Genomic DNA, 56,353 nt, shown 5'->3' with positions numbered 1-56,353 from the left:
GTGACGGTGGCGGAAGCAAAGGCAGCGGTGAGCGGGAGGACGCCGAGGGCGGTGGAGCGGAGCGTGGTACCCATTGTTCTTCTGTCCTTTCGGCCGACGATTCTCGGCGCCCTTTTCTCTGTTCCACGGGATTTATCCGAGTGACTTTCCGGAAATTTCCCGTTTCGTTCTTGCCCTTGATTCTTGGCCGATCGATGTGGGTCCGGGAAGGCCCAGGGGCTGTCAGCGCACTGCAATGGCAGGACGCTGACAGGCCTCCTCGTCGAAGGCGCCGAGGCGCCCGAGCGCGAGTTCCAGGTCGGTGCCGCACGACACCAGCGACCAGCCCGCGAGGCCGGGAAGGCCCCGCAGGCCGCGAAGGCACAACCGCGCCGCCGCGTCCTCGGACTCGTCGAGGGTGGGCCTGCGGATGAAGAGGCCGAGATGGATGCCGGCGGGGTGGTCCTCGCTGTAGATGTGCTCGATCCCGTCATCGGGCTCCGCCAGCGCCAGGAGGAGGCTTCGGAGCTCTCGCGCGGGCATCCGCCCGCCGGGCGGGGCCGGCGGGCCTTCGGTCTCGGGGGCGCGCAGGCGCGCGTTGATGAGATACATGTCACGACCGTGGTGCGCACGCGCCGAATCCACCAGGCGTTTCCCCTGGCAGGTCGGCGACGTGGCAGGATCATGCCACCCTCCTCGGCCCCGGGACGCCCTCCCGCAGGCCAGGGCGCCTCACCGGAGAGCCGGGCCGATCGCGTAACCCGGTCGTCACTGCCCCCCTCTAGCTTCAGGCTGTGATCGCCGTGGGCCCCGCCCATCGGATCGCGTCGCGGTCATGCTCGAACAGTGGAGGGGTCGTGCTCATGCTGCTTGGCATCGGGTCCGCCGAGGAAACCGTTTACCGCACCATCTTGGAGAACCCCTCCTACGGGGTGACCGAACTGAGCCTGGAGCTGGACTGGCCGGTTCCCCGGGTCCGCGCCACGTTGGACGAGCTGGCCAAGCTGTCGCTGCTGCGCCCCTCGTGGGAGGAGCCCGACGTCCTGCGCCTGGTACGCCCCGAGGTGGGACTTGCCGCGCTGCTGGCCCGCGAGGAGGCCGCGCTGCTGGCCAAGCAGCAGGAGATCGAGCGGAGCCGCACGGCCGTCGCCCAGATGATCGCGGCCTACGCCGACCAGAACACCGCCCGCCCGAGCGACGACTCCGAGTCGCTCGTCGGCATCGACACGATCCGCAACAGGATCGAGGAGCTGTCCGCCGACTGCCGGCAGGAGCTGCTCGGGTTCGAACCCAAGAGCGCCCAGACCCCGGAGAACATCCTGGCGAGCCGCCCGCTGGACGAGGCGATGCTCGGCCGCGGCGTGGCGATCCGCGTCATCTACCCCGACAGCGTCCGCAACGACCAGGCCACCGCCGGATACGCGACCTGGCTCACCGGCAGCGGCGGCCGGGTCCGCACCACACCCGTCCTCCCGCTCCGCATGCTCATCTTCGACGGGCGGACGGCCCTGCTGCCGACCGACCCCGCCGACAGCGGCGCCGGAGCGGTCCTGCTGCGCGGGGCGGGCGTCGTCGCCGCCCTGGTCGCCCTGTTCGAGCAGACCTGGGGGGCCGCCGGCCCTCTCGGCGAGGAGCGCAGGCGCGACGGGCAGGGCCTCAGCGACCAGGAGCGCGAGGTGCTGCGCCTGCTCTCCACGGGGCTGACCGACGAGGCGGTGGCCCGCAGGCTCGACGTCTCGGTACGCACCCTGCGGCGCGTCACCGCCGACCTGATGGAGCGGCTCGACGCCCGCAGCCGGTTCCAGGCCGGATACCTCGCGGCCTCCAGGGGATGGCTTCCCTCCTTCCCCTGACCCCGGCGCCCCGCCCCGGCTCCGTTCACGGCCGGTTCCCCCCGCGGCCGGCCGATCAGGTGTCATCAGCAGGAAAGCTCCCGTTCACCGACGTACACCCCCATGTCGGGAACGCGTTACCCCCGTGCGCGTAGGCTGTTCAGGGGCCGGAAGGGCCTCACGTCACATGGGGGAAGATCGTGAGTCCGTCACCAGCCGATACCGTCACGCCGTCGCGGGCGCTCCTGCCGGGAGGGACCGCGCCGCCGTCGAGGACGCTGCTGGACATCCTCGACGAGACCACGCGGCGCCACCCCCACGCGACCGCCCTCGACGACGGGCGGACCCGCCTGGACTACACCGGCCTGCGGGCCGAGGCCGGGCGGATGGCCGCGGAGCTGAGGGCCGCCGGGATCGGGCGCGGCGACCGGGTCGGCGTCCGTATCCCCTCGGGCACCGTCGGCCTGTACGTCGCGATCGTCGCGGTGCTCACCGCCGGGGCCGCCTACGTGCCGGTCGACGCCGACGACCCCGACGAGCGGGCCGAGCTGGTCTTCGGCGAGGCGCGGGTCCGCGCGGTCGTCGGCGACGGCGGCAAGATCGTCCCCCACGCCGGGAACGACCTCTTCCCGCCGGACGCGCCTGCTTCCGGCGCGAACGGCTTCAGCCGGGAACCCGAAACCACGGACGGCTCCGGCCGGGCGGCCGGGAACGCGAACGGCTCCGGCCGGGAACCCGAAGACGCGAACGGCCGCGACGGGCGGCCCCGGCCCCGGGAGCACCGCGACGGGCGGCCAGGCCCCGAGGACGACGCGTGGATCATCTTCACCTCCGGGTCCACCGGAAAGCCCAAGGGCGTGGCGGTCACCCATCGCAACGCGGCGGCGTTCGTGGACGCCGAGGCCGGGCTGTTCCTGATCCAGGAGCCCATCGGCCCCGGTGACCGGGTGCTGGCCGGGCTCTCGGTGGCGTTCGACGCCTCCTGCGAGGAGATGTGGCTGGCCTGGCGGCACGGCGGCTGCCTGGTGGCGGCGCCCCGGGCGCTGGTGCGCACCGGCATGGACCTCGGGCCGTGGCTGATGGAGATGGGCATCACGGTCGTGTCGACGGTGCCGACCCTGGCGGCGCTCTGGCCGGTCGAGACCCTCGACGACGTACGGCTGCTGATCTTCGGCGGTGAGGCGTGCCCGCCGGAGCTGGCCGAGCGGCTGGCCGTGCCGGGGCGGGAGGTGTGGAACACCTACGGGCCCACCGAGGCCACGGTGGTGGCCTGCGCGGCGCCCCTGACCGGGGAGGGGCCGGTGCGGATCGGGCTGCCGCTGGCGGGCTGGGACCTGGCCGTGGTCGGCGGGGACGGCGAGCCGGTGGCCATGGGCGACACCGGCGAGCTGGTCATCGGCGGCGTCGGGCTCGCCCGCTACCTCGACCCGGTCAAGGACGCCGAGAAGTACGCCCCGCTGGAGGCGCTCGGCTGGGAGCGCGCCTACCGCAGCGGCGACCTGGTGCGGGCCGAGCCGGAAGGGCTGATCTTCGTCGGCCGGGCGGACGAGCAGATCAAGCTGGGCGGGCGCAGGATCGAGCTGGGCGAGGTCGACGCGGCCCTGCGGGCGCTGCCCGACGTCGCCGGGGCCGCCGCCGCCGTCAAGACCACCGCCGGCGGGCACCAGGTGCTCGTCGGCTACGTCGTCCCCGCCGGAGAACCGGCCGTGGGAGCCGTCGCGGGTCCGGCCGAGGGACCCGGCGGGACGTCCGGTCAGGGACCCGGCGGGACGTCCGGCAGGGCGTCCGGACGGCCGTTCGACAGGACCGCGGCGGCCGAACGCCTCCGGCACACCCTGCCCGCCGCGCTGGTCCCCAGGATCGTCGTCGTGGACGACCTGCCGACCCGTACCTCCGGGAAGATCGACAGGGATGCCCTGCCCTGGCCGCCCCCCGGGGGACCCGTCGGGTCCGACGGCTCCGGCGGGTCCGTCGCCGCAGCCGTGCCGGACGTCGACGACTGGGTGGCCGGCCGCTGGCTGGACGTCCTCGGCGGCGTCGAGGGCGACTTCTTCGCCGAGGGCGGCACCAGCCTGGCCGCGGCCCGGCTGGTCGCGGCGCTGCGGGAGCGCTACCCGGCGGTCACCGTCGGCGACGTCTACGACAACCCGACGCTGTCCGCGCTGGACGCCCATCTGTCGGCGCTGGACGCGCCGGAGATCGTGACCACCGGCCGGACGGTCGCGCCGGTGCCGCGCCGCGCCGCGCTCCTCCAGGCCGCGCTGACCGTGCCGCTGCTGACGGTGGGCGCACTGCGCTGGGTGGTGGCGCTGGCCGCGCTGAACAACCTGGCCGGCCTGCCCTGGACCCCCGCCGTCTCCTGGTGGTGGGTCCTCGCGGGCGCGCTGCTGTTCGTCAGCCCGGCCGGGCGGATCGCGCTGGCCGCGGGCGGCGCCCGGCTGCTGCTGCGCGGCCTGCGGCCGGGCACCTACCCCCGGGGCGGTGGCGCGCACCTGCGGCTCTGGTTCGCCGAGCGGCTCTCCGAGCAGCTCGGCGTGGGCGAGGTGGCCTGCGCCCCCTGGCTCACCCACTACGCGCGGGCGCTCGGCGCCCAGATCGGCGACGACGCGGACCTGCACACAATGCCGCCGGTCACCGGCATGCTCAAGCTCGGCAGGGGCGCGGCGGTGGAGCCCGAGGTGGACCTGAGCGGGTACTGGATCGACGGCGACCGGGTGCACGTCGGCGAGATCAAGATCGGCGCCTCCGCCACGGTCGGCGCCCGCGCCACGCTGTTCCCCGGCGCGAAGGTCGGCAAGAACGCGCAGGTGGCGCCCGGTTCGGCGGTCGCGCGGCCGGTTCCCGCCGGGGAGCGCTGGGCGGGCGTGCCCGCCGGACGGGTCGGCAAGGCGCGTCCTCCGGCCGCCGCGCGGCCACCGCGCTCGCGGCTCTGGGCGGCCGGCTACGGATTGTCGGCCGCGGTGCTCTCCCTGTTCCCGGTGATCGCCGCGCTGCCGGGCCTGGCCGTGCTGCTGCGCGACGGCGCCCCCTCTCTCTTCTCCGTCCTGGCCGGCGTGCCGGTGGCGACGGTCGTCTCGGCGGCGGCCCTGGCCCTGCTGATCGTGGCCTCGGTGCGGCTGCTGTCGGCCGGGCTGCACGCCGGGCAGCACCCCGTGCACAGCCGCCAGGCCTGGCAGGCGTGGGCGACGGGCCTGCTGATGTCGATGGCGCGGGTCTGGCTGTTCCCCCTGTACGCCAGCACGATCACCCCCGCCTGGCTGCGCGCCCTGGGCATGAAGGTCGGCCGGGACGTGGAGCTGTCGACGGTGCTGGCGCTGCCGTCGATGACCTCCGTCGGCGACGGCGCCTTCCTCGCCGACGACACGATGGTGGCGCCGTACGAGCTGGAGGGCGGCAGGCTGCGCGTCGACCACGTGCGGATCGGCAAGCGCGCGTTCCTCGGCAACTCGGGCATGACCGCGCCGGGGCGCAAGGTGCCCAAGGACGGGCTGGTCGCGGTGCTGTCGGCGGCGCCCAAGAAGGCCAGGGCGGGCTCGTCGTACCTGGGGATGCCGCCGGTGGAGCTGCGCCGGGCGGCCGACGAGGGCGACCGGAGCCGCACCTACGACCCGCCGGCGCGCCTGCGGGTCGCCCGTGCCGCGGTCGAGGTGTGCCGCGTCGTGCCGGTGATGTGCACGGTGGCGCTGACGGTGCTGCTCGCCGCGTGGCTGGAGTGGCTGGCCGGGGCGTACGGCTTCGGGGTGGCGGCGCTCCTGTCCGGGGTGGGGGTGCTGGGCGGCGGGGTGCTGGCCGCCGTGCTCGCCACCGCGGCCAAGTGGGCGCTGGTGGGGCGGATCGCGGTGGGCGACCGGCCGCTGTGGAGCTCGTTCGTGTGGCGCAACGAGCTGGCCGACACGTTCGTGGAGGTGCTGGCCGCGCCGTGGTTCGCCCAGCGCTGGCTGGGGACGGCGCCACTGAACCTGTGGCTGCGCTCGCTGGGGGCGCGGGTGGGACGGGGCGTGTGGTGCGAGACCTACTGGCTGCCCGAGGTCGACCTGGTCGAGCTGGGGGACGGGGTGTCGGTGAACAGGGGATGCGTGCTGCAGACCCACCTGTTCCACGACCGGGTGATGAGCATCGATACTGTCGTCATGCGAGCCGGATCGACCCTGGGCCCCCACGGGGTGATCCTGCCCGCGGCGACGATCGGGGAGAACACCACGGTCGGGCCCGCCTCGCTGGTGATGCGCGGCGAGTCCGTGCCCGCCGGGACCCGCTGGTTCGGCAACCCGATCGCGGCCTGGACCAGGCGGAGATAGCGCGAGAAGACAGTGGAACGAAGGAAGCCGGCGTGGTTCTGAGCACGATCCCCCCGTTGTACTTCCCCATGCACGGCGACGACGGCTACCGGGTGGAGCACTACGACCTGACCCTGGACTACCGGGTGGGCACCAACCGCCTGGGCGGCGTGGCCACGATCTCGGCGGTGGCCCTGCGGCCGCTCACCCGGCTCACCCTCGACCTGGGCGTCTTCCGGGTGGGCGGGGTGACGATCGACGGCGCGCCGGTGCGGTTCACCCACCGCGGCGGCAAGCTCCACCTGTCGCCCGCCTCGCTGCGGGCCGGGCTGTTCACGATGGAGGTGCGCTACTCCGGGCCCCCGCGCCCGGTGACCAGCCACTGGGGCGGCCTGGGCTGGGAGCAGCTCACCGACGGCGTCATCGTGGCGGGCCAGCCCATCGGGGCGCCGTCGTGGTTCCCCTGCAACGACCGGCCCGACGACAAGGCCACCTACCGGATCACGATCACCACCGCCTCGGCGTACCAGGTGATCGCCAACGGGGAGCTGGTCTCCCGGCGGCAGGCCGCCTCGACGACCACGTGGGTGTACGAGCAGGCCGAGCCGATGGCCTCCTACCTGGCGAGCGTGCAGATCGGCCGCTACCGGCAGGCCGAGCTGGGCCCGGGGATGCCGCTGTTCTTCCCGGCCGGGCACGCCACGCGGGTGCGCCACGACTTCGCCCGGCAGGAGGCGATGATGGAGGTCTTCACCGAGCGGTTCGGCCCGTACCCGTTCGGCTCCTACACCGTGGTGGTGGCCGACGACGACTTGGAGATCCCGGTCGAGGCGCAGGGCATGTCGATCTTCGGGATCAACCACGTGGACGGCAGGCGCGGCCAGGAGCGGCTGGTCGCCCACGAGCTGGCCCACCAGTGGTTCGGCAACAGCCTGACGGTCTCCGACTGGCGCTGCATCTGGCTGCACGAGGGGTTCGCCTCCTACGCGGAGTGGGTCTGGTCGGAGAACTCCGGTGGCCCGTCGTCCGACGAGCACGCGCTCCGCTGGCACCGCAGGCTCTCGGCGCTCCCCCAGGACCTCGTGCTGGCCGACCCGGGCCCGCGCCACCTGTTCGACGACCGCGTCTACCACCGCGGGGCCCTGACCCTGCACGCGCTGCGCAGGACCGTCGGCGACGACGCCTTCTTCGCCCTGCTCCGGGAGTGGACCGCCGGGCACAGGCACGGGAACGTCACCACCGGGGCGTTCGTCGCGCTGGCCACGCGCCGCTCGCCGGTACCGCTGGACACGCTGTTCACCGACTGGCTGCACACCCCCCGCCTGCCACGCCTCCCCCACCCCTGAGCCGTACGGCGGCGGCCGTGATCTCCTTCGAGCCGTACGGCGTGGTCTGCGCGGCGTCTCCCGATCCGCCGTGGCGGGTGATCGCTATCGTGGGCGGATGCCGCCCGGCCACCGCACCCGCCTGCTCGCCGCCCTCGCCGCGATCCTGACCGTCGCCGCCGGGCTGACCGTCCGCGCGACCGCCGGCGGCTGGTTCGGCGCGTCCGCCGGCGACGCCCTCTACACCGTGCTGGTGTACGCGCTGATCGTGTTCGTACGGCCCCGGATCATCCCGGTGCGGGCCGCGTCCGGCGCGCTGGCCCTCAGCTGGGCGGTGGAGCTGGCCCAGCTCACCCCCGTCCCGGCCGCCCTGTCGGAGGTGAGCGTCGTGGCCAGGCTGGTGCTGGGCAGCACCTTCGGGGTGGCCGACCTGGTGGCCTACGCGGCCGGGGCCGTCCTGGCCTGGGCGGCCCACACCCTGTTCGGGCGGGGGCGGCGGCACCGGCCGGAGCGGGCGGGCGTTCCGTCCTGACCATCGCCGGGCGCGTCATATCCTGGCCGGACCATGCCTGAAGGACACGTGATCCATCGTCTGGCCCGGGAGCACCGGCGGGCCTTCGGCGGCCGGGAGGTGCGCGCGCGGAGCCCGCAGGGGCGCTTCGCCGCCGGGGCCCTGCTGATCGACGGGCGGGTGCTCACCGAGGCCGACGCGCACGGGAAGCACCTGCTGCTGGGCTTCGACGACGAGCGCTGGCTGCACGTGCACCTGGGGATCTACGGCAAGTACGCCTTCGGCCCGGCGCCCGCGCCCGCGCCGACCGGGATGGTGCGCCTGCGCCTCAGCGGCGACGAGGAGTACGCCGACCTGCGCGGCCCCAACACCTGCGAGCTGCTCGACCCGGCGGGGAAGAAGGAGCTGCACGCCCGGCTGGGGCCCGACCCGCTGCGCGCGGACGCCGACCCCGGGCTCGCCTGGCGGCGGATCGGCCGGAGCCGGGCCTCCGTCGGGATCCTGCTGATGGACCAGTCGGTCGTGGCGGGGGTGGGGAACATCTACCGGGCCGAGGCGCTGTTCCGGCAGGGGATCGCCCCCTCGCGGCCGGGCAGGGACCTCACGCGGGGCCGGTGGGAGGCCCTGTGGGCGGATCTGGTGGCGCTGATGGCCGACGGCGTCCGGGTGGGCCACATCGACACGGTCAGGCCGGAGCACACGCCCGAGGCGATGGGCCGCCCGCCCCGGGTCGACGGCCACGGCGGCGAGGTCTACGTCTACCGGCGCGCGGGCATGCCGTGCCACCTGTGCGGCACCGAGATCCGCACGGAGGTCCTCACCGGGCGCAACCTCTTCTGGTGCCCGGTCTGCCAGACCGGCTGACGTCGCCGAGGGCGCGGATCCGCCGATCTCCGGCCGGACGTCAAGGTCACCCGGCCTCGACGGTTCCGACGGGCTTCGGCCGGACGTCAAGGTCACCCGGTCTCGGCGGTTCCGGCGGTCCTCGGCCGGGCGGCACGGTGACGGGGACCGGCAGGTCCCCGTCCCGGCCGCGCGGTCATCCGGGCCGGGAGGGCCTCACATGAGGGTGCGGGCCGTCCAGAGCTCGGGGAAGATCTCCCGCCGCATGCTCCGCTCCAGCCAGCTCAGGCCGCTCGACCCGCCCGAGCCCGGCTTGGCCCCCATCGAGCGCCGTACCGCCATCAGGTGCCGGTAGCGCCAGTCGGAGAACTGCTCGGCCAGGTCGGTCAGGGCCTCGGCCAGCGGCGCGAGCGGCCCGTTGTAGACCTCGACCCAGGCCGCCTCGATCTCGGGGGTGGCCTCGTACTCCGCGGTCAGGTCGCGCTCCAGCACGGACGCGGGAATCGCGTACCCTTGACGGGCGAGCAGGGCGAGGACCGAGTCGTACAGGCTCGGCCGCCGCAGCGCCTCCGTGAGCTCCCGGTGCGCCTCGGGGTTGCGGCGGTGCGGCCGGATGAGCGCCTCGGACTTGTTGCCGAGCAGGAACTCCACGTGGCGGTAGAGCGCGGACTGGAAGCCTGACCCCTCGCCCAGGGCGTCGCGGAAGGAGTTGAACTGCGCCGGGGTCATCCAGCTCAGCGCGGCCCAGGCGGCGTTGAGCGCCTCGAAGTGCCGGACCGTCCGCTTGACCGTGAGCGTCGCGGCGGTGACGTCGTCGTCGTCGAGCTGGCGCTGGGCCACGAGCCATTCCGAGCGGAGCAGGCCGAAGTACAGCTCCATCACCTGGGTGGTGACCAGGAACGCCAGCTCCTCGGGAACGTCGGTGACGGTTCGCTGGAGCCCGTGCAGCGCGGCGGTTCCCACGTACTCGTCGTAGGGGGTCTGGGACTCGAAGCCGAGCGTCGGCAGCCCCTCGTTCCCCTCGGCCCGTGCCCTTCTGTCCTCTTCGGTGAGCTGCTTGATCCCGGTCATCGCTCCTCCTTCGTCTGTACACCTCCATGGTGCGCCGTATCGGTCACTACGGAAATAATGGAAGAAAGGTGATTATCGAGATAGGCCTTCGGAACGCAAGGCATCGAGCGGATCAAGTTACGACGTGACGGAGCGTGATCGTGGACACCATGGACTGGGCCCTGCTGGCCGAGCTGCAGGACGACGCGCGCCTGTCGTACAGCGAGCTCTCCCGGCGGGTGCACCTGTCGGCCCCGGCGGTGGCCGAGCGGGTGCGGCGGCTGGAGGAGACCGGGGTGATCACCGGCTACCACGCGCGGGTCGACGCGGCGCGGGCCGGGCGCGGGGTCGCCGCCCTCATCAGGATGTCGTGCTACGGCCCCCGCTGCGTGCTCCGCGACGAGCAGGCGCTGGCCTGGCCGGAGATCCTGGAGGTGCACCGGGTGACCGGCGACACCTGCTGCCTGCTCCGGGTGGCCGCCTCCTCGATGGCGGCCTTCGAGGAGATGATCGACCGCCTGGCCCCGTACGGGCACCCGTCGAGCATGATGGTGCTCTCCAGCCCCGTGCCCTGGCGGCCGCTCTCCGCCGGCTGACACGGCCGGGAGGGCCGGGGCCGGTCAGGCCGTGATCCGTCGGGCCGAGGCGACCGGGACGTGCCGGACCGGGGTGGGTCAGGCGGGACGGGTCGTCACCGCGTCGGCGACGGCCCCGGCGGTCGCCCGCCAGATCGGCGAGCCGGGATCGATGACGTCGAAGTGATCACCTGACATCTCCAGGTAGGTCACCTCGTCCCCCGCCTCCCGCGCGGCCCGCGCGTAGCGGCGGCCGAAGTCGACCAGGTCCAGGTCGTCCCCGCCCCCCTGCACGACGAGCTGGGGCACGCCCAGCGGCAGGCGCTCCAGCGGCCCGGATCGCGCGTAGACCTCGGGTGCCCCGGTGACGGATCCGCCGAGGGCGGTGGCCACCGCCCCGGAGCCCATGTGCCTGCGGTCCCCCTCGGCCAGGTCCAGCACCCCCGCCAGCGAGACGGCGAGGGTGATCCGGTGGTCGTCGGCGGCGGCGCGCAGCGCGAGCTGCCCGCCCGCGGAGTGGCCGATCACCACCAGGGGGCCGCCCGCCTCCCGCGCCGCCGCGGCCACGCCCCGCGCCACGTCCCGGGTGGTGGCCGCCCAGCCGTGCGCGTCGGGGCGGCGGTACTCGAGGTTCCAGGTGGAGAACCCCCGCCCGGCCAGGTCCACGGCGAGCGCGTCCATCAGGTCCGCGCCCCAGATCGAGCGCCAGAAGCCGCCGTGCAGCAGCACCGCCACGGGAGACGTGCCCGCGAGCGGCGCCGCCCCGGACGACGGCTCCACGGCGTCGTCCACGACGTCGTCCACGACGTCGTGCGGCGGGCGTACCTCGGCCCACTGGTCGGGGTGGTCGCCGTAGGCGACCCGGCGCGCGGGGTGCCGCAGCCGGTGCACGGCGTGCCTGATCGCCCAGGTCAGCCCCCAGACGCCCCGGCCGTGCAGGTAGGGGCCCTTCGCGTCCGCCGTGCCGGCCGCACCGGACGCGGGGGGCACGCCCGGCGCCGAGGGCGTGCCGGAGGCCGAAGGCCGGGCAGGCGCGGGGGACGGGGCGGGCGCGGGGAGCGGGGCGGGCGCGGGGGGCGGGGTCTCGGAGCGCGTCAGGTCGAGCCAGACCGCCTCGGGGCGCTCGGCGCGCAGCGCCCGGGCCCGCGGGTCCGGGCCGGGCAGGACGACCAGGGCGCCGGGAGCCTCCAGGGCCGCCCGGAAGGCGGGCAGGTCCGGGGCCGCGGACAGCTCCCCGCCGACGCCGAGGGCCGCGAACTCCCGGTCGGCCACCTCGGTGAGCAGGCGGAGGTCGGCGACCAGACCGGGACCGGTGACCACCAGGACGTGCGGGTCCGGAGGAATCATCCGCTCATTCTGCCCCATCACACGATGATTACGGCTCGGGGATGTATGCCCGTACGAGCAGTTCCTCGGCGTCGTTCAGGTAGTTCTCCAGCGCCCGCTCGGCCTCGGCGGTGCGCCCGCCCTCGATGAGCTCGACCAGCTCCAGGTTGCGGGCCACGAAGGGCTCGTGGAAGGAGCGCGGGTTCCTCATGACGTGGAAGACCAGCCGCAGCTCGGCCAGCAGCTGGCGCATCGTCTCGTTCAGCCGCGGGCTGCCGTTCAACGCGGCGAGGTTCTGGTGGAAGCGGATGTTGGCCGTCCCGACGTCCTGCCAGCGCCCCTCCCCGGCGGCGAGGGAGGCCTCCGACACCGCCTCCTTGATCATGGCCAGGGCCGCGGGCGTGACGTTCGCGCCGGACCGGACCGCGGCGCCCTCGATCACCCTGCGCACCCGGTAGATGTCGGCCACGTCCTCGGCCGACAGCACGCGGACGAACACCCCCCGGTTGAGCCGGTGCTCCAGCAGCCGTTCGTGCCCGAGCAGCCGGAACGCCTCGCGCAGGGTGTTGCGCGAGACCTCCAGCACGGCGCCGATGCTCTCCTCCGACAGCCGCTCGCCCGGGACGAAGGAGCCGTCGGCGATCCGGTCGCGGAGGATGTCGGCGACCTTCTCGGCGGTGCTGCTGCGCCCGAGACGCCCCCGGTCGTGCCGCAGTGCGGCGGCCACGTCTTCCACGGTCCCAAGAAATCATGAAACAAAAGTCTTGTCGAATTGTTCAACGATTCTTATGTTGAAGGAACCCGGTGGAAGCCGTCCCCGGGTGACGCCTCCCCTCAAGGAGTACACGTGACGGCGACATCCCAGACCAGGCGGGTCATCGCGGCCGCCCTGGTCGGCACCTCCCTGGAGTGGTACGACTTCTTCCTCTACGGCTCGGCGGCCGCCCTGGTCTTCAACAAGCTCTTCTTCCCCACCTTCGAGCCGCTGACCGGCACGCTGCTCGCCTTCCTCACGTACGCGACCGGCTTCGTCGCGCGGCCGCTCGGCGGCATCGTGTTCGGCCACTTCGGCGACCGCATCGGCCGCAGGAACGTGCTGGTGGCGACGTTGCTGCTGATGGGCGCGGCGACCTTCGCGATCGGCCTACTGCCCGGCTACGCCACCCTCGGGGTGGCCGCCCCGCTGCTGCTCACCGCCCTGCGCTTCCTCCAGGGGCTCGGCCTGGGCGGCGAGTGGGGCGGGGCGGTGCTGATGTCCATCGAGCACGGCGACCCCCGCAGGAGCGGGTTCAACGCGAGCTGGCCCCAGGTCGGCGTGCCCGCGGGGAACCTGCTGGCCGCCGGCGTGCTCGGGATCATGTCCGCCACCCTGTCCGAGGAGGCGTTCCTGTCGTGGGGATGGCGGGTGCCGTTCCTGCTCTCGGGGGTGCTGGTGGTCGTCGGGCTCTGGATCCGCCTGCGGATCGTGGAGTCCCCGCTCTTCGCCCGGGTGGAACGGGCGGGCGCGAAGGCGCGGATGCCGCTGGTGGAGGTGCTGCGCACGCACCCGCGCGCACTGCTGTCCGCGGGCCTGTCCCGCATCGGGGTGGACGTCGCCTTCTACACCTTCGTGACCTACATCCTCGCCTACGTGACCGGCCCCCTCGGGCTGGAACGCGGGGTCGCGCTGAACGCGGTGCTGATCGGCTCGGTCTTCCAGCTCTTCCTGATCCCGCTGTTCGGCGCGCTGTCGGACCGGGTCGGCCGCCGGCCGGTCTACCTGGCGGGCGCGACCGGGGCCGCGGTCTGGGTGTTCGCCTTCTTCCCGCTGCTGGACACGAGATCCTTCCCGCTGATCACGCTGGCCTCGGTGGTGGCGCTGGCCTGCCACGCCGCGATGTACGGCCCGCAGGCCGCCTTCATCGCCGAGCTGTTCAGCACCCGGCTGCGCTACAGCGGCGCCTCCATGGGCTACCAGGTCGCCGGGATCTTCGGGGGCGCGCCCGCCCCGATCATCGCGATCTGGCTGTTCGACCGGTTCGGCGGCACCGTCGCCGTCTCGCTCTACGTGGTCGCGGCACTGGCCGTCACCGCGGTGGGCCTGGCCATGGCCCCCGGCCCGCGCGACGACGCACCGCACGACGGTGCTCCGCGACCACGTGACGTCGGCCTCCCCGGCGCCCCGGGCGACCTGGGCGGCGCGGGCGGCGCGGGCGACCCGGGCGGCGACCCGGGAACGCGTACGGGGACCGCTTCCCGGGAAGCCTGACCTCGCGCGGGTCCCCCTCCCCGGGGGATCCGCGCGAGCGACCGGGCTCCGGACCGCTCCCCCTCCCGCGCCCCGGTTCCTCCCCTTCCCGCACCGCCCCCTGCCGGCACCTCCCGCCGCCGCCCTCCTTCACGACCTTCCCGACGCGCCGAACCCTCCGGTCCATCCGGCCCGCGAACCCGCCACGAAGGAGACCCGGACGGGCGGTGGCGAAGGACGGCCATCCCCGCCATCGCCCCCCGGCCCTCGCCCCCCGGCCCTCGTCCCCGGCCCCCGGCCCCCGGCCCCCGGCCCAGAGATGATCGACATGAGGGACCGCGGCGCACCCGAGGCCCTGGGCAGCCACCGAAGTATCCGTATAAGATCACTAAATGATGGTATGTCCGCTTGGCGGGACGATCTCCGGCCGTGGAATCCCCGAGACGCCGGTACCCGCGTATGCGCTCCGTTGAGATCACCGGCAAGAGGCTTCGGCTACGTGAGGTCACCATCGACGACGTGGACGCCCTTCACGCGGTCTACGGCGACCCCACCGCCACCGAGCATCTGCCGTTCGACCCCCGTACCCGCGAGGAGGTCGAGGAGACGATCGTCGAGGCGATGAACGCGCGGACGGCCGAGCCCCGGCTGCTCTACGTGCTGGTGGTGACCGGCCTCGACGACGGGGACGCCTTCGGGGTCGCCCGCCTGCACATCGAGGCCGACCACCCGCACAGCGCGGAGATCGGCCTCGGCCTGCGCCCCGACCACTGGGGCCGGGGCATCGGCACCGACCTGATCCGGCTGATCCTCACCTTCGGCTTCCGGGACCTGCGCCTGCACCGCATGTGGGGCGCCCGCTCCCCGGCCAACACCGCCGCCCAGCTCGCGATGCTGGTCGCCGGGATGGTCGAGGAGGGCAGGATCAGGCACCACGTCCGGGCGCGCGGGGCCTGGCGCGACTCCGTCGTGCACTCGGCGCTGGAGGACGAGTGGGAGGGCCACCGCGACGTCTGACAGCGCCGCCGCACCTCACCTCGACACAATGTTGTGAGGAAATAGTGGCGTTTGAGGTGACGGAAATCAGCAAATGGCCCTAGAGTCCGCGCATGTGAGCGAGAGTCCCATCCTCCCCGTACGAGGGCGTCCGGTCCGCCCCTCCGGCAGGCACCGCAGGCCCGTGCCCTCCCAGCTCCCGCCCGAGGCACCGGCGCTGGTGCTGGCCGCGCTCGGCGACGCCTCGGGCGCCGCAGCCGAGCTCGCGGCCCTCGTCCGGGTGGACAACCCCCAGATCCAGGTACGCCTGGCCGGCCTCGACGAGGAGGGCAAGCTCCTGACCGCCGAGCTGGAATCGGCGGCCGGGGAGCGGCCCGACGGCGTCACCGCCGCCATCGTGGTCCCGCTGCTGACCGGCCCGCATCCGGTCGCGGACCGGCTGATCGCCTCGGCCGTGGCGTCGAGCGGGGTCGCGGTGACGGTCACCGACCCGCTGGGCCCGCACCCGCTGCTCGCCGAGGCCCTGCACATTCGCCTGGCGGAGAAGGGCCTGGCGCGGGCCGACCGGATGCGTCTGATCAACGTCTCCAGCCCGGTCGACGCGGTCGTCCTGGCCACCGTCGGCGGCGAGAACGCGGCGGCGGAGGCACAGCCGACGGCCGTGCTGCTGGCCTCGCGCCTCACGTTGCCCGTGCTGGTCGCCTCGCTGGACAGCGCCCCCTCGGTGGCCGCCGCGGCCGAGCGGCTGCGCGGCATCGGCGCCCAGCGCATCGCGCTCTCCCCGTGCGTCCTGGGCCCGGAGGCGCCCGGCGGACTGGTGGCCGCGACGGCGGCGGAGGCCGGGGCCGAGTACGCCGAGGTCCTCGGCGCGCACGACCTGATCGCGGACCTCGCCGCCCGCGCCTACGGCAGCATCCTGTCCGCCGGCTGAGCGGCCGGGGCGAGGTGATCCGTTCCCTCCCGGGGGTAATCATCCACTCAACCGTCAGAGGGAGCAGATCATGCTGTTCGGAAAAGAGCACGTCGAGCGGTACCGCGCGACCGACGGGGCCGAGGGACACGAGTGGCAGGGCACCACGGCCCTGATCCTCACCACCGTCGGCCGCAGGTCCGGCGAACGGCGGGACACCCCGCTCATCTACCAGCGTCACGGCGACGACTACCTGGTGGTGGCCTCCAAGGGGGGCGCCGACGACCCGCCGCTGTGGTACCTCAACCTGCAGGCCGACCCGGACGTCGAGGTCCAGGTGCTGGGCGACCGTTTCAAGGCCAGGGCGCGCACCGCCACCCCGCAGGAGAAGCCGGAGCTGTGGCGGATCATGGCGGCCGCCTGGCCCGCCTACGACGACTACCAGACGAAGACCGACCGGGACATCCCGGTGGTCGTGCTGGAGCGCGTCACCTCGTGAGCGACCCCGTGACCCCGGCGGGGCCCGGCCCGTGACGGGCCGGGCCCCGGCCGGGCACCGGAACCGGGGCTGAGACCAGGACCGGGGCTGAGACCAGGACCGGGACCGGGGCTGAGACCGACACCGGGACCGGGCAGGGCCCGAGAGCCCGCCACGGGGACCCGCGTCAGGGCTCCAGCCAGACGTAGCCCGCGAACCTGCCGGTCCTGCCGTCCCTGCGGTGGGAGAACAGGTCGGCGGTCTCGATGGTGCAGCGGGTGTCGTGGGTGATCTCCCCGACGCCCGCCCTGCCGAGCTGCGCGGTGATCGCGGCCCGCAGGTCCAGGGCCGGGGTGTCCCGGCGGGTGATCGACCACGCCTCGGGGAGCGTCGCCGCGACCTCGTCGCGCAGCTCGGCCGGGACCTCGTAGCAGGTGCCGCAGGCCATCGGCCCGATCAGCGCGGTCATCCGCGCCGGGTCCGCGCCGCGCCCGGCCATCTCCCCGACCAGGGCGGGGACCACCCCGGCGACGGTGCCCACCCGGCCCGAGTGCGCGGCCCCGGCCAGACCGGCCTCGGGCTCGGCCAGCAGCACGGGCGCGCAGTCCGCGCAGAGCGCGGCCAGGCCGAGACCGGGCACGCCGGTGCAGATCCCGTCCAGCGGCGGCGGGTCGTCGCCGAACGGCTCCTCGACGTAGCGGACGTCGGCCCCGTGCACCTGACGCATGAACACGACCCGCTCCAGGCCGAACCCGGCGGCGGTCACGGCCCTGTTCTCCGCGACCGCGCCGGGGTCGTCCCCGCACATGCCTCCGAGGTTGCGGCTGTCGTAGGGCACGGAGCTGACGCCGCCGTGACGATCGGTGATCCTCATCTGAAAGTTCACGGGCCGACCCTACTCGGCCAGGAACCACGCCCCCCGGACGTTCGTTTCACAACAGGACCGGCCCTCCGAGAGATTGCGAGTCCCATGGCACAGGTCGTGTACGACCGCAAGGAGCAGTACCAGCAGATCGAGAGCGGTCTGATGCCCGGCGAGCAGATCATCGCCGTCTACGACGCCATCGGCGCGGGCACCGGCTTCCTGGGGCTCACCGACAAGCGCGTCATCGTGCAGGACAAGTCGTTCGTCGGCAAGAAGGTCGCCATCACCAGCATCCCGTACGGGAAGGTGTCGGCGGTGAGCGTGGTGAGCAACAAGTCCTTCGCGGGCTCGTTCTTCTCCTCGGGCGCCATCGCCATCCACGTCGGCACCCACACCTACGAGGTGGAGTTCCGGGGCGACGACAAGGCCCATCACGTGCACAACGTGATCCTGCACTTCATCACCGGCTGATCGCCGCCCCGTGACCCCGCCCCCCGGGCGGGGTCAGCCCGTCCGCTCCCCCGCGACCCGGCGGTAGAGCTCCATGGTCCGTTCGGCGATGCGCTCCCAGGAGAAGTGCTCCACCGCGCGGATCCGCCCGGCCTCGCCCATCCGGGTGGCGAGGGCGGGGTCGGCCAGCAGCCGGTTGACCCGCTCGGCGATGGCGGCGGCGAAGGCGTCCGGGTCGTGCGGGGTGCCGTCGGCGGCCTGGTCGAGGGGGACCAGCAGGCCGGTGGAGCCGTCGGCCACGACCTCGGGGATGCCGCCGGTGGCGGTGGCCACGACCGCGGTCTCGCAGGCCATGGCCTCCAGGTTGACGATGCCCATCGGCTCGTAGACCGAGGGGCAGACGAACACGGTCGCGTGGGTGAGGATCTGGATCACCTCCGGCCGGGGGAGCATCTCCGAGATCCACACGACGCCCTCGCGGTCGAGCCCGCGGACCAGCGCGGTGACCTCGGCGGCGATCTCCGGCGTGTCGGGGGCGCCCGCGCACAGCACGAGCTGGGCGTCGGGGTGGAAGTCCCGCGCCGCGTGCAGCAGGTGGACCAGGCCCTTCTGCCGGGTGATGCGGCCGACGAAGACCACGTACGGCATGCTCGGGTCGATGCCGTGCCGTTCCAGGACGCCGGTGTCGGGGTCGGGGGCGTACTCCCCGGTGTCGATCCCGTTGTGGATCACCGTGACCTTCTCCGGCGCGATCTCCGGGTAGCTCGCCAGCACGTCGCGGCGCATGCCCTCGGAGACGGCGATGATCGCGTCGGCGTCCGCCAGCGCGCCGCGCTCGGCCCACGACGACAGCGTGTAACCGCCGCCGAGCTGCTCGGCCTTCCAGGGGCGCAGGGGCTCCAGGCTGTGCGTGGTCACCACGTGGGGCGTCCCGTGGAGCATCTTGGCCACGTGACCGGCGAAGTTGGCGTACCAGGTGTGGCTGTGCACCAGGTCGGCGCCCTCGCACCCGGCGGCCATCTCCAGGTCGACGCCGAGCACCTGGAGCGCGGCGTTGGCCGTCTCCAGGCCGCCGGGCACCCGGTAGGCCGAGACGCCCTCCTCCTGCCGGGAGGCCCCGAAGCAGCGGACCCGGGTGTCGGCGAGCCTGCGCAGCTCCCGGGCGAGGTATTCGACGTGAACACCCGCGCCTCCGTACACGTCGGGGGGATATTCACGGGTCAGCAGATCCACTCGCATACGAGCAGCCTAGTGTTTCATCCCTGGTCGTCAGGTTAAGGTCCATTCATGAGAGTCCTCGCGATCGTGCTCGCCGGTGGAGAAGGTAAGAGGCTCATGCCTCTGACAGCTGATCGAGCGAAGCCGGCGGTGCCTTTCGGGGGGATATACCGGCTCGTCGACTTCGTGCTGTCCAACCTGGCCAACGGTCACTACCTGCAGATCGTGGTGCTGACGCAGTACAAGAACCACAGCCTCGACCGGCACATCTCCCGTACCTGGCGCCTCTCGGCGATGCTCGGCAACTACGTCACGCCGGTCCCCGCCCAGCAGCGCCTGGGCCCGCACTGGTTCTCCGGCTCCGCCGACGCCCTGTTCCAGAACCTGAACCTGATCTACGACGAGATGCCCGACCACGTGATCGTGTTCGGCGCCGACCACATCTACCGGATGGACCCCCGGCAGATGGTGCAGCAGCACATCGAGTCGGGCGCCGAGGTGACCGTGGCCGCGATCAGGCAGCCGATCTCCCTGGCCGACCAGTTCGGGGTGATCGAGACCGACCCGGCCGGACGCAAGATCACGGCCTTCCGCGAGAAGCCCAAGGACGCGGTCGGCCTGCCGGACGCGCCCGACCAGGTGTACGCCTCGATGGGCAACTACGTCTTCAAGACCCAGTCGATGATCGACGCGCTCCGCGAGGACGCGCTCGACCCGGCGAGCAAGCACGACCTGGGCGGCAACATCATCCCGATGATGGTGAAGTCGGGCAGCGCGGAGGTGTACGACTTCGCCGACAACGTCGTGCCCGGCTCCACCGAGCGCGACCGGGGCTACTGGCGCGACGTCGGGACGCTCGACGCCTACTACGAGGCCCACATGGACCTCATCTCGGCGCACCCGGTCTTCAACCTGTACAACGGCCACTGGCCCATCTACACCGGCCACGACCCGCTGCCCCCGGCCAAGTTCGTGCACAACGACGGCGACCGGGTGGGCCGGGCCGTGGACTCGCTGGTCTCGGCGGGCGCGATCGTGTCCGGAGGGCTCGCCCTGCGGTCGATCCTCTCCCCCGGCGTGGTGCTGCACTCCCACTCCCAGGTCGAGGACTCGGTGCTGATGGGCAACGTCAAGGTGGGCCGGGGCGCCATCGTCCGCAAGGCCATCGTCGACAAGAACGTGATCATCCCGGACGGCGCCCGGATCGGCTTCGACCTGGAGTACGACCGCAGCCGCTTCGCGGTGACCAGCGGGGGCATCGTGGTCATCGGCAAGAACGAGATCGTCGAGCGCTGACCCGGCCCGGCGGGTCCGGTCGGGGCGTGTCCGCCCCGGCCGGGTCAAGGGCCTCGCGCGCCTCACCCCGCCGTCCCCGATCGTCACCACTCCGTCCGGCCGGTCCGCCCCGGCCGGGTCCAGGAGCTCGCGCGCCTTCCCCTCGGACCTTCCAAACCCTTCCCACCTTTTTCCCGCCCCTTCGAAAACACTTTGACGGAGTGAGCACTCACTCCGCACAATGGGCGCATGGAGACCACCGACCGGCGACGCGCGCCGGGAATGAGCCCTGAGCGGCGCCGCGAGATGATCGTGGCGGTCGCCCTCCCCCTGATCGCCGAGCGCGGCGCCACCGTGACCACCGGCCAGATCGCCCGGGCCGCCGGGATCGGCGAGGCCACGATCTTCCGCGTGTTCGCCGACAAGGACGAGCTGTTCGACGCCTGCATGGCCGAGGCGCTGCGCCCGGACCACGTGCTGGAGCAGCTCGCCGCCATCCCGCTGGAGCAGCCGCTGACCGGCCGTCTCGTCGACGCCGTCGACGCCATGCGGGCGCACCTGGCCAGGATCGGCAGCGTCGCCGGTGCCCTGCACGCCTCCGGCCACCGCTCCGGGGACCGGCCGGGCGGCGGTCGCCCCGCGCCCGGGGAGGGGGCCGCGGGACGGCCCGGCCGGGAGGACTCCTTCGCGCGGAGCCGCGCGGCGCTGGCCGAGCTGTTCGAGCCCGACCGGGAGTCCCTGCGGTTGCCGCCGGAACGCCTGGCCTCGCTCTTCCAGGCGATCGTGTTCGCCGGAGCCCGCGGAACCGGGGACGGCCCCGAGCTGAGCTCCGATCTCGTCGACGTGTTCGTGCACGGAGCCCTCACCTGAGACCCGGAAAGGATTCGACCATGACCATCACGCTCGACCACACCATCGTGCCCGCCCTCGACAACCGCCGCGCCGCCGCCTTCTTCGCGGACGTCATGGGCCTGGAGTGCCTGCCCCCGGCCGGAGCGCGGGGCCACTTCGTCCCGGTCCGGGTGAACGAGACGCTCACCTTCGACTTCATGACCGTGGAGGATCCCCAGGGGCACCATCTGGCGTTCGACGTCGACCCGGAGACCTTCGACGGGATCCTCGCCCGGCTGCGGGAGCTGGGGGTGCCCTACGGCGACCACCCGGCCCACCCCGACAACGGGCGGACCGGCCACCCGTTCCGCCCGCGCGGCGTGTTCTTCGCCGACGAGACGCGCAACCTCTACGAGGTCATGTCCGGCTGACCTCTCCGTCCCCGGTGTCGCGGAGAGAAACGGGCGATGTTCCGGCGGAGGCGGCGGCACGGGAGCACGGTGGCGATGGCGGTGGCGGCGCGGAAGTGGCGCGGAGGTGGCGCTTCTCGGAGAGGAGGGCTCTCCCGCGGAAGCGGACCGGCGAAGATTCCCCGTAAGAGATACATTCTCCCGGTACGTATCCCTGTTTTCCGCCCGCCCCTTCACCCCCGAGAGCGCGCATGTTCGGCATCATCCGCCCCTGCGGCGACCACTCCTGCCCGTCGCTGCACAGGGCCTGGACGGCTCACCTGTGCGGCCTGTGCCTGACGCTCCGCGACGGCCAGGGACACGCGGCCCGGCTGGCCACCAACTACGACGGGCTGATCGTCTCGGTGCTGACCGAGGCGCAGGACCCCGCGGGCTCCCCCCACCGGACCGCCGGGCCCTGCGCGCTGCGCGGGTTCCGGACGGCCGACGTGGTGGACGCCCGGGCCCGGGGAGCGCGGCTGGCCGCCACCGTCTCGCTGGTCCTGGCGGCGGGCAAACTCCGCGACCACGCGGCCGACGGCGACGCGGCGCCGGGCACCGCCCCCGCGCGCCGGATGCTGGCGGCCCGCTGGGAGGCGGCCGGGGCCCGGATGGGCGACTCGATCGGGTTCGACACCGCCCCGCTGGCCGCGACGGCCGCCCTCCAGCTCGAACTGGAGAGCGGCACGGGGGCGACGCTGCTGGAGCTGACCGGCCCCACCGAGGAGGCGGTCGCCGCCGCGTTCTCGCACACCGCGACGCTCGCCGGCAGGCCGGGCAACGCGGCGGCCCTCGCCGAGGCGGGCCGGTTCTTCGGCCGGATCGCCCACCTGCTGGACGCGGTCGAGGACCGCCGGGAGGACGAGGCGCGCGGGGCGTTCAACCCGCTGGCCGCCACCGGCACCTCGACGCGGGAGGCGCGGCGGCTCTGCGAGGACGCCGCGCACGGCCTGGAGCTCGCGCTGCTGGAACTGGAACTGGAGCCCGCCGACCGGCACCTGGTGGACGCGCTGCTGGGGACCGAGGTGCGGCGCGCGGTGGACCGGACGTTCCGGCACGCCTCCGGCTCCGCCCACCCCCTCCCCCGCGAGACGGCGCGCCTCGCCCCGGAGGACGGCCCCGCGCCGGGCACGGAACCCGCCCCCTGGACCGGGCACTCCTACGAGCGGCCGGGGTTCGTCCGCAAGTCGGCCGCGGCCGTGGGGGCCCTGCTGAGCTGCGGGATGTGGCGGCCCCGGTGGAGCCCGGAGCGGCGCAGGCCCTGGCACGACCGCTGCTACCTGAACGGGTGCGACGACGGCGGTGCCTGCCAGGGGTGCTGCGACTGCTGCCGGTGCTGCGGCAAGTGCGACGGCTGCTGCTGCGACTGCAGCGTCTGAGGCCACCGGTCGTCCCAGGACGGGTGCGACGACGGCGACGCCTGCCAGGGGTGCCGCGACCGTGGCGTCCATGAGACCGGTCGTCCCAGGACGGGATCCGCCGCGACCGTGGCGCCTGGGGCACCGGCGGTCGCCTCAGGCCGGGTCCTCCCCCGGCCTGTCGCCGCCCATGCCCCGGGAGCCCACCGGACGCGGACCCGGCCCGCCCGCCGTCGTCCCGGCGAACAGCCCGGGAACGGCCGCCGAGGCGGGCGGGGTGTCGACCCGGAAGCGCGGCAGCGACTCGGGGTACCTGTCCCGGACGAAGGCCACCAGGTGCTCGCGGATGTCGCACTTGAGGTCCCACGCGCTGGCGGAGTCGGAGGCGCTCATCAGGGCGCGCAGCTCCAGCAGCCCGTTGGGGAGGGTGTCGGTGACCTGGAGGGTCCAGTCCTTCTGGTCCCAGAGCGGGTGCTCGCGCAGCGCGCGGTAGAGCTCGGCGCGCAGCTCCTCGACCGGCACCGACCAGTCGGCCCTGATGAACACGTGGCCGACCACCCGGCTGCTGTGCCGGGTCCAGTTCTCGAACGGGTTGGCCGTGAAGTACGAGACCGGCAGCACCAGCCGGCGCTCGTCCCACAGCCGCAGCACCACGTAGGTCAGGCTGAGTTCCTCGATGCGGCCCCACTCGTCCTGGACCACGACGACGTCGTCCAGGCGGAGCGCGTCGCTGAAGGCGAGCTGCAGCCCGGCGAGCATGTTGCCCAGCGTCGACTGGGCGGCGATGCCGACCACGACGCCGGCGATCCCGGCCGAGGCCAGAAGACCCGCTCCCAGCGCCCGTACCTGCGGGAACGTGAAGAGCATCGCGCCCAGTGCCACCACGATGATCACGGCCGAGGCGACCCGGCGGACCAGGGTGATCTGGGTGCGGATGCGGCGGGCCCTGCGGTTGCGCTCGCCCTCGACGGCGACCAGCCGGTCCAGGACGACGTCGGTGATCGCGTAGGCGGCCTGGACGACCAGCCAGGTGGCGCACGCGATCAGGACCAGGCTGAGACCACGATCGATCGCCTGGCCCGCCGAGCCCGCCACCAGGGTGGGCTCGCCGGTGCGGTCGGGCGTGTAGACGGTGTAGGCGGTCGCCACGGCGGCCGTGGCGAACCCCGGCCAGGTGCAGCGGCGCACCAGCGGGCCGGCGAGGATCCATCTCTCGCCGATCAGCCGTGAGCGCAGCACCCTGCGCACCGCCTCCACCGCCACGATCGCGGCGGCCACGGAAACGATCATGATCATCCAGTTGGACACGGACGACGTCCCCTCGGTCTTTCTGTCTTTCGGCTGCCTTTCCGGGTTCTCCAGCTAATCAGAAGGACTCGTCGAAGGTGACATTCCCCTCGACCGCCATCTGGTAGGCCGAAACCCTCCTCTCGAAGAAGTTGGCCAGCTCCTGGACGTCCTGCAGCTCCATGAACGCGAACGGGTTGGCCGTGCCGTACCGGGCGGGCATGCCGAGCCTGACCAGCCGCTGGTCGGCCACGTACTGCAGGTAGAGGCGCATCGGCTCCACGCCCATCCCGGGCATGCCCTCGCCGCACAGGTCGGCCGCGAAGGCCAGCTCCGCCGCCACCGCCTCCTCGACCATCCGGGTGACCTGCTCGGTGAGCTCGTCGTCGAACAGCTCGGGCTCCTCGGCCCGTACGGTCTCCACCACGCCGAAGGCGAACTCCATGTGCATGGACTCGTCGCGGAACACCCAGTTCGTCCCGGTGGCCAGGCCGCTGAGCAGGCCGCGGGAGCGGAACCAGTACACGTAGGCGAAGGCCCCGTAGAAGAACAGGCCCTCGATGCACGCCGCGAAGCAGATCAGGTTGAGCAGGAACGCCCGCCGGTCCTGGCGGGTCTCCAGCCGGGTCAGCCCGCCGAGCGAGTCGATCCAGCGGAAGCAGAACCCGGCCTTGTCGCGGATCGAGGGGATGTGCTCGACCGCGGCGAAGGCCTTGACCCGCTCGTCGTGGTCGGGCAGGTAGGTGTCCAGCAGGGTCAGGTAGAACTGGACGTGCACGGCCTCCTCGAAGAGCTGCCTGCTCAGGTAGAGGCGCGCCTCGGGCGCGTTGAGGTGCTGGTAGAGGTTGAGGACCAGGTTGTTGGCCACGATCGAGTCGCCGGTGGCGAAGAACGCCACGAGGCGGTTGATCAGGTGGCGTTCCTCGGGGGTCATCCGCGCCAGGTCGGCCAGGTCGGAGGCGAGGTCCACCTCCTCGACGGTCCAGGTGTTGCGGATCGCCGCCCGGTAGCGCTCGTAGAACTCCGGGTAGCGCATCGGCCGCAGGGTGAGATCCATGCCGGGGTCGAGCAGCATCGGAAGCGGTGCCTTTCATGAAACAGGTGGAACGGGAAGAGAGCGATCGGCGTTCTACTGGCAGGCGTCGCAGTACTCGGGGTTCTCCAGCGAGCAGGCGACGGCACCGGCGTCGGCGACGAACCCGGTCGTGCCCGGCGCCCCGGCCTCCGTCCCCGTCCCCGTCCCCGACGGGATCCCGGCCGGGGACGTGTCCGGGGTTGCCTGGACCTGCGCCGCCACGGTGGCCTGCGCGATCCGGGTGGCCGGGCGCGAGCGCAGGTAGTAGGTGGTCTTGATCCCCGACTTCCACGCGTAGGCGTACATCGAGGAGAGTTTGCCGATCGTCGGCGTGGCCATGAAGAGGTTCAGCGACTGCGACTGGTCGATGTAGGGGGTGCGCGCGGCGGCCAGGTCGATCAGCGCCTTCTGCGGCAGCTCCCAGGCGGTGCGGTAGAGCGGCTTGAGGTCGTCCGGGATCTCGGGGATGTCCTGGATCGAGCCGTCGGCCCGCTTGACGGCGTCGCGGATCGCCGGGGTCCACAGGCCCCTGGCCTGAAGGTCGCGGACCAGGTAGCGGTTGACCTGGAGGAACTCCCCCGAGAGCGTCTCGCGCTTGAAGACGCACGACACCTGCGGCTCGATGCACTCGTAGCAGCCGGCGATGGAGGCGATCGTGGCGGTGGGCGCGATCGCGATCATCAGCGAGTTGCGCAGCCCGGTCACGGCGATCCGCTCCCGCAGCCGGGCCCACCGCTCCGACGTGGCCGCACCGTAGTGGTCGGGGTGCAGCACCCCGCCCGCGGCCCTGGTCTCCTCGTACGAGGGGTGCCGGCCCCGCTCGGCGGCCAGGTCGCAGGAGGTCGCGTAGGCGGCGAGCGCGATCTCCTCGGAGATCCGGGTGGACAGCTCCAGCGCCTCCGGCGAGTCGAACGGCAGCCGGAGCGCGAACATGACGTCGGCCAGGCCCATCATGCCGAGCCCGATCGGCCGCCACCTCAGGTTGGCGTTCCTGGCCTCGGGGGTCGGGTAGAAGCCCAGGTCGATGGTGCGGTCCAGGAAGCGCACGGCGGTGCGGACGGTCGCGCGCAGGCGGTCCCAGTCGATCCCCTCGCCGGTCCCCGCTCCGGTTCCCGTACCGGTCCCCGCCCCGGTCGCCGTGCCGGTCCCCTCGGCGGCCCCCGCAGCGGCCGCCGCGCCGGGCGCGGACAGGTGCGCGGCGAGGTTGATCGAGCCCAGGTTGCAGACCGCGGTCTCCGCGTCCCCGGTCACCTCCAGGATCTCGGTGCAGAGGTTGGACAGGTGGATGACGTTCCGCGGCCTGCCGGTCTGGTTGGAGGTCCGGTTGGCCGCGTCCTTGAAGGTCATCCAGCCGTTGCCGGTCTGGGCGAGCGTGCGCATCATCCGCCCGTACAGGGCGCGGGCCGGGATCTGCCGGGCGGACAGGCCCTCGGCCTCCGCGGCGCGGTACGCCTCGTCGAAGGCCGCCCCGTACAGGTCGGTCAGGTGCGGGACGTCCTTGGGGTCGAACAGCGACCACGTCGCGTCGGCCTCGACCCGGCGCATGAACTCGTCGGGGATCCAGTTGGCGAGGTTGAGGTTGTGCGTGCGCCGGGCCTCCTCGCCGGTGTTGTCGCGCAGTTCGAGGAACTCCTCGATGTCGGCGTGCCAGGGCTCCAGGTAGACGCAGGCCGCGCCCTTGCGCCGGCCGCCCTGGTTGACGGCGGCGACGCTGGAGTCCAGCGTGCGCAGCCAGGGCACGATGCCGTTGGAGTGGCCGTTGGTGCCGCGGATGAGCGAGCCGCGCGAGCGGACCCTGGTCCAGGCGATCCCGATGCCCCCGGCGTACTTCGACAGCCGGGCGACCTGCGTGTAGCGCTCGTAGATGGACTCCAGCTCGTCGCGGGGCGAGTCGAGCAGGAAGCACGAGGAGAGCTGGGGCCTGCGCGAGCCGGAGTTGAACAGCGTGGGCGAGCTGGGCAGGTAGGACAGCGAGGCCATCAGCGCGTACAGCTCGGCGGCCTCCCCGACGGTCTCGGACAGGCCGCAGGCCACCCGCAGGAAGAAGTGCTGCGGGCGCTCCAGCACCTTGCGGGTGCTCGGGTGGCGCAGCAGGTAGCGGTCGTAGACGGTACGCAGCCCGAAGTACTCGAACCGGTCGTCTGCCCCGGGCACGACCAGCGCGTCCAGCGCGCCGGCGTGCGCGGCCACGAACTCCGCGAGCCGGTCCTGGACGAGCCCGGCCTCGTGGGTGGCGGCGACGGAGTCGGAGAAGGTCCGCACGCCGTGCTCGGCGGCCTCGTCGGCGATCAGCCCGGCCAGCATCGCGGCGGCGATCCTGGAGTTCTCCGGATCGGTGATCACTCCCGCGGCGGCCTCGTCGATGGCCAGCCTGCGGGCTGCGGCCCCGCCGGCCCCGCCGGCCCCGCCGGCCCCGTCCGCGCCGCTCCCCGCCCGCGCGCCGGTCTGCGCTGCGGTCCGCGCCAAGGTCTCTGTCACGTCATGCCCTCGCTCGTTCGGACTTCCCCCTGCGGCTCCGCCGGGGGCACGCGTCCGCGAGCGATTCCGGGCACGCCGGATCGCCTCGTTCCGCGAGCCCTCCCACGAGGCCCTGGACAACAACGTCACCGGCAGGTCTTCGGACTCACGGGCGCACCGCACACACCTACCGGCCGTCGCTTCCCAGGCATGGCTCACCCAGTGCTCAATGACGGCTTTCGTTCCCGTTCACCGCTGCGGGGCAGTCCCGGACTCTCACCGGGGTTCCCTCTTGCCTCGCCCCTCGCGGGGCGAACCAGCAACGATCAGGATCCTACATCTAGGGCCGCCTGACGCAACTACCCCAACAGGTTGTGTCTGAGGACGTCAAAAGCCCGAGCTCGTGAAGCACGCCCCGGGTCCGGCCGGTCTCGGTGGACAGCCACCTGCGGAAGTCGTCGCCGCCGAGGAAGACCCGGCTCCACCCGTTCGCCGCGCACAGGGCGCGCCAGTGCGGCGTGGCGTCGAGCCTCTCACAGAGGGCGACGGCCGCCTGCCTGTCCCCCGGGCTCATGTCCCGGGGGCCGAGCAACCCGCACCAGTCGCTGTACTCCAGCCGGACGTCGAGCTCCATCAGCGTCGGCGCGTCGATCCCCTCGATCCTGACCCCCGAGGAGACCGCCAGGGGACGCAGGCGGCCCGCGGAGATCCCCGGCAGCAGCGCGCGGGCCGACCCCAGCATGGCCGCCACCCGGCCCAGCCGGAGCGCCTCGGCCGCGTCCTCCGCGACGAGGTACCCGGCGTACTCCAGCAGCCGGGTGTCCACCCCGAGGCATTTCCCGATCATGCCGTAGAGCACGTGGTCGGAGCCGCCCTCCAGCCTGCCCCCGACCGTCAGCCTCGCCGGGTCGCGGTGCAGCGCGGCGGCGAAGTCCTCGAAGGCGCGCAACCGGGAGCCGGCCGGGACGACCAGGGCCAGCCAGTCGCCGGCCAGCCGGGCGAGGGGGGTGGCGGCCTCGACCACGGCGGTGGTGTTGGCGATCTCCGCCGCGGCGACCATGGGCATCGCGGTGACGAGCAGCCTGCCCTCGCGCGCGAACGAGGCGCGGGAGGCGTCCGGCGCGCCGGACGCCTCCGGGCCGCCGAGGTGGCCGGGGTCACCGGGATCGCCGGCGGCCCCGGCGAGGTCGGGCACGCCGGGGACGACGAAGGCGTCACGCGGGGCCGACCCCAGCACCCCGGGCCGGTCGACGGCCATGACGGTGCGGGCCAGCCCCGAGCGGACCATGACGGAGGCCAGCCGGCGCGCGATGCCGTCCCAGCCGTGGCCGTCGGCCGCGGGTTCGAGGAGGAACAGCCGGTCCACCACCGTGCCCGCGGGCGCGTCCCCGGCCGCGCAGCCCGCGAGCAGCGCGGTCCCCGCCGCCAGCGCGAAAAACCCCCTGCGGCGCATAAGCGCCCCTTCCCCCAGGAACCTCCTATACCCTAGGTTACGTCGATATCACTTTCTGTCATGGAGTGGGGGGTGTGACCGGCCGGGCGGGTGGTTCTCACTCCACGGTGACGCTCTTGGCCAGGTTGCGGGGCTTGTCGACGTCCCGCTCCAGCGCGACGGCGGCGTGGTAGGCGAAGAGTTGCAGCGGGATCGAGAGCAGGATCGGGTCCAGCTCGGTCTCGTTCTTGGGCACCACGATGCAGTCGTCGGCCAGCTTGGGGTCGGCGACGCGGTGGCCGACCATGAGCACCCGCCCGCCCCTGGCGCGGATCTCGCCGAGCGTGGTGAGGTTCTTGTCCAGCAGCTCGTCGTCGGGGACGATCGCCACCGTCGGCATCTCCGGCCCGATCAGCGCCAGCGGCCCGTGCTTGAGCTCGCTGGCCGGGTAGGCCTCCGCGTGCACGTAGGAGATCTCCTTGAGCTTCTGCGCGCCCTCCCTGGCCACCGGATAGCCGCGGACCCGGCCCACGAACATCATGCTCGGCGCCCCGGCGTACTTGTGCGCCAGCTCCCTGATCTCCGGCTCCAGCACGAGGATCTCCTTGATCTGCTCGGGCAGCCTGCGCAGGCCGTCGCAGATCCGCCGGCCCTCGGCCGGGGACAGGTCCCGCACCCGGCCCAGGTGCAGCGCCAGCAGCGCGAACGCGACGGCCGTCGAGGTGAACGCCTTCGTGCTCGCCACCGAGACCTCGGGCCCGGCGTGCAGGTAGACGCCGCCGTCGCACTCGCGGGCGATCGCGCTGCCCACGGTGTTGACGATGCCGAGCACCCGGCCGCCCTTGCGCTTGAGCTCCTGGACGGCGGCGAGGGTGTCGTAGGTCTCCCCGGACTGGCTGATCGCCACGTACAGGGTGTCGGCCTCCACCACCGGGCCGCGGTAGCGGAACTCGCTGGCCGGCTCGGCGTCGGCCGGGATGCGCGCCAGCTCCTCGATGAGCTGCGCGCCGATCTGGCCCGAGTAGTACGCGGAACCACAGCCGATGATCTTCACCCGGCGGAACGAGCGGGTCTCCCGCGCGTCCATGTTCAGGCCGCCCAGGTGCGCGATGTGGAAGCGGTCGTCCAGGCGCCCGCGCAGCGTCCTGGCCACGGTGTCGGGCTGCTCGGAGATCTCCTTGAGCAGGTAGTGCTCGTAGCCGCCGGTGTCGTAGTGGCCGGCGTCCCAGTCGACGGTGAGGGGCTCCTTGGCCGTCTCGCGCGCGTCGCTGGCGAAGGTGGTGAACCCGTCGGCCTTGAGCACCGCGAGCTCGCCGTCCTCCAGGTGGACCACCTGGCGGGTGTAGCGGACCAGCGCGGCGACGTCGGAGGCGGCGAACATCTCCTTCTCGCCGATGCCCAGCACGATCGGGCTGCCGTTGCGCGCCACGACCACCTCGCCGGGCCGCTCGGCGTCGAGCACCGCGATGCCGTACGTGCCGACGACCAGCTTGAGCGCGGCCCGGACGGCCTCCTCCAGCGAGTCGGCCTCCTTGACGGTACGGGCGATCAGGTGCGACAGCACCTCGGTGTCGGTCTCCGAGAGGAAGACCACGCCCTCGGCCTCCAGCTTGGCGCGCAGCTGGTCGGCGTTCTCGATGATGCCGTTGTGCACGACGGCGACGCGCTCGTCCGCCGACAGGTGCGGGTGGGCGTTGACGTCGCTGGGCGCGCCGTGGGTGGCCCAGCGGGTGTGGCCGATGCCCAGCCCGCCCTTGAAGCGCGCGGGCATGACGGCCGCCAGGTCGGCCACCCGGCCCTTGACCTTGCGCATCTTGAGGCCCTTGTTGGAGACCACCACCCCGGCGGAGTCGTAGCCCCGGTACTCAAGACGCTGCAGGCCCTCCAGCAGGATGGGTGCCGCGTCCTTGGGCCCCACATAGGCCACGATTCCGCACATACGTCCGCTCCTTGTTCGTAGACGATCCGGAGCACCCGCTATCCGTAGACGATCCGGCGTAACTGGCGCAGGGAGAGTTCGGGTGCCGCGACGCGGCGGACCGCCAGCTCGGCGGCCACCCTGGGAAAGATCTCGTCATTGACCAGCCCCCTGGTCTTGAGCTCGGCGTGCCGCCGCCGGACGAACTCCTCGACCGGTTCGGAGAAGTAGGCCAGGACGTCCGCCACGACCCGCGCCGCCTCGCCCGGGCCGAGCCCGCTCGTCCGGGTCAGGTGGGTGATCAGATCCTCGTGCGGATACCGCGCCATGGACACAGAGCAGGACCCTACGCATTCGGAGAAGAGAACAACAAGTTTTCTGCCCGATTTCGGGCAGAGAATCTCTTCAAATCTCATCCCCGTCAGAATGCGCGACATTCGGTCATCTCTGATTACTCTAGGTAGTGACCGGAGAGAGAGGATCACACTATGCGCCGCCTGCCGGGGACCGCCGTCGTCACCGCTCTCGCCGTGCTGGTCTCGGTCGTTCCCGCACGCGCGGAACGCTCCGGCGAACAGGCGGCACCGCGCTCGTCGCGCCCGGCACCGCCCGGCCCGGGGACGCCCTCGACGTCCGGGACGCCTTCCGGAGCCGGAACGACCTGCACCCCCGGAACGGCTCCCGGGCCCGGGGCGCCGCCCGCGGGCAGGCAGGCCGCCTTCGCCGCGGCGGCGCGGGCGTACGGGGTGCCGGAGAGCGTGCTGCTCGGGGTCTCCTACCTGGAGTCGCGATGGGACGGTCACGCGGGACTGCCCAGCGTCTCGGCCGGGTACGGGCCGATGCACCTGGTCGACGGCCGCGCGGACAGGGGACTCCCGCACGGGGCGGGCGAGGACACGCGCGGGGACGACAGGAGGCCGCACGTGATCCCGCTCCCGGCCGTCGAACCGGCCCCGCCGGAGGACACCCTGCGCCGGGCCTCGGAGCTGTCGGGCATCTCCCCCGAGCGGCTGCGGCGGGATCCCTGCGCCAACATCATGGGCGGTGCCGCGCTGCTCGCCGGCCACCAGCGCGCCACCGGCGGCGACCCGCACGCCGGCCCGGCGGGCTGGTACGCGGCCGTGGCCCGCTACTCCGGCCCTCCCGGCCCTGAGACATCGCGGCCGGGGCCGGGGACGGTCCTCACGGAGGCCGCGCGTTCCTTCGCCGACGAGGTCTACGCGACGATCCGCGCCGGTGCCGCCCGCGTGACCGACGACGGCGAGGCGGTGGCGCTGCCCGCGAGACCCGGCCTGACCCCCCGGGTCCCGGCCCGGACCTCACCCCCGCGAACATCCTCCGCCCGGACCTCCCCGGCGTGGACGCCCTCCGCCTGGACGTCCCCCGTCCGGACGGCACAGCGGCGCGCACCCGCCACCCCCACCACCGACACCGCCGCGCACCTCACCACAGACCCCGCCGCAGCCACCGCCGCGCACCTCACCACAGACCCCTCCGTACCTCCTGCCGCCGCACGACCGGCGACCGTACGGCCTGCGGCACGGCCCGTCGTCGAGCCCGTCGCGCGTCCCGCCGCCGCGCCGACCGCCAGGCCCGCCACGGCACGGCCCGCCACGGCACGGCCGGCCGGTCAGGCCCGTCCCCCCGCCCAGGTCCCCCCGCCCGCCGCGGGCCGTCCACCCGCCGCGGGCCGTCCACCCGCCGCGGGCCGTCCACCCGCCGCGGCCCGGCCACCCCTCCCCGCCCGGCCACCCGCCGCGGTCCGGCCGCCCGTCGCGGCACGGCCGCCCGTCGCGGTCCCTCCGGCAGGGCCCGACTGCCCCAGGACCGTCTCCTGCGAGTGGATCCCCGCCGTCTACCAGCGGCTCAAGGGCGGCGGGTACGGCAACCACGACCGCTTCGAGGGCGACCGGGAGATCGACTACATCGTGATCCACGACGGCGAGACCACCTACGACGCCATGACCCGGCTGGCCAAGAACCCCGACTACCTGAGCTGGCACTTCACCATCCGGTCCCGTGACGGCCACATCGCCCAGCACCTGCGGGGCAGGGACATCGGCTGGCACGCCGGGAACTGGGACGTCAACTCCCGGTCCATCGGCCTGGAGCACGAGGGCTACCTGGCCAGGGGCGGCACCTGGTTCACCGAGGCGATGTACGTGGCGTCGGCCAGGCTGGTGCGCCATCTCGCCGGCAAGTACGACATCCCCCTCGACCGGGCGCACATCCTCGGGCACGACAACGTGCCGGGAACCACCCCCGAGACCGTGAGCGGCATGCACGACGACCCCGGCCCCTACTGGGACTGGGGCCACTACTTCGAGCTGCTCGGCAGCCCGCTGCGCGCCTCGGGCGGCGAGAACGCCCGCTCCGTGCTGATCAAACCCCACTACGCCTCCAACAGCCCGGGCTTCACCGGCTGCCCCGGCGGGTGCCGCAGGCTCGGGGCCGCCTCGGTCTGGCTGCGTACCCGCCCCTCCCCCACGGCGCCGCTGGTCAAGGACATCGGCAAGCACCCCACCGGCGGGTCCAGCTACAGCGTCTACGATCATGCCGCCCGCGCCTCCACCGGCCAGCGGTACGCGCTCGCCGAGCGCCGTGACGGCTGGACCGCGATCTGGTACCTCGGGCAGAAGGCGTGGTTCAGCGACCCGGCCGCCGCGCCCACCTCGCTGCCCGCCTCCGGCCCGCTGGTCACCCCCCGGCCCGGCCGCGCCCCGGTCAGGGTGTACGGCAGGGCCTACCCGGGCGCCCCGGCCTACCCGGAGAACGTGCCCGTCCAGCCGCTGACACCCCTGCAGTACTCGATACCCGCCGGGCAGGTGTACAGCGTCGCCATGACCCGGCGTGCCCGTTACCTCAGGGCCGCCTCCTACGACGCGTCCAGGCACCGGATCGTCACCGGGAAGATCCGTTACCGGCAGATCCAGTTCGGGCACCGGATCATGTTCGTCCGCGCCTCCGACGTCCGGCCGGTCACGGTGGAGGATGCGCCTCGGTCGGGCTTGGTGCGCACATCCGCCCGGCGGAGGCGCTAGAGTTTTCCCCGTGCTCCGGAGTGGTTCCCGGGGTCACGCGGAAGTGGCTCAGTGGTAGAGCATCACCTTGCCAAGGTGAGGGTCGCGGGTTCGAATCCCGTCTTCCGCTCCGGCGGATCCTTCGGGGTCCGGCCGGTGGAGTGGCCGAGAGGCGAGGCAACGGCCTGCAAAGCCGTCTACACGGGTTCAAATCCCGTCTCCACCTCAACGCACGACCGACGGACCCCCCGGGGTCCGGTAAAGTGGTGCGGGTGCCGAGGGGAAACCCGAGGCGGATATGCGGAAGTGGCTCAGTGGTAGAGCATCACCTTGCCAAGGTGAGGGTCGCGGGTTCGAATCCCGTCTTCCGCTCTGATTCACCCGAGGACGATTAGCTCAGCGGGAGAGCGCTTCCCTGACACGGAAGAGGTCACAGGTTCAATCCCTGTATCGTCCACCAGAGAGATCCCAGGCCGACGGCCTGGGATTTTCTGTTTCCCGGGCGGGAGACCACCCTGCCGGGCGGGACGACACCCCTTCCCGGACACGCCCCCTCCCAGGTCGGCATATTCCCCCGGACACGGCGTCTTCCCGGACACGGCGTCTTCCCCGGCACGGCGTCTTCCCCGGCAGGGCGTTTTCCACAGGCACGACGTCCTCCCCGGGCCCGACATCTCCTCCCGGACACGGCACGCCCTCTCCGCGGACGGGACATCGTCGCCGTCCCCGGGCCGCCACCGCCCCCTCTCCGGCACGATGCCCCCACCAGGACGAACCGATCACCGCTCCGCCCCGCACCCCCTTCCCAAAAGGGGCACCATGGAAGGGCGCACGACCCGAGACATGGTTAATCGCTATGCTCATCGAACACGGCAAAGGGGGCGAGCCTGTGCATCGCGTGGTGGTCGATCCGGAGGTCCCCAGGGAAGTCGCCGATCTTCTCCGCCATAACGGCCCGCTGCTCTCGCGTTTCCGTACCGGCCGCGTGCCCAGGGGCGACGGCGGCTCCCGCGTCCCGGGGGCGCTCGCCGGAGTCCTCGGCGGCTTCACGGCGCTGGCCCCGGCCGGTCTCGCCGTCCTCGGGGCCCCGGTCATGGTCGTCCTCCCGGTCCTCGCCACGCTGATCGCCCTGTCCCTGCTCATCCTGGCCGTGGTCTACATCGCCAGGAAGCCCTCCCCCGTCGACTCCGTCGAGCGTGTGCTGTACCGGCACTCCCGGGAGTGGCAGGGGCGCTTCCTGGTCCTGGAGGACTTCGACCACGTCGCCAGGCGCCTGCTCGGCCGGGTTCAGCGTGCCATCGACTTCATCGTGAAGTCCCGGATCAACGCCCTCGGCATGCTCGACAGCGTCCGCAACTCCGTGATGCTCCCGGCGGAGGAGTGGGAGATCGCCCGCCTGCTGACCAAGCTCTCCGCGCTGCGCGCCCGGCACCGCAACCTCACCAGGGGCGGCAGGAGCCCGGAGGTGGCCGCGGCCATGGCGCCGCTGGAACGCGCCCTGGCCGCCACCGAGGCCGCGGTGACCGCGCGGGTGGAGGCGCTGGAGCGCTACGCGGGGCACGTGGCCGCCGCCGAGCGCGCCTTTCTCGCCCAGGGACAGATCGAGATTCTCCGCACCCACCTGCCCGAGTACGAGCAACTCGTCGCCGAGGCGGGCGCCAGCACCTTTTCGCTGCCCGAAATCGGGTATCTCAGTGACGACGCCGACATGCTTCAGCGGGCGCTGCGCGAGAGCGTACGCTCGGCGCACGAGGCGTTCCGCCATCTCGACGGCTGATGTGAATCGTAGAGGTCCTGACTGACCCTGACTGACACGGAGGGCGAACCTGTGCGGCGCGTGGTGGTCGATCCCGAAGTTCCCCCCCGGATCGCCGAGTTGTTCCGCCGACACGGATCGATGCTGTCCCGCATCAGGGCCGGGTGGAGCCCCGAGCCCCCCTCGCCTCCCTCACGCCTGCCGAGCCGCTTCCTGCAGTCGGGCGGCGCGCTGTCGGCGCTCGCGCTGATGGTCCTGCTGTTCTTCGACGTCAGGCTGCTGTTCTTCGCGGTCGCGCTGCTGTTCTTCGTGGTCTTCGTCGGTCTCCTCGCCGCCCGCGAACCGGTGGAGTCGGAGTCGGAGGAGGGCGAGCTCTACCGCGAGGCCCGCTGGTACGAGGGCCGCTACCTGCTGGCGGAGGACTTCGACCACGAGGCCGGGCGGCTGCTCGACCGGACCCAGCAGTCGATCGACTTCATCCTGCACTCCCAGGTCAACGCCACCGGCCTGCTGGACGACGCGCGCAACTCAGTGATGCTCCCCGCGCAGGAGTGGGAGATCGCCCGCCTGCTGGCGAAGATCTCGGCGCTGCGGAACGAGCACCGCGATTTCGTGTACGGCGGGAGCACGCCCGAGGTGGCCGCCGCCATGGCGCCGCTGGAACGCGCCCTGACCGCCAGCGAGGCCGCGGTGACCGCGCGGGTCGAGGCGCTGGAGCGCTACGCGGGACACGTCGCCGACGCCGAGCGGGCACTGCGGGCCCACGAGCAGATCGCGGTGCTCCGCTCGCGGCTCCCCCGCTACGAGGAGTTGCTGGCCGAGTCCGGCGCGGACGCCTTCGCCGTACCGGAGATAGGACGGCTGGCCGAGGACGCCGGTCATCTGGAGCAGGCGCTGCGCGACAGCGTCCGCTCGGCGCACGAGGCGTTCCGGTACCTCGACGGCCCGGCCGGGCCTCCCTCCCCTCCCGGCGACGAGCCGGCCTCTCCCTGAACGGCGCCGCCCTGTCCGGCCGCCCTTGTCACGCGACACGAAGAAGGCGAGGATAGCTCGCGTTCTTTGGAGGAAAAATGCGGATTCGCCTGGACATGGCGCTCGGCGTGGTCGTGCTGACGGACGTGCTCAGGGTCTTCCTGCCGTCACTGATCACACTCTTCGGCCGGGCCGGGAGCACCCCCGCCGAGCTGATGGGCCTGTTCGCCCTGTCCTGGTTCGTCCTGGCCTTCCTCGCCGTCCCGCTCGCCAGGAGGATCAGGCCGCCGCTGATCGCCCTCGGCGCGGGCGGCGTGCTGCTCCTGGCCCGGCTGGTCCTCCAGACGACCGGCGGCGGGGACCTCCAGCTCTACGTCGCCGGCGTGGGCCTGCTGGCCGGGCTCGTCTGGCTGGTGGCGACCGCGATGGCCACCCTGGACGCCCGGCCGGTGATGGCCGGGGTGATCGCCGGTCTCGCGGCCTCCACGGTGATCCACGCGGCGCTGGACGGCATCGACCTGATGTGGCGCCCTGGACCGATCCCGTGGCTGCTGCTGGCGGTGGAGCTGGGGCTCTTCGGCATGCTGCTGATCCGGGCCGTCCCCGCGGACGAGGAGTACTCCGGCGCCCCGCGCGCCTGGCTCGCGATCGGCCCGGCCCTGCTGCTGTGGGGGCTGTACACGGGCAACACCGCGCACGCCCAGGCCGCGACGGACTCCGCCCAGCAGGCCGCCGCCGTGATCGTGGCGGCGTTCGCGGTGGTGTCGGTGCTGCCCGCCGCGCTGCCGGTGCTGCGCCGCCCGCTGCTTCCCGCGATCGCCCTGGTCGCCTCGGCGGTGGCGTTCACCCTGGGCAGGGCCACCGTGGACGGCGTCCAGGGGGTGGCGCCCGGCTGGACGATCGCCGCGCAGGTCGTCGGCCAGGTCGCGCTGGGCGCCTGCCTCGCGCACGCCGCGACGACCCTGGGCCCGGACCGGCCGGCCCGGCGCGGCCTGGCCATGGCCGGGGGCATGCTGCTGTTCGTCGTGTTCGTCTTCGGCTACTACGCCGCCTACGACCTCTACCTGCCCAACGGGTGGGTGCCGATCGCCGCGGCGATCGCCGTCGCGGCCCTGGCCCTGGTGGGCGGCGCGGGACTGCCCCGCCTCTCCTACGACCGGCGGTTCGCGGCGGCCGCCACCGCCTCGATCGCCCTGGTCGCCGCCGTGCCCCTGTGGCAGGGCGACGTGCCGCGCTGGGAGCCCCCGCCGGACGGCCTGCGGGTGGCGGCGTACAACATCAGGATGGGGTACGGCGAGTCCGGCAGGCTCTCCCTGGAGCAGCAGGCCGACGAGCTGCGGCGCCTGAGGCCGCACGTGGTCGTGCTGAGCGAGGCCGACCGGGGCTGGCTCCTCAACGGCGGCCACGACGGGGTACGGCTGATCGCCGAGCGGCTGGACATGCACTACATCTGGGCGCCCGCGACCGACGAGGTGTGGGGCGACGCGCTGCTCACCACGCTGCCGATCACGTCGATCCGCAACCACGTGCTGGTCCAGGGCGGCCCGACCGGCGCGCAGGCGCTGGAGGTCGGGCTGAACTGGCGGGGCAGGGAGTTCGTCATGATCGGCACCCACCTGCAGCCCTCGCCCGACCGGAACGATCTCGCGCAGGTCGGGCAGCTCGCCGGGATCGTCAAGGACGCCGCCGGGCGGGGCTCCCCGGTGGTCGTGGCCGGCGACCTGAACCTCCAGCCCGGGGACGCGGCCTGGAAGGTGCTCACCGGCGCGGGCCTGACCGACCCGCTGGACGCGGTCAGGCCGTTCGACACCATCCCGAGCGGGCGGGGCGGCCCGGTCGAGCAGATCGACCACGTCCTGGTCACCCCGGGATTCGCCGGGAAGGACCCGGTCAACCCGGACGTCCCGCACTCCGATCACCGCCCGATCGCGGTCACCCTGGTCGCCCATCCTTGATCGAACCGGGCTGGGTAGTGTCGGGGGCATGACGGGAGAACCGGTACTGGTCTTCGACGGCGACTGCGGTTTCTGCACGACGAGCGTCGGCCTCGCCGAGCGTCTCGTCGGGATCCGCGCCCGGGTCGTCCCCTGGCAGCGGGCCGACCTGGCAGCGCTGGGCGTCACGCGCGAGCGCGCCGAGTACGAGGTGCTCTGGGTCGAGGACGGCCGGGTGCGCGGCGGGGCCCAGGCCGTGGCCGGGCTGCTGATCGCCGCCGGTCTCCCGTGGAGCCCGCTGGGGTTCCTGCTGCGGGTCCCGCCGGTGCGATGGGCCGCCCACGGGCTGTACCGGCTCATCGCCGCCAACCGGCACCGCCTGCCCGGCGGCACGCCCGCCTGCGCCCTGCCCGCCCCGGCCTCGACCCCCGCGGCCCCGCCGTCCCCCTCCTCGTCCCCGTCCCCTCCCTCGTCGCCGCCCCCGGCTCCGTCCTCGTCGCCGGACGCCAGGGCCGCGGAGAGCCGATGAGGAACGCGCTGCTCCTCGCCCTGGAGCCGCTCGACGATCCCGGCAACCCGCCCTGGGAGACGGTGGGGCTCGTCCCCGGGGCGCGGACCGCGCTGCTGCCCCGCGTGTTCGGCGAGGCCCTGGAACGGCTGCGCGCCGCGGTGTGCGAGCACGACCCGGCGGTGGTGATCTGCGTCGGGCAGGCCGGCGACCTCCGCCTGGTCGGCGGCTCCCCGCGCTGACCGGCCGCACCCGCGACCGGAGCGGCGTGCCTTCCGGTCAGAGTGGCACGCCGAACACCGCCCGCCTGCCGGCGAACTCGCTCACGGTCCACACCGTGTTCCGGTCGCGCACGCAGGTGAGGTCCTCCGGCCCCACCGCGTAGGACCGCTTGGCCGGTCTGTCGCCGACCACGATCAGGGTGCCGTTCCCGGCCGCGCCCACGGTCTGGCTGAGGTACCAGGTGCCGCCGTGGGAGAGCGCGCCCTGGATCTTCCTCGCGGGCAGCGCGTAGGCGTCCACCGCCTGGACGACGCCTCCGGCGGGGGCGTTCGGCAGGCCCCCGGCGCCCAGCGACCAGCGGGCCACCCGCCCGGTCACCCCGGCCTCGTCGACGTACTCGCCGGAGATCAGGGTGTCGGGGGCGGTGCTGCGGTCGACGGCGGCGAAGGAGAAGCGGACGGTGCCGCTCGTGGTGGTCCAGGCGTCGGTCTGCGGCATCACGTACCGGTAGCCGAACGCCTCGTACACCCCGCCCTTCCTGCCGATCGAGGCCGTGCCCTCCCCGTCGACCTCGAAGATCTCCCGGACGTCGAAGACCCGCAGGCCCCGGGTGGTGTCGGCGACGTAGAGCAGGTCGCCGTACCAGGCGATGCCGCCGGCGTGGATGTTGATCGGCGCGATGTCGCCGTCGGCGGTGGCCCGGACGAGCAGGACGTGGCGGTAGCGGAGCGTGGCGGTGTTGAGGAAGGTCAGGCGCACGCCCCGCTCGGCCCCCGACGACGGCGTGTGGTACCAGCTCACCGCGAACACGCTCGCGCCGCCACCGGCGATCCCGGCGTCGGAGGCGCTCGTCAGGCCCTGCGGGTACCACTCCTTGACGGCGTTGTCGTCGTTGTCGAAGCAGTACCAGTCGACGGGCTTGGGGGTCATCCCGGTGAACGCGCCCGCGCCGTTCCTCCCCTTCCTGACCAGGACGCGGTTCGCCCTGGCCAGGACGTCCTTGAGGGGGGCCCGCTTGAGCTCCTTCTCCAGGGCCCTGATTCCGGCCGCGAGGCCGCCCCCGTCACGCCTGAGCCCGAACGGCTCCGTCGGTACGGCCTTCAACTGGCTCATGGGGGTCACTCCCTGTCCGGTTCCGCCGTGCCGGGCGGATCAAGATGCGGAGTTCATGAGTATGCCTCTACTCAAATCCCTTTTGCAGTTAAAGCGGCCAGGTGCGGCTAAAGGGGCCAGGTGTGTATGGGTTCACCCGTCAGCGCGAGCTCCCGGTACCGGCTGACCATGCGCGCCCACGCCTCCCGGTCGCCGCCCAGGCGGGCCGTCGCCTCCCGCTGCCAGATCGCGCCCGTACGGCGGCGCGTGACGCGCTCGCGCACGATGTCCAGCGTCCACCGGATCTCGTCGGCGTCCACGCCCATCCGGGTGAGCCCGGCCTCGGCGACCGGCAGCAGCTCCAGGGCGAGCCGGTCGGCGGGGATCTCCTCGCCCAGGCCGGGCCAGCTCATCGACGCGTCCAGGCCGTGGGTCGCGGCGCGGTAGAAGTTGCGGTAGGCCCCGGCGAAGGGGAACTCCTCCACCGCCTGAAGGGCCAGGGACGCGGTCAGCCCGAGCAGGAACGCGCTGTTGGCCACCATGTCGGACGAGCTCGGCCCGGCGGGCAGGGCGCGCATCTCCACCCGCAGGTGTCCCCCGTCGCCCGTGTCGTAGACCGGGCGGTTCCACAGCCAGACCGTGCCCTGGTGCAGGCGCAGCTCGGCCAGCTCCGGAACGCCGCCGGGGCCCGGCTCGCCGGAATCCGTGATCATCGGCAGCACCGGCTCGTAGTCGCGGACGCAGGTGGCGAACATCTCCTCGATGCCGCTCGTCCACTTCGACCCGAAGGACACCCGCCCGTCCCTGCGGTCGAGCCGTTCCACGTCCCGGTCGTCGGCGGCCTCCTCGAACAGCGCGATCCTCGTCTCCTCCCACAGGTGCCTGCCCAGGAAGGAGGGGGAGTTGCCGCTGACCGCGAGGACCGGCCCGATGGCGAGCTGCGCGGCGTTGTAGACGCGGGCGAAGTCCGTGGGGGTGGTGCGGAGGTGGACCTGCCAGGAGGTGTTGGCACTCTCCAGGATCATCCCCTCGACCTCCAGCTCCAGCCGCTCGGCCCCCTCCAGGAGCACCCGGAACGGCTCGTCGCGCAACCGGCGCATGCCCCTGGACATCGCCTTGTAGCGGTCCTCCCCGCTCAGGGCCTCGTGGGTGAAGTCGGCCTCGCTGAGGGAGGGCAGGATGCCGATCGCCACGGCGTGGCCCCCCTGCGTCGCGGCCGCGGCCTCCACCACGGCCATGACCTCCCGCACCTCGCGCACCATGGCGGTGAACGGGCGCCCGGCGATCGGCAGCGGGGTCAGGTTCGCCTCCAGGTTGAACCTGCCCAGCTCCAGCGTGAGCCGGTCGTCGCCCGCGGCGGCCTCCACCTCGTGGTTGCGGGGAAGCGGCCGTCCGTCGGGCGTGATGAGGAACATCTCCAGCTCGGCCCCGATGGTCGCCGGGCCCGCGCCGAAGCCGGGCCGCGCGAGCACCTCGCTCAGGCTGTCGAGCTGCTCCGCCAGCTTCGCCCTGAACTGGACGAACTCCTCCTCGGAGTAGCGGTCCTTGTCGACTTTCTGCCCCATCACACCGTCCGATCAGTCGGTCCTCGTCCCGTCTCGTGCTTCCTGCCTCTCTCCCAGCATGGCCCCTCTAATCAGTGCTCGGCACACGTCTTCACCAGGGGCTCCGACTTCCGGTGAGGCGCCCGCGGCCGTACGGCTTCCCCCGGTGCCCCTCGGGCCCCGACAATGGTGCCGGTCCACCGGGTCTCCGGGCCGCGAGGACGCGGGGTCGCGGAGCGGCCGGGTACGACCCGGAAAAGGGGGCAGTCGGGTGCGAGCGGTGGTCTTCGACGGTTTCGGAGCCGATCTCGAGGTCAGGGAGGTGCCCGCCCCGCAGCCGCCGCCCGGCGGAGCGGTGATCCGGGTGGAGGCCACCGGCCTGTGCCGGAGCGACTGGCACGGCTGGAAAGGGCACGACCCGGACATCCGCATCTTTCCCCATGTGCCGGGGCACGAGTTCTCCGGGGTCGTCGAGGCCGTGGGCGCGGGCGTCGTCTCCTGGCGGCCCGGCGACCGGGTGACGGCCCCGTTCGTCTGCGCCTGCGGCTCGTGCGCGGCCTGCGCGGCCGGGGAGCAGCAGGTCTGCGAGCGCCAGACCCAGCCGGGGTTCACCCACTGGGGCTCCTTCGCCGAGTACGTCGCGATCGACCACGCCGAGGTGAACCTGGTACGGCTCCCCGAGGAGATGGCCTTCTCCACCGCCGCGAGCCTGGGCTGCCGCTTCGCCACCTCCTACCGCGCGATCACCACCGTGGGCCGGGTCCGGCCGGACGAGTGGGTGGTCGTGCACGGCTGCGGCGGCGTGGGCCTGTCCGCCGTCATGATCGCCGCCGCGGCCGGGGCCAGGGTGATCGCCGTGGACGTCTCCTTCGGCGCCCTGGAACTGGCCCGGCGGTTCGGCGCCATCACCTGCGTCCCCGTCGCCCCGTCCCGGACCGAGACCGGGAGCGGTCCCGGACCGGAGGCCGGGGCGACGGGCGGGGACAGGACCGGGACCGAGGACGGGAGCGGGCCCGGGAACGGGAGCGGCGTTCCCGGGCCCGGACCCGGGCCCGCCGTCCCGGGGCTCAGGCCCGCCGTCCCGGGTGCCGAGGTCGCCGCGCGGATCAGGGAGCTGACCTCGGGCGGCGCACACGTCTCCGTGGACGCCCTCGGCAGCCCCGAGACGTGCACGGCCTCGATCGAGAGCCTGCGCCGCCGGGGCCGTCACGTCCAGATAGGCCTGCTGCCGGGGCTGACCGCGCTCCCGATGGGCCGGGTGATCGGCCACGAGCTGGAGCTCCTCGGCAGCCACGGCATGGCCGCGCACGCCTACCCGGAGATGCTGGCGGCCGTCGCCCGGGGGACCCTGCGGCCGGAGGCGCTGGTCACCCGGTCCATCGGCCTGGAGGAGGCCGGGGCCGCTCTCGCGTCGGTCGGCTCGGTCCCCGGCGTGACGATGATCCTGCCCCGGCGGTGACCCCGGGGGGACCACGGCGACCGTACGAGGACCACGGTGCCCCCGGAGAGACCATAGTGATCTTCACGGGTCACGGTGGCGTTCGGGGGACCACGCGTGACCCTCGCGGACCGTGGTGGTCACACGGGCCGCGACGATCACCACAGCCCTCTTCGCGCATCCGTGAGCCCGTGAACTCCTGAGCCCGGACCTGTGAACCCGTGACCGAAAAGGACCGTGTCGCAGTTTTTTGTTGACCGCGACCTGGACACGTGTCTAGTTTGAGGATCCCGGTTCGGCGAAGGACGCGCCATGACACTTCTCCCCGACTACTCCGGCCCGTTCGATCCCGGCTTCCGGCTGGAGCACCTCTGTCGCGGGGCGCTCGCCGTGCTCGGCAGGGAGTGGCTGCTCCACGGCCACCTGCAGGACCGGGTCGGCGTGCCGATGGTGCTCGAACACGACGGCCGGCGGGAGGCCGAGCGGGTCGCCGTCGAGGAGTGGGCGGCGGCCAGCCCCGTCTACTCGATCCGGATGCAGGAGGCGCTGGGCTTCCGGGGCGACGGCGTCTCGTCGATCCTGAAGAACCTCCAGCTCGACATCGGCGCCCCGCCGCAGTTCATGGACTTCCGGCTGCGGCTGGTCGACGAACGGCACGGGGAGTTCGAGCTGGCCCACTGCGGTGCGCTCCTCGACGTCCAGCCGATGGGCGAGGACTGGGTGCGGGGCATGTGCCACACCATCGAGGACCCCACGTTCGACGCGACGGGCGCGGCCACCAACCCGCGAACACGCTTCCTGCCGGTCCACCGCCCACCCCGGGTGCCCGCGGACCGGATGCCGCACTGCCGCTGGCGCGTCGAGATCTCCGAGAGCGCCGAGCCCCTCGCCCCGCATCCCGGCCGGGCCGAGGTGGAGGCGTCGCTGCTCGCCCGGCTGCCGGTCACCTCGGGCAAGGTCTCGGCCGAGCCGGGCGGGCTGGACGGGTACGGCGGCCCCTTCGACCCGGACTTCCGGCTTGAGGACCTGTCGCACGCGGCGCTGCAGACCGTGCTGGACGAGGTCGCGCTCCAGAGCCACCTGCTCTTTCGCGGGTACCTGCTCAGCGTGAACCGGTGGTACGGCGAGCAGGCCGCGCGGCGGGCCGGGCCCCGGGTGCTCGTCGGGCTGGCGGGGCTCACCGCGAGCAGGATCCGCGCGGCCATGAACGTCCCCGACGACGGCGCCGCCGCCATCGGCAGGGTCCTGCAGCTCCACCCGACCTTCCGGCCGGACTCCTACGCGGGCCTGGACGTCGAGGTCTCCGGGCCGCTCCGGGTGAGGTTCGGTCTCCCCGACGCGCCGATCTTCCGGGAGGCCGACCCCTTCACCTGGCTGGCCGAGCTGGGCGGTGACGCCGACCGGGCCCTGAACGCGGTCGTCGCCGCGGTCGATCCGCGTGCGCGGTGCGTCCCGGTCCCGCTCAGGGAGGGGGAACGCCACGCGTACGAGGCCGTGATCGATCCCGGCGCCCGCCCGGCGCCCGAGGAACCCGAGGTCCGCCTGGCCCGCATCAGCCGGGGTGCGGGGTTCGCCTTCCACCGCCTGGCGGATACCGGCGCGGCCCCCGGCCGCTGAATCCGGAACCTAGACCGGGACCGGAGCTGGAGCCGGGACCCGAATCAGGACCGGGGCCGGGGCCTGGAGGGACCGTGGGCTCCGAGTCGCTCGCTCCAGCGGCCGACGGCCTCCTCGTCGGCGAAGGCCAGGGCGCGGAGCATCTTGCCGCCGCCGGTCTCGACGTTGCGGCGCAGGCGCCGGTTCATCCGGCCGGGCAGCCCCACGGCCCCCGCCTCGACGCCGTCGCCGTAGAACGGGGCGAAGGCCACCCCGGCGAATCCGGTACGGCTGAGCAGGGTGACCAGGGTCTCGGCCGAGTAGAACATGAGGCCGTCGCGGGTGAACCCCCTCCAGCCGTCCCCGTACGCCTTGAGCTGCAGGGAGGCGGCGTTCGCGGTGAGGATCAGCAGCACCCCGCCCGGGGCGAGCAGATCGCGCAGGCACCGGAGATCCTCCAGCGGCCTGGGGAGCCGGGCCAGGACCGACCACAGGGTGATCACGTCGAATCCACCGCCGGTCACCCCTGCGGCACCGTCACCCGCGAGGCCCCAACGGATCCCGCCGCGGCCCGAGCAGAGCCCGGCGAGGCCCGCACAGGACCCGGCGAGATCGGGACGCGTCCCGGCGAGCTCGTGACAGGGCCCCGCGAGGCCGGAGCGGATCCCGGCGAGGCCGGAGCGGACCCTCGCGAGATCAGGGCGGTCCCCGGCAAGGCCGGAGCGGGCCCCCGTGAGATCGGGGCGGTTCACAACGAGATCGAGGTGGTTCCCGGCGAGACCGGGGCGGGTCCCCGGGCGGTGGCCGGTGGCGGCCGTCACGGAACCGGCCGGGAGGTCCAGCCCGGCCACGTCGAAACCGCGTTCCGCGGCGAGCCGGAGAAAGAGCCCGGTGCCGCGGCCGACGTCGAGCAGCCTTCGCCCGTGGCCCGACGAGAACACCGGGCCGAAGGCGTCCATGGTCAGCCGGTAGCGCTGCCGCCGCCGGTCGGCCGGGCGTCTGCGCGTCCCGCCGCCCGGCGTCGCCGGAGGGGACGCGCCGGGTACCGCGACCGGGGAGACGCGACGGCCCGCGCGCCGGGCGTCCGCTCCGGTGGGCAGGACGGCCGGGGTGCCCGCCGGACCGGACGCCCCGGCGGGCAGGACGGCCGGGTTGCGGTAGAGGAGCCCGCACGCCGGGCAGCGCACCACGCGGTAGTTCCCCCCGCGCCCGGCACCGGCCCGCTGGAACAGCGGTTGCTGACGGGTCTCCCCGCAGAGCCGGCACGTGACGAACCGCTCGGCCCCCTCCAGCAGGATCCGCTCGCGGTAGTCCTGGAACCTCAGCACGGGGGTACGGCCGATCCTCAGACGCCATCGGACCTCGCGCACGAGCCGCTCACCGGGACGGACGTAGGACCTGTGGTGCCTGGGCACACGGTCGTAGCGGGAGCCGTACACGACCCGGGAGAGCACGCGCTCCGCGAACATCGCAGACATCCCTCCACCGGGCCTCCCCGGCAGGAGGATCACTCCAAACGTGGCACGGCTCCCTTAGGGACTCAACCGCCCTTTCGCCTCGGTATCGTCAGATATTTCGTCGATCACTAAAGATCGGCGCAAATCACGCGCCTCCTCGGAACCCGAGGAGAAGGGGCCGAGCTCGGCGGCGGTCCGGGCCAGCGCGCGGACGGCCGGGTTCTCGGTGCTGGACCGCCAGGTCAGGGCCCACCGGAGGTCGGGGGCGTCGCGCAGGGGCACGAAGACGACGCCGGGCGGCCGGTTGTAACGGGCGGCGAGCTCGCCCAGCGGGTGGACGCAGTGCCCGCCGGCGACCAGGGAGAGGATCTCGTGGAAGGTCCGCGCGGCGGGCCCGCGGGGGACGCGCCGGCCGAGCGGCGTGCGCGTGGGGACCATGGACGCGACCCAGTACTCGGGCGCGCCGGGGCCGAGGTCGACGACGTGGTTGTCGGCGAGGTCCTCCAGGGACGCGGTGCCGCGACCGGCGAGCGGATGGCCCGCCGGCACGGCCAGCACGCGACCCGTGGTGAACACGGTGGGGCCGACCGTGAGGTCCGGTTCGGCGACGGGCAGCCACAGGACGTTCGCGTCGTGCTCCCCGGCGCGCAGGGCGGTGAACGGGTCGCTGCCGTTGATCTCGCCGAACCGGACGTCGACGCCGGGGCAGCGGGCGCGGAACGCGTCGACGAGGGGGCGGAGTTCGTGCCCGGCATGGCCGAACACGCCCAGCCGCAGGGTCCGGCCCGCGCCCGGGCCCGCCGCCTCGGCGCGGGCGAGTCCCGCGTGGAGGAGGTCGAGGGCCTGCCTCAGGTCTTCGCGGAGACGCCGGCCGACGGGGGTCAGGGCCACGCGCCGGCTGGTGCGGTCGAACAGGGTCACGCCGAGGCGCCGTTCCTGCCTGCCGACGGCCTGGCTGACCCGGGCCTGGGACACGCGGAGCCGTTCCGCGGTGCGGCCGAAGTGAAGCTCCTCGGCCAGCGTCAGGAAGATCTCGATGTCGCGCAGCTCCACAGATAACTCCTGTGTTATGGATCGCCCCGCGAAGCCTACATTGTTCCGCCACCGGCCCCCGGCGATGCTGGACGCATCACCAGCGGACAGGCGGCGCACGCCTGGCCGGACCGTCGGCAGGCAGGGGACACCGTTGAACGGCGTGCGGGACATCGTTGATCGTTTCGAGATCGAGGCGCTGCGCGCCGAGCTCACCGACGCGGTGACGATGCGCGACTACGACCGCGCCGAGTCGCTGTTCACGCCCGACGCCGTGGTCCGGTGGCCGCACATCGGCAGGGAGTTCGCCGGCCGGGAGCGGATCCGCGCGGGGATCGAGTGGGGGCAGGGACTGTGGGAGTTCTTCGTGCAGAACCTGCACCCGGGCGTCGTCCGGCTGGACGGCGACACCGCGACCGGCCGCGCGTACGTCCAGGAGTTCGGGCGGATGCGCGACGGCGGCTCGCATCTGAACCACGCCCTGTACCACGACCGCTACCGGCGGACCCCCGACGGCTGGAGGTTCAGCGAGCGCGTCTACGAGGTCCGCTACGTCGACTCCACCCCTCTGACGGGCTCACCCCCCTCCACGGCGCCCGAGGCGTGAGCACGACTCGCGGCCTCCTGCCGTCCGCGACGTCGCCGTGAGCCGCGTGACCCGCGTGGCCCGGCGGGCCTGAATCCCGCCGGCCCGCCTCTCCGCGCCCCCGGCCCCTCGAGGCCGTCCTCGGTGAATCGGCTCGGGTCCACGGCCCCGTCGCGGACGTCCCCGGGAATCGACCCGGGTTCAGGCCAGGGGCAGCCACACCCGCATGCTCGACGGCCCGCGGTTGCCCCAGCGGTGGTAGGGGATCATCCGCAGCGTGACCTCCTGCCCGGCCACGGGCTCCTGTCCCGCCGCGACCTCCTGCCCCGGCGCCTCCTGCCCCGGCACCTCCTGTCCCGGCGCGGCCCCCTGCCCCGCCCGGTAGGGCCAGACGGCGTCGGCGGGCGCGACCAGGCAGGCGCGGGCCTCCAGCTCGACGACCCCGTCCTCCGTCCGCTCGGCCGGCGGTTCGGGAAGGGCCTTGACCAGCGCCAGCGGCGGCTCGTCGCCGACCGACTCGGCGCAGTAGACGAGCGGGCCGCGCTCGACCGCGGCGCACCCGCGCACCGCGTCCACCCTCCGGTCGGGGAAGGTCCAGCGGGACCGCATCGGCAGGTCGAGCCGGATCCGGTCGCCCGGACGCCAGTCGGCCTCGGCCGTCACGTGGCCGGGCCCGGCCGGGCGGGTCGTGCCGCCGTGGGTGAGGGTCGCGCCCTCGGCCCAGGAGGGGACGCGCAGGACGATCCGCCCGGGGCGGCCCTCGACGACGTGCGCGGTGACCGTACCCGACCAGGGGTAGTCGGTCTCCAGCCGCAGCGCCAGGCCCCGGTGGCGGATCTCGGCGGGCGCGTAGTGGTGGATGTGGAGGGCGTCGCCGTCGGCGGCGGCCAGGTAGGCCGGCAGCGAGGCGAGGGTGCGGGCGATGTTGTTCGGGCAGCACGACACGTCGTACCAGGAGGAGCGCAGCCCGGCCCCGGACGTGTGGTCGACGACGCCCTCGCGCGGCTCGGGCGGGATCCGCATGTGCAGCGGGTTGGCGTAGAAGAACGAGCGGCCGTCCAGTGCCGGCGAGGTGGCGAGCACGTTGTACATGGTGCGTTCGGCCAGGTCGGCGTAGCGGGCCCGGCCGGTGGCCAGCAGCAGCCGGTGCGAGAGCATGATCGAGGCGATGCCGGCGCAGGTCTCGGAGTAGGCCCGGTCGGCCGGGAGCTCGAAGTCCTCGCCGAAGGCCTCGTCGGTGTGGCGCGAGCCCATCCCCCCGGTCAGGTAGGTGCGCCGGGCGACCGTGTTCTCCCACTGCTCCTCGATCGCGTGCAGCAGCTCGTCGTCGCCGGTCTCGACGGCCACGTCCACCGCGCCGCTCGCCAGGTACAGGGCCCGCACGGCGTGCCCGCGCAGCACCCGCGCCCGGCGTACCGGCAGGTCGTCCTGGAAGTAGGCGCGTCCCAGGTGGATCGGTCCCAGGGCGGGCAGGCCGCGCCGCTCGACGAAGCGCCGGGCCATCTCCAGGTAGCGCCCGGTCCCGGTCGCCCGGTACAGCTCGACCAGCGCCATCTCCACCTCGGGGTGGCCGCAGGTCTCGGCGGTCTCCATGAAGCGGTCGCAGACGTGGTCGGCGGCCCGGCGGGCGACCGTGGTGAGCTCGTCCTCGCCGTGCGCGCGCAGCCGGGCCACCCCGGCCTGGATGAGGTGGCCGTAGCAGTACAGCTCGTGCCCCCACTCGAAGTCGCTGTAGCGCTCCGAGTTCCAGCGGGTGTTGAGGTAGCCGTCGCCCTCCTGGGCGGCGGCGACGGTCGCGGCCAGCTCGGGCAGGCCGGGATGACCTGCCCAGGCCATCCCCTCCAGCAGCTTGTACGCCTCGGAGTCGCTGAACTCCCTTCCCCGGCGGGGACGCTCGCCGCGGAAGTTGCCGATCCAGCCCTCCCGTTCCATCCACTCCAGGCAGTGGTCGATCACGACCTCGCGGTTGAGGTCCACCCGGTCGCCCCAGAAACCGGGGGCGAGCCGTACGGTGTCGAGGCCGAGAGGGGACAGCACCCCTGTGGAAGGGATGACAGGACTAACCACGCAGGGCTCCTGACATGAATCCGCGCACGTAGTGGCGCTGGAGGACGACGAAGAGGATCAGGCAGGGCACGGCCATGACCATGACGCCGGCCTGCAGCATGCCGTAGTCGATGGCGCCGAAGGTGCGCTGGGTCATGCTGACCACGGCCACCGGGAGGGTGAAGTTCGCCCCGTCGTTGAGCAGGATGAGCGGCGCGAAGAAGTCGTTCCAGGAGGCGAGGAAGGCGAAGAGGGAGACGGTGACCAGCGCGGGCCGCACGGCGTACAGCAGGATGCGCCAGAAGGCGCGGAACGTTCCGCAGCCGTCGACGAGGGCGGCCTCCTCCAGTTCGCGGGGGATCGCCTCGAAGGCGTTGCGCATCATGAACAGCGCGAACGGCAGCTGGAACATCACGAACACCAGCGACAGGCCCACCAGGGAGTTCTGCAGCCCGATGTGGCCGAGCAGGACGTACAGCGGGATCAGGATGGTCGCGTACGGCACCATCAGGATGGCCAGGGTGACGAGGAAGAGCAGGTTCTTGCCGGGGAAGTCGAAGCGGGCGAAGGCGTAGCCGCCCAGCGCGGAGACGACCAGCGTGCCGGCGACGGTCATCCCCGACACCAGCACGCTGTTGACGAGGTAGACGTCCACGCCCTCGCCGAAGGAGGCCATCTCGGCGTAGTTGCCCACTCCCCCGTCGAAGGAGGACCAGCCGCTCCACACCAGCGGGAACAGGAAGAGCACCGCCAGCGCCGACATCGTGGTGTAGTAGGTCGTCCTCATCGGCCGCCCACCGCCCCGCCCCCCGCGCCCGCAAGGGCACCCCGTCGCGCACGCGCGTCGTCGCCGTGCTCGCACCGCCTCACGTGGACCTCCTAAACACCCGCATCTGTACGGCGTTGAGCGCGACCAGCGCGACCAGCAGCACGACCGAGAGCGCCGCGGCGCCGCCCAGGTCGAAGCGGAAGAACGCGTCGCGGTAGATGACCATGACCATGGAGACGGTGCTGTTGTCCGGCCCGCCGTTGGTGAAGATGAAGAACTGGTCGAAGGCGAGCAGGGAGCCGGTGACGCTGAGGATGAGCATCAGCGCGAGCGTGGGACGCAGCAGCGGAAGCGTGATCTTCGTGAAGATCTGCCACCGGTTCGCGCCGTCCGACCGCGCCGCCTCGTAGACCTCCACCGGGATCGCCTGCAGGCCGGTGAGCAGGATGAGCATGTTGAACCCGGCGAAGCGCCACAGCACCAGCGCGATCGTGGAGAACAGCGCCATGTTCGGGGTGCCGGTCCACTTCACCGGCTCGTCGGTGATCCCCAGGGCCCGCAGCAGGGGGTCGACCGGCCCGAAGTCGTTGTTGAGCATGCCGTAGAACAGCAGGGCCGCGGTGGCGAAGCCGACCGCGCCCGGCAGGAAGAACGCGGTGCGGAAGAAGCCCACGCCGGGCCTGCGCTCCTGCACCAGCAGGGCCAGGCCGAGCGCCGCCGCCGACAGCAGCACCGTGATGATGGCGGTGTACTTCAGCGTGAAGCCCACCGCGTCGAGGAAGAGCGGATTGTCGGCGATCTTGAGGTAGTTGTCCGGCGCGTTGAGGGTCGCCTGGCCGAGCAGCGGCCAGCGGTTCAGCGACATCCAGACGACGAGCACCAGCGGTGCCACGAAGAGGGTGACGACGATGACGGCGGTCGGGGCGGCGTACAGCCAGCCCTGGGCCCGCCGCCCACGCCACCGCGGGGGCGGCGCCGGGACGGATCCCCGCGCCACCCTCCGCCGCGTTCCGGTCAGGGTCATGTTCACTGCTGCAATGACTTGGTGATCTCGGCGTTGAGCTGCGCGACCTTGCCGGCGTCTCCGAACAGCGCCTCGCGGGCCAGGCGCAGCCACGGCCCCTGCGGGTCGTTGAAGGTCTGCCCGAAGCGCAGCGCGTACGGCGTCTGCCCCTTGGCGACCATGGAGTTGATCAGCACCACGCGCGGGTCCTCGGCGGAGTACTTGTTGTTCGACAGGTCGGTGCGCGCGAGCACGTCCTTGTTCTTGGCCATGATCTCGACCTGTGCCTCGTCGGAGACCGTCCAGGACAGGAACTCCCAGGCCGCGTCGGCGTTCTTGGTGGTGGAGGAGATGCCGACCGAGTCGCCGCCCACGAAGGTGGACTCGCCGCCGTCGGGACCGGCGATCGGCGCGACGCCGACCTTCATGTCCGCGGGCAGCGTGCCGAGCGTGGTCGAGGGCATCGGCATGACGCCGATCTCGCCCTTGGGGAAGAAGCCGGTCCAGGTGGGGCCCTGCTCCTCCTTGGTCGTCGGGCCGGTCACGCCCTTGTCGTACAGCCCCTTGTAGATCGCGAAGACGTCGGTCATCGGGGACGTGTCGCTGAGCGAGGCGGTGCCCTCGGGGTTCATCACCTGGCCGCCGGCGGCCCAGACCGAGGGCCAGAAGGTGAAGACGTAACATCCGCCGCAGTTGCCGCCGAAGAACGTACCGTGCACCTTGTCGTCCTTGCCGAGCTTCTCGTCGACCGTGGTGGCCTGCTCGGCGAACTCCTTCAGCGTGGCAGGGCCCTTCTCGGGGTCCAGGCCGGCCTTCTCGTACAGGTCCTTGTTCCAGAACCAGACCGACAGGTCCAGCGTGTGCGGCAGCGTGTACCGGCGTCCCTCCTGCGTGCCCAGCTTCATGTGGCTGGGCGCCAGGGAGTCCTTGTACGGCAGCGCGGCGATCCGGTCGGTGACGTCGAGGAACAGCCCCTGGGAGGTGTAGTTCGGGACGAAGATCACGTCCGCGGCGAACACGTCCGGCAGCTGCTTGGCGCCCGCCGCCGCCGCGATGCGCGGCTGGTAGTTGTCGGTGGGGACGACGGTCAGCTTCACCTGGTTCTTGTGGCCGCTGTTGTAGGCCTTGACCAGGCGCTCGCTCTGGGCCTGTGTCGCGGCGCGGGTCCACATGGTGATCGTGACCGGCTCGGCCGAGGCGGGCGCGGCCTTCTGGGTGTCGCTCCCGCCGCAGGCGATCGTGGTTGTTAACGCTAACAGCGTGACGGCGACACCCATGGCACGCGCGCGTGGTTGCATGGTCTCTCCTCTTCCTGCATCCCCCGCGACGCACGAAATAGAAATAAAAGGTTTTCGGAAACGTAAAAGAAACATGGGGTCGTGTCAACACCCCCTGGCCAATTGGCTGCCATGAGGTAATCTCAGGGGGTTCCACCAGGCGGTCGGCCGAGGCCGCAGGGACGGACGCGGGGAAAAGGATTTCGTCAGGATGACGGGCAGGCGGTCACGCTCGGTGACCATAAGTGATGTGGCCTCGCTGGCCGGGGTGTCGATCGCCACCGTGTCCAAGGCACTCAACGGCAAGGACAACGTCCGGCCGGACACCCGCCGGCGGGTGCTGGAGGCGGCCGAGCAGCTCTCCTTCCGGCCCAACGCGCTGGCCAAGAACCTGCTGACCGGGCAGAGCCGCACGGTCGGCCTGCTCACCAGCGACAGCGTCGGCCGGTTCGGCATCCCGGTCCTGCTCGGCGCGGAGGACGCCTTCGGCGCCGGGGAGATGGCCGTGGTGCTGTGCGACGCGCGCGGCGACGCCATCCGCGAGCAGCACTACCTGCGGATGCTGCTGTCCCGGCGCGTCGACGGCCTGATCGTCGTGGGCGAGAGCACCGACCCGCGGCCCTCCATCAGCCGCGAGCTGCCGATCCCGGTGGTGTACGCCTACGGCCCGTCCGACGACCCCGACGACGTGTCGTTCGCGCCGGACGACGTGGGCGGCGCCATGCTCGCCGTACGGCACCTGCTGGCCACCGGGCGGCGCAGGATCGCGCACGTCACCGGGCCCACGCACTACAAGGCCGCGGCCGACCGGGCCGAGGGGGTGCGCCGGGCGCTGGGCGAGGCCGGGCTGGAGCCGGCCGGGGAGCCCCTGTTCGGCGCCTGGTCGCAGCGCTGGGGACGGCAGGCCGCCGAGATGCTGCTGCTCACCCAGCCCGGCCTGGACGCGGTGTTCTGCGGCAGCGACCAGATCGCCGCCGGCTTCATGGAGATCGCGCGCGAGCGCGGCCTGCGCCTGCCCTCCGACGTGGCGGTGATCGGCTACGACAACTGGGAGGTGCTCTCGGCCGAGACCAGGCCGCTGCTGACCAGCGTGGACCCGAACCTGGAACGGCTGGGGCACACGGCCGCGCAGCACCTGTTCGCCGCCATCGACGGGCAGGCGGCCCCGGGGGTGCACTCGATGCCGTGCCGCCTGGTGATCCGGGAGTCCACCGCGCCGCCCGCCCCGCCCGCCGCGCTCGTGGCGCAGCCCGGAACGTTCCCGTAGGCCTCTCCGCGAACGCGCCGGCCGGCCCGGACCCGGAGGTCCGAACCGGCCGGCGGTGCGGTGTTCGTGCGGTGTTCGCGGGTGTTCGCGGGTGTTCGTGCGGGGCGGGGGGTCAGAGGCCGAAGCGGCCCTTGATGTGCCTCCACCAGTCGCGGAACATCCACTTGTCGAACTCGGTGATCTGGCTCGCGCTCCCCGCCTTCATCAGGAAGCCCCCGACGCCGCTGGGCGTCCAGTCGTAGAAGTCGTCCAGGCCGAAGCTGTGGCCTATCTCGTGGAGCAGGATGTGCATGTTGGAGGCGTCGATGTTGCTCACGAAGTACTCGCTGCCGACGCGCTGACCCCAGTCACCTCCCGCTCCCCCGCCCATGCCCGCGGTCAGCCACAGGGACATGTCGTAGTGGCGCGCGGCCCCGCCCGGGCAGTTGGGGTACTGGCCGTTCTGGTTGAAGAAGCGGCCGCAGGGCTGGGCGCACTGGGGGGCGTTCTCCCGGATGTCGTTGACGTAGACGTCCACGGAGTTGTCGCTCCACTGCAGGGTGGCGCGGTCGCGCACCGCCCAGCCGACCACCTTGAGCGGGACCTCCGCGTACGGCCAGCCGTTGTGGCCCGCCATCACGTCCATCCACTTCTTGAACTGCCGGGCGAGCGAGGCGTGGATCCGGTCGCGCAGGGCGGCCGAGACCGGTGCCGAGGAGTCCCAGCGCACGCAGTAGTTGATGCTGCCCCGGTTGGCCATGATCTGGTCCCAGCCGAAGTTGCGGAAGACGTTGGGGCCGGGGTTGTAGGTGCTCTCGACGTGCTGCCAGACCTGGTTGAGGGGGGTGACCAGGTTGGCGGGCGGGGTCCAGCCGCTGGTGCCGCCGCCGTTGCCCGGCGACTCGGTGGAGTACGCCTTCACCTCCAGCAGGCCGACCGAGGCCGCGCCGCTCTGCAGCACCACGCGCAGCCGGGCGGAGGACACGCTGTTGAAGACGACCTTGTTGTAGGCGTTGACCGCCGTGGGGTAGCCGCTCGCACCGGCGACGTCGGCGTAGGAGCTCCCGTTCCAGTACTGCAGTTTCCACGAGGCGGGCACCCGCACGCCGCCGTTGTCGTCGAAGAAGTACACCTGCGCCGAGCGCAGGGTCTGGGGCTGGGACCAGGTCAGCTCGGCCCACTGGCTGCCGGTCTCGGGCCAGGTGCCCCAGCGCGGGTTGGCCGTGTCGTTGGAGCTCGGGGGGTCGATGTCATCCTTGATCGCCGCGACGCTCTCCCAGGAGGAGGTGTAGGAGGCGCTCGCCGTGGCGGAGACCGCCAGGTTGCCGTCTCCGGGTGCCGCGGCGGCCAGGGCGTCGGCCGGGGACATCAGCAGGCCGAGGATCAGGGCGGGCAGGGCCGCCGTCCACCATCGTCTTCCCATCTGTACGAACCTCCGTGGGGGGTCGGGTGTCGAACGCGGGGAGTGCGCTTCACCTGGTCGTCGTCCTGTTCGCGCCGGCACATTTTGTTAGCGCTAACAGAAACCGTTTACCCAACGGTCAGAGAGCCGGAAGGCCTCGTGTTACGACAAGGTTTCCCAGAGTGTTGGGGATGCGAAAAAGCCTGTCAAGTCCCGGCCCGCGCGGCCGTCCTCCTCGCCGGGCCCGGACCGGCCCGGAATTCCCCGCCGAAGGGCCGCTCCCGCGCCGGTGGTGGAACGTGCCCGCCGGAGGTCTCCCCCGGACGGCCGGTCGGCGGCCGCGTGGCGCTCACCTCCCCCGGGGCGGTGCCTGCCGGGGCGGGCGGGGGCGGACATGAGCGTGCTCCCCCGGTGATCCTTCCACCGGGGGAGCACGCCGGGCCGCCCGGCGGGCGCCGCGGGCGGCGCCGCCCCGCGCCGCGGCCAGGCCCAGGGCCGCGAGGGGCGGC

General features: G+C 72.9%; 47 protein-coding genes, 4 tRNA genes and 1 riboswitch (1 of these 52 cut by a window edge). Of the genes, 29 read left to right on the top strand and 22 right to left on the bottom strand.

Annotated elements, in window-relative coordinates:
• Positions 1-74, bottom strand: the 5' end (the start) of a protein-coding gene (locus tag ACLQ2R_RS07265) for a hypothetical protein (protein WP_425958548.1). The gene continues 118 nt to the left of window position 1, outside the view; 74 of the gene's 192 nt are visible here — the first part of the coding sequence; it begins with the start codon at positions 72-74; its stop codon lies beyond the left edge, outside the window.
• Positions 75-222: 148 nt separating this feature from the next.
• Positions 223-591, bottom strand: coding sequence for a hypothetical protein (locus ACLQ2R_RS07260; protein ID WP_425958547.1), 369 nt, complete (start codon positions 589-591; stop codon positions 223-225).
• Between the two features lie 251 nt (positions 592-842).
• On the opposite strand from ACLQ2R_RS07260, the gene ACLQ2R_RS07255 reads away from it, so the two are divergent.
• From ACLQ2R_RS07255 to ACLQ2R_RS07235, 5 genes are all read left to right on the top strand, one after another.
• On the top strand, positions 843-1,832 hold the full coding sequence (locus ACLQ2R_RS07255) for a LuxR C-terminal-related transcriptional regulator (RefSeq protein WP_425958670.1): 990 nt from the start codon (positions 843-845) through the stop codon (positions 1,830-1,832).
• A 179-nt stretch (positions 1,833-2,011) separates the two neighbouring features.
• Positions 2,012-6,109: a Pls/PosA family non-ribosomal peptide synthetase gene (locus ACLQ2R_RS07250; protein ID WP_425958546.1), complete on the top strand. Its 4,098-nt coding sequence runs from the start codon at positions 2,012-2,014 to the stop codon at positions 6,107-6,109.
• Positions 6,110-6,141: 32 nt separating this feature from the next.
• Positions 6,142-7,434, top strand: a complete 1,293-nt coding sequence (locus tag ACLQ2R_RS07245; RefSeq protein ID WP_425958545.1) for a M1 family metallopeptidase — start codon at positions 6,142-6,144, stop codon at positions 7,432-7,434.
• Between the two features lie 97 nt (positions 7,435-7,531).
• The gene (locus tag ACLQ2R_RS07240; protein WP_425958544.1) at positions 7,532-7,945 is read left to right on the top strand and encodes a DUF2809 domain-containing protein; all 414 of its coding nucleotides are present in this window, start codon (positions 7,532-7,534) and stop codon (positions 7,943-7,945) included.
• A 33-nt stretch (positions 7,946-7,978) separates the two neighbouring features.
• A complete protein-coding gene (locus ACLQ2R_RS07235) occupies positions 7,979-8,788 on the top strand; it encodes an Fpg/Nei family DNA glycosylase (protein ID WP_425958542.1) in 810 nt (269 codons plus the stop codon).
• Between the two features lie 195 nt (positions 8,789-8,983).
• On the opposite strand, the gene ACLQ2R_RS07230 is transcribed toward ACLQ2R_RS07235, so the two are convergent.
• On the bottom strand, positions 8,984-9,838 hold the full coding sequence (locus ACLQ2R_RS07230; protein ID WP_425958541.1) for a tryptophan 2,3-dioxygenase: 855 nt from the start codon (positions 9,836-9,838) through the stop codon (positions 8,984-8,986).
• Positions 9,839-9,987: 149 nt separating this feature from the next.
• Between ACLQ2R_RS07230 and ACLQ2R_RS07225 the strand changes: the two genes are divergently transcribed.
• On the top strand, positions 9,988-10,413 hold the full coding sequence (locus tag ACLQ2R_RS07225) for an Lrp/AsnC family transcriptional regulator (protein WP_425958669.1): 426 nt from the start codon (positions 9,988-9,990) through the stop codon (positions 10,411-10,413).
• A gap of 78 nt (positions 10,414-10,491) precedes the next feature.
• On the opposite strand, the gene ACLQ2R_RS07220 is transcribed toward ACLQ2R_RS07225, so the two are convergent.
• Positions 10,492-11,739: an alpha/beta hydrolase gene (locus tag ACLQ2R_RS07220; RefSeq protein WP_425958540.1), complete on the bottom strand. Its 1,248-nt coding sequence runs from the start codon at positions 11,737-11,739 to the stop codon at positions 10,492-10,494.
• Between the two features lie 28 nt (positions 11,740-11,767).
• A complete protein-coding gene (locus tag ACLQ2R_RS07215; RefSeq protein ID WP_425958539.1) occupies positions 11,768-12,445 on the bottom strand; it encodes a GntR family transcriptional regulator in 678 nt (225 codons plus the stop codon).
• 120 nt (positions 12,446-12,565) lie between these two features.
• On the opposite strand from ACLQ2R_RS07215, the gene ACLQ2R_RS07210 reads away from it, so the two are divergent.
• The 4 genes from ACLQ2R_RS07210 (at position 12,566) to ACLQ2R_RS07195 (ending at position 16,350) form a co-directional block, all read left to right on the top strand.
• A complete protein-coding gene (locus ACLQ2R_RS07210) occupies positions 12,566-13,966 on the top strand; it encodes an MFS transporter (RefSeq protein ID WP_425958538.1) in 1,401 nt (466 codons plus the stop codon).
• 438 nt (positions 13,967-14,404) lie between these two features.
• Positions 14,405-14,962 (top strand): GNAT family N-acetyltransferase, encoded by a 558-nt coding sequence (locus ACLQ2R_RS07205; protein ID WP_425958537.1) that lies wholly within the window; start codon positions 14,405-14,407, stop codon positions 14,960-14,962.
• Positions 14,963-15,056: 94 nt separating this feature from the next.
• A complete protein-coding gene (locus tag ACLQ2R_RS07200; protein ID WP_425958536.1) occupies positions 15,057-15,872 on the top strand; it encodes a sirohydrochlorin chelatase in 816 nt (271 codons plus the stop codon).
• A 70-nt stretch (positions 15,873-15,942) separates the two neighbouring features.
• Complete coding sequence (locus ACLQ2R_RS07195; protein ID WP_425958535.1) at positions 15,943-16,350, top strand: nitroreductase family deazaflavin-dependent oxidoreductase; 408 nt, start codon at positions 15,943-15,945, stop codon at positions 16,348-16,350.
• Positions 16,351-16,516: 166 nt separating this feature from the next.
• On the opposite strand, the gene pgeF is transcribed toward ACLQ2R_RS07195, so the two are convergent.
• The gene (gene pgeF / locus ACLQ2R_RS07190) at positions 16,517-17,203 is read right to left on the bottom strand and encodes a peptidoglycan editing factor PgeF (RefSeq protein ID WP_425958668.1); all 687 of its coding nucleotides are present in this window, start codon (positions 17,201-17,203) and stop codon (positions 16,517-16,519) included.
• 96 nt (positions 17,204-17,299) lie between these two features.
• On the opposite strand from pgeF, the gene ACLQ2R_RS07185 reads away from it, so the two are divergent.
• Positions 17,300-17,665, top strand: a complete 366-nt coding sequence (locus ACLQ2R_RS07185) for a PH domain-containing protein (protein WP_344900239.1) — start codon at positions 17,300-17,302, stop codon at positions 17,663-17,665.
• 33 nt (positions 17,666-17,698) lie between these two features.
• On the opposite strand, the gene glgA is transcribed toward ACLQ2R_RS07185, so the two are convergent.
• Positions 17,699-18,883, bottom strand: a complete 1,185-nt coding sequence (glgA, locus tag ACLQ2R_RS07180) for a glycogen synthase (protein ID WP_425958534.1) — start codon at positions 18,881-18,883, stop codon at positions 17,699-17,701.
• 48 nt (positions 18,884-18,931) lie between these two features.
• Between glgA and glgC the strand changes: the two genes are divergently transcribed.
• The 4 genes from glgC (at position 18,932) to ACLQ2R_RS07160 (ending at position 22,796) form a co-directional block, all read left to right on the top strand.
• A complete protein-coding gene (glgC, locus tag ACLQ2R_RS07175; RefSeq protein ID WP_425958533.1) occupies positions 18,932-20,158 on the top strand; it encodes a glucose-1-phosphate adenylyltransferase in 1,227 nt (408 codons plus the stop codon).
• Between the two features lie 228 nt (positions 20,159-20,386).
• Positions 20,387-21,007 (top strand): TetR/AcrR family transcriptional regulator, encoded by a 621-nt coding sequence (locus ACLQ2R_RS07170; protein ID WP_425958532.1) that lies wholly within the window; start codon positions 20,387-20,389, stop codon positions 21,005-21,007.
• Between the two features lie 20 nt (positions 21,008-21,027).
• Positions 21,028-21,399 carry a VOC family protein gene (locus ACLQ2R_RS07165; RefSeq protein ID WP_425958531.1) on the top strand — a complete coding sequence of 124 codons (372 nt, stop codon included), beginning with the start codon at positions 21,028-21,030 and terminating at the stop codon, positions 21,397-21,399.
• 230 nt (positions 21,400-21,629) lie between these two features.
• Positions 21,630-22,796 carry a DUF5685 family protein gene (locus ACLQ2R_RS07160; RefSeq protein ID WP_425958530.1) on the top strand — a complete coding sequence of 389 codons (1,167 nt, stop codon included), beginning with the start codon at positions 21,630-21,632 and terminating at the stop codon, positions 22,794-22,796.
• A 135-nt stretch (positions 22,797-22,931) separates the two neighbouring features.
• Here the strand turns inward: ACLQ2R_RS07160 and ACLQ2R_RS07155 are convergent, their stop codons facing one another.
• The 6 genes from ACLQ2R_RS07155 to ACLQ2R_RS07130 form a co-directional block, all read right to left on the bottom strand.
• A complete protein-coding gene (locus tag ACLQ2R_RS07155; protein WP_425958529.1) occupies positions 22,932-24,083 on the bottom strand; it encodes a mechanosensitive ion channel family protein in 1,152 nt (383 codons plus the stop codon).
• Between the two features lie 58 nt (positions 24,084-24,141).
• Positions 24,142-25,137, bottom strand: coding sequence for a ribonucleotide-diphosphate reductase subunit beta (locus ACLQ2R_RS07150; RefSeq protein WP_425958528.1), 996 nt, complete (start codon positions 25,135-25,137; stop codon positions 24,142-24,144).
• A 54-nt stretch (positions 25,138-25,191) separates the two neighbouring features.
• Positions 25,192-27,615 (bottom strand): ribonucleoside-diphosphate reductase subunit alpha, encoded by a 2,424-nt coding sequence (locus tag ACLQ2R_RS07145; RefSeq protein ID WP_425958527.1) that lies wholly within the window; start codon positions 27,613-27,615, stop codon positions 25,192-25,194.
• A gap of 113 nt (positions 27,616-27,728) precedes the next feature.
• Positions 27,729-27,930, bottom strand: a riboswitch (cobalamin riboswitch).
• Between the two features lie 4 nt (positions 27,931-27,934).
• Positions 27,935-29,047 (bottom strand): tripartite tricarboxylate transporter substrate-binding protein, encoded by a 1,113-nt coding sequence (locus ACLQ2R_RS07140; protein ID WP_425958526.1) that lies wholly within the window; start codon positions 29,045-29,047, stop codon positions 27,935-27,937.
• Between the two features lie 97 nt (positions 29,048-29,144).
• A complete protein-coding gene (gene glmS / locus ACLQ2R_RS07135; protein ID WP_425958525.1) occupies positions 29,145-30,965 on the bottom strand; it encodes a glutamine--fructose-6-phosphate transaminase (isomerizing) in 1,821 nt (606 codons plus the stop codon).
• A 38-nt stretch (positions 30,966-31,003) separates the two neighbouring features.
• A complete protein-coding gene (locus ACLQ2R_RS07130) occupies positions 31,004-31,273 on the bottom strand; it encodes a hypothetical protein (RefSeq protein WP_425958524.1) in 270 nt (89 codons plus the stop codon).
• Between the two features lie 159 nt (positions 31,274-31,432).
• On the opposite strand from ACLQ2R_RS07130, the gene ACLQ2R_RS07125 reads away from it, so the two are divergent.
• The 10 genes from ACLQ2R_RS07125 (at position 31,433) to ACLQ2R_RS07080 (ending at position 39,376) form a co-directional block, all read left to right on the top strand.
• On the top strand, positions 31,433-33,985 hold the full coding sequence (locus ACLQ2R_RS07125) for an N-acetylmuramoyl-L-alanine amidase (RefSeq protein WP_425958523.1): 2,553 nt from the start codon (positions 31,433-31,435) through the stop codon (positions 33,983-33,985).
• A 37-nt stretch (positions 33,986-34,022) separates the two neighbouring features.
• Positions 34,023-34,094: transfer RNA gene (locus ACLQ2R_RS07120), tRNA-Gly, on the top strand.
• Between the two features lie 25 nt (positions 34,095-34,119).
• Positions 34,120-34,190, top strand: a tRNA-Cys gene (locus ACLQ2R_RS07115).
• 74 nt (positions 34,191-34,264) lie between these two features.
• Positions 34,265-34,336, top strand: a tRNA-Gly gene (locus ACLQ2R_RS07110).
• Between the two features lie 13 nt (positions 34,337-34,349).
• A tRNA-Val gene (locus tag ACLQ2R_RS07105) sits at positions 34,350-34,424 on the top strand.
• 396 nt (positions 34,425-34,820) lie between these two features.
• Entirely contained in the window at positions 34,821-35,741 is a 921-nt protein-coding gene (locus ACLQ2R_RS07100) for a hypothetical protein (protein WP_425958522.1), read from the top strand.
• A 120-nt stretch (positions 35,742-35,861) separates the two neighbouring features.
• Positions 35,862-36,713, top strand: a complete 852-nt coding sequence (locus ACLQ2R_RS07095) for a hypothetical protein (protein WP_425958521.1) — start codon at positions 35,862-35,864, stop codon at positions 36,711-36,713.
• A gap of 77 nt (positions 36,714-36,790) precedes the next feature.
• Positions 36,791-38,647: an endonuclease/exonuclease/phosphatase family protein gene (locus ACLQ2R_RS07090; protein WP_425958520.1), complete on the top strand. Its 1,857-nt coding sequence runs from the start codon at positions 36,791-36,793 to the stop codon at positions 38,645-38,647.
• Positions 38,648-38,675: 28 nt separating this feature from the next.
• Positions 38,676-39,155 carry a thiol-disulfide oxidoreductase DCC family protein gene (locus ACLQ2R_RS07085; RefSeq protein WP_425958519.1) on the top strand — a complete coding sequence of 160 codons (480 nt, stop codon included), beginning with the start codon at positions 38,676-38,678 and terminating at the stop codon, positions 39,153-39,155.
• On the top strand, positions 39,152-39,376 hold the full coding sequence (locus ACLQ2R_RS07080; protein WP_425958518.1) for a hypothetical protein: 225 nt from the start codon (positions 39,152-39,154) through the stop codon (positions 39,374-39,376). The genes ACLQ2R_RS07085 and ACLQ2R_RS07080 overlap by 4 nt, the downstream gene beginning before the upstream one ends.
• A 37-nt stretch (positions 39,377-39,413) precedes the next feature.
• On the opposite strand, the gene ACLQ2R_RS07075 is transcribed toward ACLQ2R_RS07080, so the two are convergent.
• On the bottom strand, positions 39,414-40,469 hold the full coding sequence (locus ACLQ2R_RS07075) for a hypothetical protein (RefSeq protein WP_425958517.1): 1,056 nt from the start codon (positions 40,467-40,469) through the stop codon (positions 39,414-39,416).
• Positions 40,470-40,576: 107 nt separating this feature from the next.
• Positions 40,577-42,013, bottom strand: coding sequence for a glutamate--cysteine ligase (locus ACLQ2R_RS07070; RefSeq protein WP_425958516.1), 1,437 nt, complete (start codon positions 42,011-42,013; stop codon positions 40,577-40,579).
• 250 nt (positions 42,014-42,263) lie between these two features.
• Here ACLQ2R_RS07070 and ACLQ2R_RS07065 point away from each other — a divergent pair, with 250 nt between their 5' ends.
• Together ACLQ2R_RS07065 and ACLQ2R_RS07060 are read left to right on the top strand one after the other, a co-directional pair.
• Entirely contained in the window at positions 42,264-43,451 is a 1,188-nt protein-coding gene (locus tag ACLQ2R_RS07065) for an alcohol dehydrogenase catalytic domain-containing protein (protein ID WP_425958515.1), read from the top strand.
• 291 nt (positions 43,452-43,742) lie between these two features.
• On the top strand, positions 43,743-45,047 hold the full coding sequence (locus tag ACLQ2R_RS07060) for a hypothetical protein (RefSeq protein WP_425958514.1): 1,305 nt from the start codon (positions 43,743-43,745) through the stop codon (positions 45,045-45,047).
• Between the two features lie 44 nt (positions 45,048-45,091).
• Here ACLQ2R_RS07060 and ACLQ2R_RS07055 read toward each other — a convergent pair whose 3' ends face one another.
• Together ACLQ2R_RS07055 and ACLQ2R_RS07050 are read right to left on the bottom strand one after the other, a co-directional pair.
• On the bottom strand, positions 45,092-46,495 hold the full coding sequence (locus ACLQ2R_RS07055) for a methyltransferase domain-containing protein (RefSeq protein ID WP_425958513.1): 1,404 nt from the start codon (positions 46,493-46,495) through the stop codon (positions 45,092-45,094).
• A 63-nt stretch (positions 46,496-46,558) separates the two neighbouring features.
• On the bottom strand, positions 46,559-47,536 hold the full coding sequence (locus ACLQ2R_RS07050) for a LysR family transcriptional regulator (protein ID WP_425958512.1): 978 nt from the start codon (positions 47,534-47,536) through the stop codon (positions 46,559-46,561).
• 142 nt (positions 47,537-47,678) lie between these two features.
• On the opposite strand from ACLQ2R_RS07050, the gene ACLQ2R_RS07045 reads away from it, so the two are divergent.
• A complete protein-coding gene (locus ACLQ2R_RS07045) occupies positions 47,679-48,122 on the top strand; it encodes a nuclear transport factor 2 family protein (protein WP_425958511.1) in 444 nt (147 codons plus the stop codon).
• A 180-nt stretch (positions 48,123-48,302) separates the two neighbouring features.
• On the opposite strand, the gene ACLQ2R_RS07040 is transcribed toward ACLQ2R_RS07045, so the two are convergent.
• The 4 genes from ACLQ2R_RS07040 to ACLQ2R_RS07025 all read right to left on the bottom strand — a co-directional run bounded on the left by ACLQ2R_RS07040 (position 48,303) and on the right by ACLQ2R_RS07025 (position 53,217).
• Positions 48,303-50,168 (bottom strand): glycoside hydrolase family 127 protein, encoded by a 1,866-nt coding sequence (locus ACLQ2R_RS07040; protein ID WP_425958510.1) that lies wholly within the window; start codon positions 50,166-50,168, stop codon positions 48,303-48,305.
• Positions 50,161-50,934, bottom strand: coding sequence for a carbohydrate ABC transporter permease (locus ACLQ2R_RS07035; protein WP_425958509.1), 774 nt, complete (start codon positions 50,932-50,934; stop codon positions 50,161-50,163). The genes ACLQ2R_RS07040 and ACLQ2R_RS07035 overlap by 8 nt, the downstream gene beginning before the upstream one ends.
• Positions 50,935-51,013: 79 nt before the next feature.
• Positions 51,014-51,940 carry a carbohydrate ABC transporter permease gene (locus ACLQ2R_RS07030; RefSeq protein ID WP_425958508.1) on the bottom strand — a complete coding sequence of 309 codons (927 nt, stop codon included), beginning with the start codon at positions 51,938-51,940 and terminating at the stop codon, positions 51,014-51,016.
• A 2-nt stretch (positions 51,941-51,942) separates the two neighbouring features.
• Complete coding sequence (locus tag ACLQ2R_RS07025; RefSeq protein WP_425958507.1) at positions 51,943-53,217, bottom strand: ABC transporter substrate-binding protein; 1,275 nt, start codon at positions 53,215-53,217, stop codon at positions 51,943-51,945.
• 214 nt (positions 53,218-53,431) lie between these two features.
• Here ACLQ2R_RS07025 and ACLQ2R_RS07020 point away from each other — a divergent pair, with 214 nt between their 5' ends.
• Complete coding sequence (locus ACLQ2R_RS07020; protein ID WP_425958506.1) at positions 53,432-54,463, top strand: LacI family DNA-binding transcriptional regulator; 1,032 nt, start codon at positions 53,432-53,434, stop codon at positions 54,461-54,463.
• A gap of 112 nt (positions 54,464-54,575) precedes the next feature.
• On the opposite strand, the gene ACLQ2R_RS07015 is transcribed toward ACLQ2R_RS07020, so the two are convergent.
• The gene (locus tag ACLQ2R_RS07015; protein ID WP_425958505.1) at positions 54,576-55,865 is read right to left on the bottom strand and encodes a hypothetical protein; all 1,290 of its coding nucleotides are present in this window, start codon (positions 55,863-55,865) and stop codon (positions 54,576-54,578) included.
• Positions 55,866-56,353: the final 488 nt, after the last annotated feature.

Source organism: Streptosporangium sp. DT93 (assembly GCF_049844535.1).
Classification (GTDB): Bacteria; Actinomycetota; Actinomycetes; order Streptosporangiales; family Streptosporangiaceae; genus Streptosporangium.
Note: the sequence above shows the minus strand (reverse complement) of the source record. Positions and strands in the feature narration are given on the sequence as shown.

Coding starts and splice junctions, on each gene's coding strand:
- ACLQ2R_RS07260 (WP_425958547.1), bottom strand. CDS start 591: ATGTATCTCATCAACGCGCGCCTGCGCGCCCCCGAGACCGAAGGCCCG.
- ACLQ2R_RS07160 (WP_425958530.1), top strand. CDS start 21,630: ATGTTCGGCATCATCCGCCCCTGCGGCGACCACTCCTGCCCGTCGCTG.
- ACLQ2R_RS07170 (WP_425958532.1), top strand. CDS start 20,387: ATGGAGACCACCGACCGGCGACGCGCGCCGGGAATGAGCCCTGAGCGG.
- glgC (WP_425958533.1), top strand. CDS start 18,932: ATGAGAGTCCTCGCGATCGTGCTCGCCGGTGGAGAAGGTAAGAGGCTC.
- ACLQ2R_RS07100 (WP_425958522.1), top strand. CDS start 34,821: ATGCTCATCGAACACGGCAAAGGGGGCGAGCCTGTGCATCGCGTGGTG.
- ACLQ2R_RS07125 (WP_425958523.1), top strand. CDS start 31,433: ATGCGCCGCCTGCCGGGGACCGCCGTCGTCACCGCTCTCGCCGTGCTG.
- ACLQ2R_RS07035 (WP_425958509.1), bottom strand. CDS start 50,934: ATGAGGACGACCTACTACACCACGATGTCGGCGCTGGCGGTGCTCTTC.
- ACLQ2R_RS07055 (WP_425958513.1), bottom strand. CDS start 46,495: ATGTTCGCGGAGCGCGTGCTCTCCCGGGTCGTGTACGGCTCCCGCTAC.
- ACLQ2R_RS07085 (WP_425958519.1), top strand. CDS start 38,676: ATGACGGGAGAACCGGTACTGGTCTTCGACGGCGACTGCGGTTTCTGC.
- ACLQ2R_RS07140 (WP_425958526.1), bottom strand. CDS start 29,047: ATGCGCCGCAGGGGGTTTTTCGCGCTGGCGGCGGGGACCGCGCTGCTC.
- glgA (WP_425958534.1), bottom strand. CDS start 18,883: ATGCGAGTGGATCTGCTGACCCGTGAATATCCCCCCGACGTGTACGGA.
- ACLQ2R_RS07165 (WP_425958531.1), top strand. CDS start 21,028: ATGACCATCACGCTCGACCACACCATCGTGCCCGCCCTCGACAACCGC.
- ACLQ2R_RS07205 (WP_425958537.1), top strand. CDS start 14,405: ATGCGCTCCGTTGAGATCACCGGCAAGAGGCTTCGGCTACGTGAGGTC.
- pgeF (WP_425958668.1), bottom strand. CDS start 17,203: ATGAGGATCACCGATCGTCACGGCGGCGTCAGCTCCGTGCCCTACGAC.
- glmS (WP_425958525.1), bottom strand. CDS start 30,965: ATGTGCGGAATCGTGGCCTATGTGGGGCCCAAGGACGCGGCACCCATC.
- ACLQ2R_RS07130 (WP_425958524.1), bottom strand. CDS start 31,273: ATGGCGCGGTATCCGCACGAGGATCTGATCACCCACCTGACCCGGACG.
- ACLQ2R_RS07235 (WP_425958542.1), top strand. CDS start 7,979: ATGCCTGAAGGACACGTGATCCATCGTCTGGCCCGGGAGCACCGGCGG.
- ACLQ2R_RS07015 (WP_425958505.1), bottom strand. CDS start 55,865: ATGGGAAGACGATGGTGGACGGCGGCCCTGCCCGCCCTGATCCTCGGC.
- ACLQ2R_RS07185 (WP_344900239.1), top strand. CDS start 17,300: ATGGCACAGGTCGTGTACGACCGCAAGGAGCAGTACCAGCAGATCGAG.
- ACLQ2R_RS07220 (WP_425958540.1), bottom strand. CDS start 11,739: ATGATTCCTCCGGACCCGCACGTCCTGGTGGTCACCGGTCCCGGTCTG.
- ACLQ2R_RS07240 (WP_425958544.1), top strand. CDS start 7,532: ATGCCGCCCGGCCACCGCACCCGCCTGCTCGCCGCCCTCGCCGCGATC.
- ACLQ2R_RS07025 (WP_425958507.1), bottom strand. CDS start 53,217: ATGCAACCACGCGCGCGTGCCATGGGTGTCGCCGTCACGCTGTTAGCG.
- ACLQ2R_RS07080 (WP_425958518.1), top strand. CDS start 39,152: ATGAGGAACGCGCTGCTCCTCGCCCTGGAGCCGCTCGACGATCCCGGC.
- ACLQ2R_RS07255 (WP_425958670.1), top strand. CDS start 843: ATGCTGCTTGGCATCGGGTCCGCCGAGGAAACCGTTTACCGCACCATC.
- ACLQ2R_RS07075 (WP_425958517.1), bottom strand. CDS start 40,469: ATGAGCCAGTTGAAGGCCGTACCGACGGAGCCGTTCGGGCTCAGGCGT.
- ACLQ2R_RS07095 (WP_425958521.1), top strand. CDS start 35,862: ATGCTGTCCCGCATCAGGGCCGGGTGGAGCCCCGAGCCCCCCTCGCCT.
- ACLQ2R_RS07060 (WP_425958514.1), top strand. CDS start 43,743: ATGACACTTCTCCCCGACTACTCCGGCCCGTTCGATCCCGGCTTCCGG.
- ACLQ2R_RS07230 (WP_425958541.1), bottom strand. CDS start 9,838: ATGACCGGGATCAAGCAGCTCACCGAAGAGGACAGAAGGGCACGGGCC.
- ACLQ2R_RS07195 (WP_425958535.1), top strand. CDS start 15,943: ATGCTGTTCGGAAAAGAGCACGTCGAGCGGTACCGCGCGACCGACGGG.
- ACLQ2R_RS07070 (WP_425958516.1), bottom strand. CDS start 42,013: ATGGGGCAGAAAGTCGACAAGGACCGCTACTCCGAGGAGGAGTTCGTC.
- ACLQ2R_RS07150 (WP_425958528.1), bottom strand. CDS start 25,137: ATGCTGCTCGACCCCGGCATGGATCTCACCCTGCGGCCGATGCGCTAC.
- ACLQ2R_RS07225 (WP_425958669.1), top strand. CDS start 9,988: ATGGACTGGGCCCTGCTGGCCGAGCTGCAGGACGACGCGCGCCTGTCG.
- ACLQ2R_RS07090 (WP_425958520.1), top strand. CDS start 36,791: ATGCGGATTCGCCTGGACATGGCGCTCGGCGTGGTCGTGCTGACGGAC.
- ACLQ2R_RS07030 (WP_425958508.1), bottom strand. CDS start 51,940: ATGACCCTGACCGGAACGCGGCGGAGGGTGGCGCGGGGATCCGTCCCG.